We start from the raw sequence: 53,649 nt of genomic DNA on the forward strand, positions 1-53,649 counted from the left end.
CGCGGCGGCCGGCGGTGGCGGGACGGTGCCGTGCGGGGGCTCCCGAAGTTCAGGAAGTTTAGGCTCCCGCACGATCTCGCGGCGGCCGGCGGTGGCGGGACGGTGCCGTGCGGGGGCTCCCGAAGTTCAGGAAGTTTAGGCTCCCGCACGATCGCGCGGCGGGCAGGCGGCGGCAGGCGGTCGCCGTGCGACGCGGCGCGCAACGAGGCGAATCCAGGCGTTCGGCAAGGCGGCACAGCCCCGCGCGAACCGGGTCAAAGAGCGGCAGTCGATCGGAACATGTGGTGAACATCCGCGCGGATGCAAGGGGAGGGCGGCGCGTGCCGCCGTGCCCGGACCCGCATGGGCGGCTCAGGTGACGGGCAGCTCGTATTTCTCGATCACCCATTCCTCCTCCTGCGCGCCCGCGATCCAGTCCTGCATGAACGGATGCTGGAGCACCGCGAGCATATAGGCCTGGGCGAAGCGCGGCACGGGGAGCGAATAGGTGACGATCCGCGTCACCACCGGCGCGAACATGATGTCGGCCGCGCCGAACGCGCCGAACAGGAACGGCTCCTCGCCGCCGAAGCGCGCGCGCGCCTGAGCCCACAGCTCGATGATCCGCGTCAGGTCGGCGGCGACGTCGTCGTCGAGCGGCGCGGGCGGGTGGACGCGGCGGATGTTCATTCCGCATTTGCGGCGCAGCGCCGCGAAGCTCGAATGCATTTCGGCGGCCATCGACCGCGCCATCGCGCGCGCGGCGGGCGCTTCGGGCCAGAACAGCCGGTTGCCGCTCTTGTCGTTGAGATATTCGACGATCGCCAGGCTGTCCCACACGACGATGTCGCCGTCCCACAGGATCGGCACCTTGCCCGACGAGGGGGCGAACTCGTCGCCCTCGCGCCGCTTGTCCCAATCGCCGTCGTAGAGCGGCACGACGACTTCGTCGAAGGCGAGCCCCGACAATTTGCACGCCAGCCAGCCGCGCAGCGACCAGGACGAATAGGCCTTGTTGCCGATGATGAGCTTCATGCCACCGGGATAGCCGGGGCAGGGCGGGGCAGCAACCCGGCGCGGGGGGACGCGCCGGCGAGGCGTAAGCCGCGCGGCAGCGCGCCGTCGTAACCCATTGCGTGCGGGGGGCTTTCGCGCCAAGCAACCGACACGGGCGCAATCGGAACCACGATTCGGATTGGGGAACATCAGATGGTCGGCAGACAAGGTCTGCTCGCCGCGGGCGCATTGCTGCTGGCGGCGGGGCCGATGGCCGTCGCGCGCACCGGCGACATGCAGGCAAGCGACAATCGCGCCGGAGCGCGCACCGCAGGGGCAGCAGCCCCGGCGCAGGCGGCGGTGCCCGGACCGGCGGCGGCGGCACAGGCACAGGCACAGGCGGCTGCCGTGCCCGCCTCCGGCACGGCCGTGCCGCTGGATGCGGCGGTATTCGCCGAGTTGCCCGAGATGGAGGCCCCCGCGCTTTCGCCCGACGGCAAGCGCATCGCGGCCAAGATCAGCGGGGACGGCCAGCAATATTTCGCGGTGTTCGACGCCGACGGCAGCAATCTGCACGGTGCCGCGCTGGGCGGGCTGGACCTCAACTGGTGGCGCTGGATCAACGACCAGTGGCTGGTGATCGGTGTCGGCCGGACGACGTCGGTTGCCGGGCAGGACGCCTATGTCACCCGCGCGGTGGGGATCGAGGCGAGCACCGGCCGGGTGGTGCAGCTCAACGCGCCCGGCACCGCGCAGAATGGCGACGACCTGATCTGGGTAGCGGGCGACGGATCGCCGCGTGTGCTGATCGCGTCGCAGACCTCGCTCGACCTGTCCGACCCGGGGTTCTGGAGACGCGTCGAGGAAGTCGATGTCTCGACCGGACGCCGCCGGATGGTGCTGTCCGGCCGCGAGGGGGTGCGGTCATGGTATGCCGATGCGTCGGGCGCGATCCGAATGGGGGTCGGCGCGACGCCCGACGGGCGTCAGCGGCGGCTGCTCTATCGTCCGGGCGGCGAGGGCAGGTTCCGCGAGATCGACCGCGCGCGCGGCATCGACGAAACGCTGGTCGTCCCGTCGCTTTTCCTGCCCGATCCGGACCGCGCGCTGGTGATCCAGGACGATGCACAGGGCTATTCGGCGCTGTACGAATATGACCTGAAGACAATGCAGCGCGGACGCCAGTTGTTCGCGCGCCCCGGTTTCGACCTCGACGAACTGGTGATCGACGCGCAGCATGCCAGGTTACTGGGCGTGCGCGTCGTCGAGGACCGGCCGACGACGCACTGGCTCGACCCCGAACTGGCGGCGCTGCAGCGGCGGCTGGCCGAGCGCGTCAAGGGCGCGCAGGTCGAAATCACCGATTTCAACCGCGATCGTTCGATCGCGATGGTGCGCGTCGGCGGTGCGAGCGCGCCCGGCGCCTATTTCCTCTATCGCGCCGCCGGCGACAGCCTGACCGACCTGGCGCGCAACAACCCGAAGCTGGGGATGCGGCGGCTGCATCCGGTGCGGACGATCCGGTACAAGGCGCGCGACGGGCTGGAGATCGCCGCGGTGCTGACCCTGCCGCGCAACCGGCCCGCGCAGAAGCTGCCGCTGATCGTGATGCCGCATGGCGGACCGTTCGCGCGCGATACCGAGGAATGGGACTGGTGGACGCAGTTCATGGCCGATCGCGGCTATGCGGTGATCCAGCCCAATTATCGCGGATCGTCGGGCTATGGCACGGCCTTTGCCGAAAAGGGGCGGGGGCAATGGGGCCTGGCGATGCAGGACGACCTCAACGATGCGGTCAAGGCGCTGGCCGAACAGGGCGTCGCCGACCCGAAGCGCGTGTGCATCGTCGGCGCGTCCTATGGCGGCTATGCCGCGCTGCGCGGTGCCCAGCGCGACGGTGCGCTGTTCCGGTGCGCGGTCGCCTATGCCGGCGTGTCCGACCTGGGGCGGATGGCGCAATATGACCAGCGGTTCCTGGGGGCAGGGGCGCGCAACGACTGGCTGCGCGCGCAGGCGCCCGATTTCCGTGCGATCTCGCCGCTGTTCCATGTCGAGGACTTCACGATCCCGACGTTGATCGTCCATGGTCGCAAGGACCAGGTGGTGCCGTTCAACCAGGGCAAGCTGATGGCCGATCGGCTGAAGGCGGCGGGCAAGCCGGTGACGTTCATCGAGCAGCCGCTGGGCGACCATCAGTTCACGCGGCGCGAGGACCGGCTGACCTTCCTGAAGGCGCTGGAGGCGTTCCTGGCGGCGAACAATCCGGCCTGAACCGCGCCGCGTCAGGCGCAGACATAGACCCAGGCGTGCGTGCCCGAGGCGAGCGGGGCACGGACGCGGCGGTAATTCTCGCTTTCATAGATGTCGGCGGCGGCGAGTTCGGCGGGAGTGAGCGCGAACACCTTGCCCGCGATCGGCGGTCCGTCGCCGGGGACGAGCCCGCGATGCGTCGCCAGGCCGCTGGCGGCGAGCACGCGCGGGTCGTGGATCGGCACGTCGACGATGCGGTAGCCGGTGAGGACATCGTCGACGCCGTCGAGCGTGCGGCCGAACTGGCTGCGCTGAACCGATTCGAGCTGGAGCGTGCCGTAGGCGAAGAGGCGTTCGGTCGCGCTGGACGCAATCATCGGCGTGGTTCTCCCTCGTGGTCCCGGCGCGGACGCGGCCTTGCGGCGAGGATCGCCGAAACCGGGGGCGTTCGCCAGCCCGGTTCGTCCGGTTGCCGGGGCGGGGCAGCGACGGGCAGGGCCGGCGCCGTCGCCTAGCGAACCGCCTCGATCACCGCGGCGCGGAGTTCGGGGATGCCCATGCCCTTTTCGCTCGACGTCGCGAGGATGTCGGGATGCGCGGCGGGGCGCTTGCGCGCTTCGAGCGCGGTCCGCTCGCGCACCGCGGCGAGATCGGAGGCCTTGATCTTGTCCGCCTTGGTCAGCACCAGCCGGTAGCTGACCGCGGCGGCATCGAGCATGTCGAGGATCTCGCGGTCGACATCCTTGATGCCGTGGCGCGAATCGATGAGCACCAGCGCGCGCTTGAGCACCGCGCGGCCGCGCAGGAAGTCGTTGACGAGGAAACGCCACTTCTTGACGATGTCCCTGGGCGCCTTGGCAAAGCCGTAGCCGGGCATGTCGACCAGCCGGAACTGGAGCGGATCGCCCACGTCGAAGAAGTTGAGTTCCTGCGTCCGCCCCGGCGTGTTCGAGGTGCGCGCGAGCGTGGTGCGGCCGGTGAGCGCGTTGAGCAGCGACGACTTGCCGACGTTCGACCGGCCCGCGAACGCGACTTCCGGCACCGTCGGGTCGGGCAGGAAGCGCAGTTCGGGCGCCGATTTGAGGAAAGCCACCGGGCCGGCGAAGGTCTTTCGCGCGGCCTCGATGAACGCCTCGTCGAAACCGCTCACTTCTTGCGTCCGCCCTTGCCGGCGCCGCCGGCCGCGGGGTTGTCGATCACCACGGCCCCGGCCTTGGCGACGGGCTCCTTCATGTGCGGGTGGCGCGCATAGAGGAACTGCTGCTGGAGGATCGTCAGCACGTTCGAGGTGATCCAGTAGAGCTGAAGCCCGACGGCGAACGGCGCCATCATGAACATCATCATCCACGGCATCAGCGCGAAGACCTGCTTCTGCATCTCGTCCATCGGCTGGGGGTTCAGGCGGAACTGGAAGTACATCGAGATGCCGAGCAGGATCGGCACCACGCCGATCGCCAGGAAATGCGGCGGCGTGAAGTTGAGCAGCCCGAACAGGTTGAGCGGCGTGAGCGGATCGGGCGCCGACAGGTCGTGGATCCACAGCACGAACGGCTGGTGGCGCATTTCGATCGTGAGCAGCAGCACCTTGTACAGCGCGAACATGATCGGGATCTGAAGCAGGATCGGCAGGCAGCCCGCGAACGGGTTCACCTTTTCGTCCTTGTAGAGCTTCATGATCTCCTGCTGCTGGCGCTGCTTGTCGTCCTTGTAGCGCTCCTGGATCGCCTTCATCTTGGGCTGGACGGCGCGCATGTGCGCCATCGACGCGAACTGCTTCTGCGCGATCGGGAAGAGCAGCGCGCGGATCGTGATCGTCAGCAGCACGATCGCGACGCCGAAATTCTTGGTCAGGCGGAACAGCCAGTCGAGATAGTAGAAGATCGGCTGTTCGATCATGCCGAACCAGCCCCAGTCGATCGCACGATCGAACTGCGGGATGCCGAGCTTGTCCTGATACGCCTCGAGCAGCTTCACTTCCTTCGCGCCGGCGAAGAAATAGCTCGAATAGGTCGCCTTCTTGCCGGGCGCGAGCGTCACCGGCTGGGCGAGCTGGACATCGGCCTGATAGGTCTGGGCGGCATTGCCGCGCTGGGCGAGCTGAACCGGCGCGCGCGGATCGGGAATCGCGGCGGTGAGCCAGTAATGGTCGGTGAAGCCGACCCAGCCGCCGCGCGACCCGAACTGTTTGGGCGCCGCCTCGACATCGCCCCAGTTGATGTACGACGCCGCGCCGTTGGCGACCGCGACAGGGCCGACATGCGCCGCCCACTGGTCGGGATCGACCGAGCGCGCGCCGCGCGAGATCAGCGTGTACGGCGTGACGGCGACCGCCGCCTGGCCGCGATTGGCGACCGTCTGGCGGACGTTGAACATGTAATGCTCGTCGAGCGACAGCTCGATGCGGAAGGTCTGCCCCGACGGCGTCGTCGTCGACAGCGTGACCGGGGCGCCGGGCTTGAGCACGGTGCCGCTGGCCTGCCACAGCGTGTCGGCGCCGGGCACCTGAACGCCCTCACCCTGCCAGCCGAACTGCGCGAAATACGAGCCCTCGGCCCCATAGGGCGAGAGCAGGCGGATCGGCGGCGAGCCCTTGGCGACGGTTTCGTCATATTTGACGAGAACGAGGTCGTCGATGCGCGCGCCCTTGAGGTTGATCGAGCCCTTGAGCGTCGGGCTGTCGATCCGCACGCGCGGCGATTCGGCGAGCACCTGCGCGCGGTCGCGCAGCGCCTTGGGCGAATCCGCCGCGGCGCCGGGCACGTTGGCGGGCTTGACCTTGCCCCCCTCGACCCGCACCGAGCTTTGCTGCTGCTGCGGGAAGATCCAGTGCATCAGGCTGGGCCAGCCGAAGATCAGCAGCGCCGCCAGCAAGGCGAAGATCACGAAGTTCTTTTGATCGTCTTTCACCGGAAAATCCCTGGAAGATTCGTCAAGGGACGGGATCGTGACCGTGGCCACCCCAAGGATGGCAACGCAGGATCCGTCGCACGGCAAGCCATCCGCCCTTGACCGCTCCATAGCGGCGAAGAGCCTCGATTGCATAGGCCGAACAGGAAGGGGTGTAGCGGCAGCTGGGCGGCAGGATCAGCGAAGGGCCGAGCTGCCAGGCGCGGGCGATCAGGATCAGCATCCGCGCGATCATTTCCGCACGCGCGCCAACGCCTTGACCAGTTCCGCCCGCAGGTCGGCAAAAGGTCGCTCGATCCCGCCGTTGCGGCCGATCAGCACATGGTCGGCGCCGGCGATGCCGGCATCGGGCAACACCTCGCGCGCGAGCATCCGGAAGCGTCGCTTCATCCGGTTGCGAACGACGGCGTTGCCGACTTTCTTGGAAACGGTGATGCCGATCCGCATGGTGGGATCGGCATCATCGCGCGGCCGGACCAGCAGGACGAAGCCGGGCATGGGTGCCCGCTTGCCCGCATTGGCGGCCAGATAGTGCTTGCGCTCGGTTAGGCGCGCGAGAGCGACGGCGGTTAGGCCGACAGCTTCTTGCGGCCGCGGGCGCGGCGGGCACGAATCACATTCCGGCCGCCCGGCGTCGCCATCCGCGCGCGGAAGCCGTGCCGGCGCGCACGCACCAGGTTGCTCGGCTGAAAAGTCCGCTTCATCGCTCATCCTCGAGTATCTAGAACGTAAAAGGGCCGCCCAGGGGCGGCCGCGTGTCGAGCGCCATTACGGGCAAGCGGCGCCAGAGTCAACGCGGGATGCGGATTTTGGGGCAGTGCTTGGCGCATGGGCGTGGAGATGGGTAGGGTGTGTTAGTTGTGCAAGGCGCGCGGCGGTGCGGTGGCGGCTGCGGGGGTGGCGAAGTTTAGGAAGTTTAGGGTCTAGACGGATTCCGATGGCCATCGGAACGGGCTGCCGATCATGGTCGAGCGACTTTAAACGGCGCGACAGGCTAGAGTTGGGTGGGTAGCAGACAGTCCAATTTGGGAAGGACCTGGAAAAAGACGACATTTCCGAAAGGAATCGAATTTCAACACTGGCTAGCTGACAGATTTTCCCGTCCGCTTTGGTCCGGCCCAGTAGACAGCAATGCTACAAAGGGCGCCCACTAACGCCGCTCGCCAAGCCGAATGTTCGCCGAAGTGCAGCGTGTCCAAGACCATCAGCACAAGAAAGATGGAGTCCCCAACTGCGATGGGATACGCGACAGAAGGTTTCATCACGAACAGCTCCAAGCGGTGGATGCAAGCATAAGGGGTGATGCGCCCGCCAGCAAGCGGTCGGGACCGGTTGCCGATTGGAATAGCGCGGCGCCGATAGCTGGACACTTCAAAGAGCGGTGCGGTCAGGAACATGGGAAATAATCGTGTCCGGGCAAGGGGCTGGGCGATCGGATTTCGTTCGACTCTCGTCATCGCCCCCACGATCATATCGCTTCCGTATCGTGCAGAAGTCGCTATGCTCCCATTTCGGGGAGGGGGCTCTCTTGGTCGCCAGCGTCTCGACGGTTGCCTATCTGGGGTTGGAAGCGCGGCCGGTCGAGGTGCAGTGCAACCTCGTCGCCGGGTTGCCGGCGTTCGTCGTCGTCGGGCTGCCCGACAAGGCGGTGGCCGAAAGCCGCGAACGCGTGCGCGCGGCGATCGCGGCGATCGGGCTGGCGCTGCCGCCCAAGCGCATCATCCTCAACCTGTCGCCCGCCGACCTGCCCAAGGAGGGATCGCATTTCGACCTGCCGATCGCGCTGGCGCTGCTCGCCGCGATGGGCGTCGTCGATGCCGAGACGCTTTCGGAGCATGTCGCGGTGGGCGAACTGGGGCTCGACGGGCGGATCGCGCCGTCGCCCGGCGTGCTGCTCGCCGCGCTCCACGCCGCCGAATCGGGGCGCACGCTGATCTGTCCCGCGGCGCAGGGCGGCGAGGCGGCATGGGCGGGGCAGGTGGGCGTCGTCGCCGCGCCCGACCTGATCGGGCTGCTCAACCACCTGAAGGGAACGCAACTGCTTGCCACGCCCGCGCCGGGCGAGGTGGTCGAGACCGCGCACGGCCCCGACCTTGCCGAGGTGAAGGGGCAGGAGACCGCGAAACGCGCGATCGAGATCGCCGCGGCGGGTGGGCACAACCTGATGATGATCGGGCCGCCGGGGGCGGGCAAGTCGCTGCTCGCCGCCTGCATGCCGGGCATCCTGCCGCCGCTCGACGCCGCCGAGGCGCTCGAGGTGTCGATGGTCGCCTCGGTCGCGGGGACGCTTGCCGGCGGCCGGCTGACGCGGACGCGGCCATTCCGCAGCCCGCACCATTCGGCCTCGATGGCGGCGCTGACCGGCGGCGGGCTGCGCGTCAAACCGGGCGAGGTGAGCCTGGCGCATCTGGGCGTGCTGTTCCTCGACGAGCTGCCCGAGTTCCAGCGCGCGGTGCTCGATTCGCTGCGCCAGCCGATCGAGACGGGCGTGGTGAGCGTCGCGCGCGCCAATGCGCACGTGACCTATCCCGCGCGGTTCCAACTGGTCGCGGCGATGAACCCGTGCCGGTGCGGTCACCTGGCCGACCCGGCGCTCGCCTGTGCCCGCGCGCCGCGCTGCGCCGCCGATTATCAGGCGCGGCTGTCCGGCCCGCTGGTCGACCGGATCGACATCGCGGTCGAGGTGGCGCCGGTGCGCGCGACCGACCTGTTGCTCCCGTCGGCGGCCGAGAGTTCCGCTGCGGTCGGCGCGCGCGTCGCCGCCGCGCGGGCGATCCAGCGCGCGCGCTATGCCGGAACGCGCGTGCGTACCAATGCCGAGGCCGACGGCGAGCTGCTCGAACGGGTGGCGGCGATCGACCCGGCGGCGCGCACGCTGCTGGCGCAGGCGGCAGAGACGATGCGGCTGTCGGCGCGGGGCTTTCACCGCGTGATCCGCGTCGCGCGGACGATCGCCGACCTGGGCGGCGCCGACGCGATCGGGCGCGGGCACATGGCCGAGGCGCTGAGCTATCGCCGCCGGGCGCCGGTGGCGTGAGGCGCGTGCGATCGCGTTGCGAATCCGCCGCTTCGATGGTTGCGCCGCCGCCGGTCATCGTCTAGCGACAGCGCTTCGCTGCCCCTGTGGCGAAATTGGTAGACGCATTCGACTCAAAATCGAACGCCGCAAGGCATGCTGGTTCGAGTCCGGCCAGGGGCACCACCGCACATTGAGAACATTGTGGAAAATCGCGGAAATCTGCGATAAAATCACGGTTGTTGGTCCCGTGGTTTCCCACTTTGTTCCGTCAAGGCCCGCCTGAAGGGGGCCACGAAAGGGTGGACCACGGACCTCGCAGGAGTCGTGGCCCACCATGCTGACCGTCGTCCAGATCCGTGCGCTGAAGCCGCGTGAGCGTCCGTTCAAAGCGTCGGGTGGGGACGGGCTTTATCTTCTGGTGCAGCCCTCGGGAGCGCTGCTCTGGCGTTTTCGCTACAAAGTATTCGGCGTGGATCAGGCTGATGCGAATCCTCGCTTTGACGCGAGCCGCGGCAGCCAGCCTATTTGTCGGATCTAGGCCGTAGACTCATAAACCCGCAGCCACAGGCGCATTGACGCCGATTGGACCATGGCCAGAAAGTTCGCGGCAAGCTTGTCGTATCGGGTGGCGACGCGGCGGAAGTGCTTGAGCTTGGAGAAGAAGCGCTCGATCAGGTTCCGCTCGCGGTAGAGCCAAGTGCTGAAGTAGGGCTTCGACCTTCGGTTGGCCTTGGGAGGGATGTTGGCGAACGCGCCCTTCTCGCGGAGAGATGCCCGGATGCGGTCGGCATCGTATGCCTTGTCCGCAAGCACGATTGTTCCGCTACCAACATGGCCAAGCAAATCGTCAGCGGCTTGACCATCATGGCTTTGTCCTGCGGTCAGGCTCAGCCGGATCGGGAGGCCTTGCCCGTCGACGACCGCGTGGATTTTGGTTGTGAGCCCACCTCTGGAGCGACCGAGACAATGATCTCGATCCCCCTTTTTGCCGTCGCAGCCTGCTGGTGCGCCCGGATAGATGTGCTGTCGATCATCTCAATGTCGCCGTCGTGGGCGGCGGTGATGGCATCCATCATCCGGTCCCACACACCAGCTTTCCGCCATCTTGCAAAGCGGTTGTAGCAGGTGGTGCGCGGGCCGTAGCGTTCGGGAAGGTCGCGCCACGGAGCACCAGAGCGCAGCACCCAGAAGATGCCGTTCAGCACGCGGCGGTCATCGACACGCGGCACACCTTGGGGCTTATTCGGTAACAGCGGTTCGATTACGCGCCACTCAAAGTCGGTCAGGTCATATCGGCTCATGCCAAGCTTGAATCAGATTTCGCCAGAATAAGAAAGTTTAAGCCAATGGCGCTTGCCGCTATGTCGCTCGGCTGAGCAGGTCTGCAACGATCTGCCCCAAAGCCGAGGCAGAATTAGCAGATGGAACCACCATATCCGGCTCCGGCTCAAAGCCCTCTTTGCTGCCCGAATTGCGATAGGGGGTGACTTTTAGAAGGCTCCCGTCGCTCGCGACACTAACATGCTTCGACAATTTCATGAACGTGGCCCACGAACCAACGCCGGCGGCCGCCAGCAACGGCTTGTCGACGCGTGCATCGGGCCGCGGCGTCGGGACGCCTTCCTGCGAGCGATTCAAAGCCTGTTCGATGGCGCGACCCAACTCATTATGAGAAGGCTGGCTGAGGCAAGCTATCTGCTCATCGTCGATCCAAAAACCTGCTGCCGTCCTGTGCGACGCCGTCACAAACAGTCGCCCCTTGCGTTCATAGATTGCAGCCAGCTTCTTCATGCCTGCACTTTGCGCTCGAAGGGCATGCCTGTCCACGCTGTGGCCGCCGGTAACCTACCGCAGATTTATGGGTTCACGGCCTAGGATACCGTCTGCGATTCAAATCGCTTGCGCATTTTTATCAGGGGGATGGTAATCCCGTCCGCAACGGCGTCCACCCGCTCTACAGGCTTGTACCCCGAGGGTGTGTATAGGCGCTCGCCGCTCAACGTGGCCATCAACTCCACGCTGCCAAAGCCAGCCTGTGCAGCAGCTTTTTCACAACCCTGCAGGATAAGTCGACCCACCCCCTGCCGGGCGAAATCCGGGTCCGTGTACATCGCCCTGATTTTGGCAGGATCGCGGGCGGGGTCCAGAAGCCTGGGATCGCGCAGATCCCGGCTGTGATCCCCACCGTACAACGTCGCTCTTTTGCTCCAGCCGCCGCCTGCGATGACACCGTTACATTCTGCAAGAAGGTAGGTGCCGTCCTCGACAAGCTGGGTGTCCAGCCCCATGATCGCGTGACTGGCGGCGATCTGTTCGGGCGATAGCAGGCCGACTTGCAAGGCGTCGATCGCTCGCTTCATCAGCGTCTTGAGGGCTGGAAGATCGTCTGTCGTGGCCCATCGCGTCTGAAAAACGGTCGTAGATGCAACACTCATTTCAAACCCTGTCTCCGTTTCGCGCTCGATGATCAATGGTCATGGTGAGGTGGTCCCGCCAGCGTCAGGTGCCCCCGGATTGGCTCCAGTGCCACCTTCGTCTTGAAATCCGCGCTGTAGCGCTTCCCGGTCGTCTTCATTCCCGTACCAATCGGTGAGGTCGGGATTGGCTTGGCATCCTGATCGTGTCCGGGGCCGGTGTGGTCGACATCCGATGCTGCGGCTAGGCTGCAATGCGGGCGTGTCCGGTTGTAGTGATCGCGCCACCAGCCGGTGACGGTCTGGACCTCCGCAAGGCTGTAGAAGATATCACCGTTGCGCAACGCATCGCGCAGGCGAGCATTGAAGCACTCGATATAGCCCTTCGCCCAGAGACTGGCCGGCGCGATATAGAGGGTGGTGACGGCGAGCCGACCCGGCCATTCGCGCACTGCGTCGGGACGAATTCGGGGCCGTTATCGGACCGGAAATGCTCGGGCGGCCCATGCTCGATGAACAGGTGGGCCAGCACATCGGTCACGTCGTTCGAGCGGAACCGGCGCGGTGGCTCCATCGCCGAGCCAGAGCCGGCGGCGTTCGGGGACGACCAGCATTCTGGGCGGGCCATGAGCGGGGCACGGTTTTTGAGTGCCCGCAAGATCGGCATGTTGTGCAAACGCCGCCCGGCCCGGTGGGCTGGACGGCGTCTGGTCGGTTGCGGTCGCGCGCTTGCCGGCGCGCGGTTGGATCAGGCCTTGGCGGAGAAGATCATGCGGCCGGGGCCGAGGCGTTCGAACACCTTGGCCAGTTCGCGCTCGCCGACGGCGAAGCAGCCCTGGCTGCGGCCGAGCTTGCCGTGCTTGGCGATCATGTCGCGGTTGGCGTACCAGGCCGAGTGGACGACGATCGCGCGGTTGAGCGCATTGTTGTTGGTGGGATCGAGCCCCAGCAGCCGCTGCGAATCGCCGTGCTTGCCGACATAATAGTCGGCGGTGAGGAACGCGCCCTCGCACGTCGCCTCTGAGCCGACCTCGTTCGAGAAGCGGTGGAGCAGGCCGGTATGGCCCGGGTCCGAACCGATGCCGTGCGAGACGAGGAAGCTTTCGACCTCGCCCGTGCCGAGATTGACGAGGTGGAAGCGCGGGCTGGACGAGGCGATCGAGAAGTCGGCGATCGCGATGCGATCGTGCGACGGGACGCGCATCGAGTGACGGTCGAGCGCGGCGATCGCGCGCTTGAACAGTTCGGGGCGCACGCCGTCGGGCGCGGCCGGGTTGTGCGCGGCGACGGCGGGTGCGGCCGGGATCGGCGGCACATGCCGGTTGGGAACGGGGACCGGCGCCGGAGCGGCCGCCACCTGCATCGTCTTGGCGGCGCAGGCCGAGACCACCGCGCCCCCTGCCATGACCAACGCCGAGCGGAGCACGGCGCGTCGCGAATGAGCCAGTTCGATCTTATCCGTCACTCTACCAATTGCCTGTTGTTCTGCGGACCCTCACGCAAGGGTTATACCAGATGAAGCGGAAACAAGGGGATTAACAACCGTATAGGGGTTGCGCCGTTCGGCGCATCTGTTGCCCGGTTCGCCGACGCCTGCACCGAAATGGGGCAATCGGCGCCGATGGGACGCCGCGGGGCAGCGGAACGAGTCGGCGGAAGCACTCGCTTGCGGTAACGCCGAGATGCGGATCGCGCGCCGTGGGTGCGGCGGAAAAGGGGAAGTCGGACGTGCCAAGCGCAGGGATCGCGCCGGAAAAACATTTGAGAAGAACGGGTTGCGGCGGGATGGTGCGATCCGCTGTGCGCGTCGCGCTGACGGCGGCGATGTTCGCGGCGGCCCCGGGCGCGCCGGCGCAGGGGTTGCCGCCGGTGCCGCTCGCGCCGCCGCCCGCCGCCGCGCCGGGCGCGACCGACGCCAATGTCCTGCCCGCGCTCAAGCCCGGCGAGTTCGTGTGGTTCGAGCCCCCGGCGGCGATCGCGGCGGCGATGCAGGCGCGCGGCGAGACGCTGTCGATCACCGTCGCGCGCGAGCCGCAGCTTGCCTATGTCTATCGCGGCGACCGGCTGGTGGGGTTCACGACGGTGTCGACCGGCGCGCCGGGGCGGCGCACGCCGCTGGGCGAATTCACCATCCTGGAAAAGCGGGTGTTCCACCGCTCGAACCTGTACAGCAATGCGCCGATGCCGTTCATGCAGCGGCTGACCTGGGGCGGGATCGCGCTGCACGCGGGCGTGCTGCCGGGCTATCCGGCGTCGCATGGCTGCATCCGGCTGCCGCGCGCCTTTGCCGAACAGCTTTATGCGCTGACCCGGATCGGCGGCCATGTCTCGATCGTCGACAGCCATTTCGACCTGCCGCCCTTGCCCGAGCCGGTGCGGCCGCTTGCCGTCACGCCCCGGCTCGAGCCCGAGACGCGCAATCTGGGCAACGGCGCGTTCGACGTGCTGACGCATGCCGGCGACCCGCCGCCCGAGCGGCCGCTCCCCGAATTGCCGCCGCGTTGATCCAGGGCGCACTTGCCGTGCGCGACAGCTTGCAACCGGGCGCGAAACCCGCCCATTAGCCCTACGTTCATCCAGCGGCAGCAAGAAGGAAGGCCATGAGCAACACGCCCCCCAATCCCGCCGAGAACCCCACGGAGCAGGTCGAGGAATCGTCGAAGGAAAGCGAGACGCTCGCCGCCGTCCGCGCGCTGGGCGAGGCCAGCAAGCGCTGGTCGCCGAGCCGCAAGCAACTGGGCATCGGCGCCGCCGTCGGCATCGGATCGGCCGCGGTGGTCGCCGGGCTGCTGTTCTGGCGCGGCAACCGCAAGGACGGGAAGTAATCGCGTCGCCCGGGCGGCTGCGGCGACATGGCCGCGGCGCCCGGTGCGGGGCGGCTCAGGCGGCGGCGCGGTAGATGGCGTCGAGCGTGCGGGCCGTCCAAAGATAGCTCTCGGCCGCCGGGTCATAGCCGCGCGCGGCGGCGAGTTGCGCCGCCCACGCCGCGGCTTCGCGCCCGCCCCATTCGTCGGGCGGATCGACCAGCCGCTCGCGCGCGATGACGCGCCACCTGCGCGCCGTCGCGCATGACGACGCGTTGCGCGACGCGCTGGTCGCTTCCGGCCTCGCGCGGATCCGGTCGCGTCACAGTTGTGCGCATCGGGCGCAGGAACTGCTCGCCGTTCACGCCAGCCTTGGCCAACCCGCCCGACGGAGTGCGGCATGAAGATCGCTTTCTATGGATCGAGCATTCTCTCCTCTTACTGGAACGGTGCCGCGACCTATTATCGCGGCATCCTGCGCCAGCTCGCGCTGCACGGGCACCAGATCCGCTTCTATGAGCCCGACGCCTTCGGGCGGCAGCAGCATCGCGACATCGATCCGCCCGACTGGCTCGAATCGATCGTCTATCCCGCGACGCCCGAGGGGCTGGCAAGCGTGCTCGACGCCGCGGGCGACGCCGATGTGGTGGTGAAGGCCAACGGGGTCGGCGTGTTCGACCGCGAACTGCTGGAGGGCGTCGTCGACCGTGCGCGGCCCGATGCGCTGCGCATCTTCTGGGACGTCGATGCGGCCGAGACGCTGTCCGAGATGCGGCGCGAGCCCGATCATCCCGTCCGGGCGGCGCTTCCCCGGCTCGATCTCGTCTTCACCTATGGCGGCGGCGATCCGGTGGTGAACGCGTATCGCGATTTCGGCGCGGCCGCGTGCGTGCCGGTCTATAACGCGCTCGACCCCGACACGCATTTCCCGGCGCCGCCCGACCCGCGCTTCGAAGCGACGCTCGGCTTTCTGGGCAACCGGCTTCCCGACCGCGAGGCGCGGGTGGAGGCGTTCTTCCTCGATGCGGCCGAGCGGCTGCCCGATTCCCGCTTCCTGCTGGGCGGAGCGGGGTGGGAGAGCCGGGCGCTGCCCGCCAATGTCGCGGCGATCGGCCATGTCTCGACCCGCGAGCACAACGCCTTCAACGCCACGCCGAGCGCAGTGCTCAACATCGCGCGCGATGCGATGGCAGCCACCGGCTTTTCACCCGCGACGCGCGTGTTCGAGGCCGCCGGCGCCGCGGCGTGCCTGATCACCGACGCGTGGGAAGGGATCGCGCTGTTCCTCGAACCCGATCGCGAGGTGCTGGTCGCGCGCGACGGCCGCGACGTTGCCGAGCACCTTGCCGCGCTGACGCCCGAGCGCGCGCGTGCGATCGGGCAGGCGGCGCGCGACCGGGTGCTGCGCGAACATTGCTATTCGCACCGCGGCGCGATCGTCGATCGCGTCCTGCGTGCCACGCTCGAACAGGCGAGGGCCGTCGCATGAACATCGTCGTCTTTGGGCTGAGCATCACCTCGTCCTGGGGCAACGGCCATGCCACCACCTGGCGCGCGTTGCTCCGGGCGATGGCGGCGCGGGGGCATTCGATCCACTTCCTCGAACGCGACGTTCCCTGGTACGCGCCGCACCGCGACCTGGCCGAGCCCGGATTTTGCCGATTGACGCTCTATCGGGACCGCGACGAACTCGACGCGTATCTGCCGCAGGTGCGGGCCGCGGATGCGGTGCTGATCGGCTCCTATGTCCCCGAAGGCGTCGAGATCGCGCGATGGGTGCAGCGGCACGCGCGGGGCACGATCGCCTTTTACGACATCGACACGCCGGTCACGCTGGCGAAGCTGGCCGCGGGCGACCACGAATATGTCGATCGCGACGTGATCGCGGGCCTTGACCTCTATCTGTCGTTCACCGGCGGCCCGACCTTGCGGCGGCTCGAACGCGACCATGGCGCGCCCGCCGCGGCGGCGCTCTATTGCTCGGTCGACGCCGATCGCTATCGCCCGACCGGCGCGGCCAAGCGCTGGGATCTTTCCTATCTCGGCACCTATAGCCCCGATCGCCAGCCGACGCTTGAACGGCTGCTGATCGAACCGGCGCGCCGCGCGCCCCACCGGCGCTTCGTCGTTGCCGGGCCGCAATATCCCGACACGATCGACTGGCCCGCCAATGTCGAGCGGATCGAGCATTGCCCGCCCGACGCCCATGCCGATTTCTATTCGGCGTCGCGTTTCACGCTGAACGTCACCCGTGCCGACATGCGCGCGGCAGGATGGTCGCCCTCGGTCCGGCTGTTCGAGGCGGGTGCGTGCGGCGCCGCCATCCTGTCGGACCGCTGGGACGGCATCGAGGACGTGCTTGTCCCCCCGCGCGAAATCGGGCTGGTCGACGACACCGAGGCGGTGCTCGCCGCGCTCGAGAATGACGCGCTTGCCGCCGCCATGGGCGAGGCCGGCCGCCGTGCCGTGCTCGCCCGCCATACCGCCGGCCATCGCGCCGCCGAACTCGAGCGACTGTTGCTCGACCACGCTGCTCCCACTGCGACCCGCGCCGCCCCGCTCACCCCGATGGCGGCCGGCGCCTGACCCGGAAAGCCCCTGCCGATGCCCAAGCGCCCCATGCTCAACCTCGTCGCCGGCGGTGCCGGCTTCATCGGTTCGCACCTGTGCGCCGCGTTGCTCGACCGGGGCGAAGCGGTGCTTTGCCTCGACAATTTGCAGACGGCGCGGCCGCGCAATCTCGACGCGCTGGTCGAACGCGAGCGATTCGCGTTCGTTCAGGCCGACGTCTGTGCGCCGCTCCCCGCCGCGGTGACGCGCCATATGGCGGCGATCGGACGCGTCTGGAACCTTGCCTGCGCGGCGTCGCCGCCCCGCTATCAGGCCGATCCGGAGCATACGATGCTGACCAACGTCGTCGGCACCGACCAGTTGTTGCGGATCGCCGAGGCGGCGGGCGCGCGGTTCCTGCTGACGTCGACCAGCGAGGTCTATGGCGACCCGGAGATGCATCCGCAGCGCGAGGAATATCGCGGCTGGGTGAGCTGCACCGGGCCGCGCGCGTGCTATGACGAGGGCAAGCGCGCGGCGGAGACGCTGGCGTTCGACTTCCTGCGCACCGGCCGGGCCGATGTGCGGGTGGCACGGATCTTCAACACCTATGGTCCGCAGATGCAGGCCGATGACGGCCGCATCGTTTCGAACGTCGTGCGCCAGTTGCTGGCTGACGAGGCGGTGACGATCCACGGCGACGGCTCGCAGACACGCAGCTTCTGCTATGTCGACGATCTGGTCGACGGGCTGATCCGGCTGATGTTCGCCGAGGAGGCCGACGGCGTGCCGGTCAATCTGGGCAATCCCGACGAGCGCAGCATCCTGGAGCTCGTTACCGCAGCGGGCACGATCCTGGGCGTGACGCCGCGGCTGCGCCACCTGCCCGCTGCCCGAAGACGATCCGCGCCGTCGCCGGCCCGATATCGGCCGTGCGATGCAGTTGCTCGGCTGGCGGCCGACGACGCCGCTCGAGACCGGGCTCGCGCGGACGATCGCCTGGTTCCGCGACGTCGACATCCGCGACGACAACGCTGCGGTGCGGCCGTTGCTGTCGGTTGCCGCCGAGTAGCGCGGGCGGCGGCGCCTAAAGCCGCGGCGGGCTGTAGTCCGCCACGGCCGCCAGCGCCTCGCGGTCGGGAAGCGCGATGCCGTTGGGCGTGGTGTGGACGAGACCGTCGCGCCGCAACTGCTGCATCGTCCGGTTGAGATGGACGGTGGTGAGCCCGAGCACGTCGCCGAGCACTTCCTGCGTCAACGGCATCGCGAACCCCTGGCACACATCGAAGCCCGCATGTGCCAGCCGTTCGCGCAGTTCGAGCAGCAGGTGGGCGAGGCGCTCATAGGCCGATTGGCGGCCCAGCCGGGTGATCTGGTTGTGGAGGTGGAGCAACGTCAGCGCCGCCTCGCGCAGCCGCAACGTGTCGAATACGGGTTGCGCCCAGATTGCGGGATCAAGCGTGCAACTGGTCGCGGGGGTCAGCGCCACGACGGCTTCGCCGGTCAGCGCGGGGTCGCTCGCGGCCGGTGCAATCAGGTCGCCGGGGAGCAGAAGCTCGAGGATCTGGCGGCGGCCGTCGGCAAGGATGCGCGTTCGCGCCGCCCAGCCGGCGAGCAGGAGGCGGGGCGGCACGCCCGCGGCCGCACTCTCGGTCCCGATCGCGGTGCGGAGGCCGTGCTGCCGCGGCGAGCCCATCGCGCCGAGAAGCAAGCTGAGCGCGCCTTCGTCGAGCGCCCCCAGGCGGCGAAGCCGGGGCAATGGCGGCGCGACGCCGTCGCGATCGGGCGAGGCATGCACGGGGGCCACGATGTTCATCGCCGCACCTCCGCCCGCCGACGACGCGTCACGACCGGGCGGGGCGGGATGCCCCGGCAATGGCGGCGACGGCGCGGCTTTCGAACAAGCGGCTGGACGACGGCATGCGCGGCTCCCCTGAGAGTATATTCGTTCGTTCAACAGGTTATGAGAACGAGCGGCGGGCGTCCGCGCTCCCTTGGCGCGGGGCGGACGGCACGCGATTCGTCGCAATCCGCGCAAGTGCTTCAACGCGGCGCGGCCGACGATGTGCCGACGATCGGGCCAGACGTGCCGAAACATGGGCGGGGGGAGCGGGGAGAAGCGTGGCGCGCCCGGCAGGGTTCGAACCTGCGACCCCAAGCTTAGAAGGCTCGTGCTCTATCCAACTGAGCTACGGGCGCGCGCTCGAATCCCGCCTAGCGCGGTTTGCGCGCGAACGGAACCGCCATATAGTCACGCCATGCCCGGACCGGAATCAGCGCATTCGCCTCGCCACGTCGCGGCCGCCGCGATCGCCGGAGGGCATTTTCGCTATTACGACTTCGTCATGGCGGCGTTTGTCGCCATCCTGCTGCTTTCGAACGTGCTCGGCGCGGGCAAGGTCGCGCAGGTGTGGCTGCCCGGCATCGGTTATTGGCCGTTCGGGGCGGGCATCCTGTTCTTTCCGATCTCGTACATCATCGGCGACGTGCTCACCGAGGTCTATGGCTATGCCCGCGCGCGGCGCGTGATCTGGGCCGGAACCGGCGCGGTGCTGTTCATGGCGCTGATGGCGTGGGTGGTGGTGGCGTTGCCGCCCGCGCCCGACTGGACGAACCAGGCGGCATATGAAGTGGTGTTCGGGCAGGTGCCGCGCATCGTCTTTGCCTCGATCTGCGCCTTCTGGGCGGGCGAATTCGTCAACGCCTATGTTCTCGCGCGGATGAAGCTGTGGACCGGCGGCCGGGCGTTGTGGACGCGCACGATCGGATCGACGATCGCGGGACAGGCGGTCGACAGCGCGATCTTCTATCCGCTCGCCTTCCTCCATGCCGCGGGCTGGACGACCGAACTGGTGGTACAGGTGCTGTTCACGCAATGGCTGCTCAAGGTGGGCTGGGAGGTGTTGTTGACGCCGCTCACCTATCTGGTAGTCGGTTTTCTCAAGGAACGTGAGGGCGTGGACGTGTTCGACGAAGGTACCGATTTCACCCCGTTCGCGACGCGCGTCTGAACCAGGACGCGCCGACCCGCCCCATGCCACGCCATGCCGATCCCTTGCCCGCAGCGGTGCGCCCGTGAACCTGTGGCGCGACACCAAGCTGTGGCTGGCCGCCGACACCGGGCTGCCCGACAGCACGCTGCACGTCCTGGCCGGGATGATGCTGCTGATCCTCGGCGCGTTGATACTGCGCCGGTTGCCGTGGAACTGGCGCCCCTGGCTGATGGTGCTGGGGCTCGAACTGGCGAACGAGGCGTATGACCTGCTCAACCATGCGAGCGGCGAGGACACGCTGGCCGACAGTTGGCAGGACCTGTGGCTGACGATGCTGTGCCCGACGCTGTTGCTGGTGCTGGGGCCGCTGATCGCGCGGCTGGTGGCACGCCGGGAACGGACCCGGCGTGCGGAAGCGGTGTCAGGCGCCGACGGCCTCGATCAACCCCTCGAATAACCGGCGACCGTCGTCGCCGCCATGCGCCGGTTCGATCCGGCGTTCGGGGTGCGGCATCATGCCGAGGACATTGCCGCCCTCGTTGAGGACGCCCGCGATGTTGCGCGCCGAGCCGTTGACCGCCTCGGCATAGCGGAAGGCCACGCGGCCCTCGCCCTCGAGCCGGTCGAGCGTGGCGTCGTCGGCGAAATAGTTGCCGTCATGGTGCGCGACGGGGATCGTGATCGCCTCGCCCGCCTGATAGCGCGCGGTGAAGATCGACTGGCTGTTGTCCACCGTGAGCGCGACGTCGCGACACACGAAATCGAGCCCGGCATTGCGCATGAGCGCGCCCGGCAGGAGGCCGGTTTCGGTGAGAATCTGGAAGCCGTTGCAGATGCCGATCACCGGCACGCCGCGGCCCGCGGCATCGATCACCGCACGGACGACGGGCGAGCGTGCCGCGATCGCGCCGCAACGCAGATAGTCACCATAGGAAAAACCGCCGGGGAGCGCGATCAGCCCGATGCCGTCGGGCAGCGCGCTGTCGCCATGCCACACCATGTGCGGCCGAACGCCCGTCACCGCCTCCAGCGCGACGGCGATGTCGCGATCGCAGTTCGAACCCGGAAAGACGATGACCGCGGTCTTCATGCGCGTTCGATCCGGTAGTTTTCGATGACGGTGTTGGCGAGCAGCTTGCGGCACATCTCGTCGATGGCGGCGTCGCTGGTGTCGTCGGCGACCTCGAGCTCGAAGATCTTGCCGGCGCGCACATCGTTCACCCCGGCAAAGCCGAGGCCCGAAAGTGCATGCTGGATGGCCTTGCCCTGCGGGTCGAGCACGCCGTTCTTGAGGGTTACGATGATGCGCAGCTTCATGGCGCCGCCTATGGCCCGACGACCGGAAAGGCGCAATCGGAAATCGTCAGCAACGGACGGCGGCGGGGCGGTGCGGAGGGCGCGCAGCGGGCGCGTCGCAGTGGGGCGACCCTGCCGGGCTGGGCCGGGCGGTCGGGTGTCCGCCATGCGCCGTCGCGGTGGACGGCGAGCCTCCCCGGGGACGATGCCCCGGGGGGGGGAAAAGCGCGATTACTTGCCGCGGCGCTTGCGGTGGCTTTCGAGATCGAGAACCGCCGAATCGGGGCCTTCGGGGAAGAGGCCCAGGCGGCGCGCGACCTCCTGATAGGCTTCCACCTCGCCGCCCAGATCGCGACGGAAGCGATCCTTGTCGAGCTTTTCGCCCGAGGCGATGTCCCACAGGCGGCAACCGTCGGGGCTGATTTCGTCGGCGAGGATGATGCGGCCGAAATCATTGTCCCAGATGCGGCCGAACTCGAGCTTGAAGTCGACCAGGCGGATGCCGATGCCCGCGAACAGGCCCGACATGAAGTCGTTCACGCGGATCGCCATGTCGGCGATGTCGTGCAGCTCCTCCTGGCTGGCCCAGCCGAAGCACAGGATGTGTTCGTCGGTGACCATCGGGTCGCCGAGCGCGTCGTCCTTGTAATAATATTCGATGATCGTGCGGGGCAGCGGCGTGCCCTCCTCGACGCCGAGTCGCTTCGACAGCGAACCTGCGACGACGTTGCGGACGACCACCTCGATCGGAACGATCTCGACCTGGCGAATCAGCTGCTCGCGCATGTTGAGGCGACGAATGAAATGCGTCGGGATGCCGATGCCGCCGAGCAGCGTGAATAGATGCTCGGAAATGCGGTTGTTGAGCACGCCCTTGCCGCTGATCGTGCCCTTTTTCTGCGCGTTGAAGGCGGTCGCGTCATCCTTGAAATACTGGATCAGCGTGCCCGGTTCGGGGCCTTCATAAAGGATCTTCGCTTTGCCTTCGTAGATTTGCCGGCGGCGTGCCATATCGGCCTATACCCCTGAAATGCGTCGCCCCGGCGGCGCGGGGGACCGCGATCATGCCGGGGCATAAGGAAGGCCTGGCCCTATACCGGATGGGGGGGCAGGGCGCAATGCAGGCCGCCGCACAAGCGCGGCGGCTCGAACAGGCCGTCGCGCCGGACGGCCCGGCCGTGCCGATCGCGCCGACGCACGTTGTTCGCGCCGGCGCTGTTGCCGGGAGCGGCGGGGAACCCCGATCGGGCTTCGGCGTTGCCGGGGGGACGCGGAGTCCTCGCGCGATCCTAGGGGGTTTTGCGAGGGCGCGGCGGCCGTGCGCCACGAAATCGCGCCGGGCGTGAGATCATAAGGGGAACGCCCTTGGCGTTTGCCCCTGTCGCCTGCTATTCAGCGCGGCGATGACCCTCGACACCGACGTTTCCGAACCCTCCGGCGCCTCTGACGTCCCCTTCGACAGCGCATTGTCCGAGCGCTATCTCGTCTATGCGCTGTCGACGATCACGGCGCGGTCGCTGCCCGATGTGCGTGACGGGCTGAAGCCGGTGCACCGGCGGCTGCTCTGGGCGATGCGGCTGCTGCGGCTCGATCCGGCGAGCGGGTACAAGAAGTGCGCGCGCGTCGTCGGCGACGTGATCGGCAAATACCATCCCCATGGCGACGCCTCGGTCTATGACGCGATGGTGCGCCTCGCGCAGACCTTTGCGCTGCGCTATCCGCTGGTCGACGGGCAGGGCAATTTCGGCAATATCGACGGCGATAATGCCGCAGCGTACCGATATACCGAGGCGCGGCTGACGCAGGTCGCGATCGACCTGATGGACGGCCTCGACGAGAATGCCGTCGATTTCCGCCCGACCTACAACGGTGAAGAGGAAGAGCCCGAGCTGTTTCCGGGGCTGTTTCCCAACCTGCTCGCCAACGGCGCGGCAGGCATTGCGGTCGGCATGGCGACGAGCATCCCGCCGCACAATGCGGCCGAGCTGATGCAGGCGGCCGTCGCGCTGATCGACAATCCGCAGGCCAATGTGCTCGACCATGTGCGCGGCCCCGATTTCCCGACCGGCGGCGTCGTCGTCGACAGTCCGGCGGCGATCGCCGAAGCCTATGCCACCGGTCGCGGCAGCTTTCGCGTGCGTGCCAAGATCGAGAAGGTGACCGAGAAGGGCGGCGCCTGGCATCTGGTCGTCACCGAGATCCCCTATGGCGTCCAGAAGGGCAAGCTGATCGAGGGGATCGCGGCGCTCGTCAACGACAAGAAGCTGCCGATCCTTGCCGATGTGCGTGACGAGTCGGCCGAGGATGTTCGCATCGTGCTCGAACCGCGCAGCCGCACGGTCGACGCCGACACGCTGACCGAAAGCCTGTACCGCCTGTCGGACCTTGAGGTGCGGGTGCCGTTGAACCTCAACGTGCTCGACAAGAACCGGACGCCGCGCGTGATGAGCCTGCGCGACGCGCTGGCGGGATGGGTCGAGCACCAGTTCGTCGTGCTGCGCCGCAAGTCGCAGCACCGGCTCGACAAGATCGCCGACCGCCTGGAGTTGCTGCGCGGTTATGTCATCGCCTTCCTCAACCTCGACCGGGTGATCGAGATCATCCGCACCGAGGATGAGCCCAAGCCGGTGATGATGGCCGAGTTCGGGCTGACCGACCGCCAGGCCGAGGCGATCCTCAACATGCGGCTGCGCTCGTTGCGCAAGCTCGAGGAGATGGAACTCCGCCGCGAGCAGGAAAAGCTGGAGAAGGAGCAGGGCGAGCTCGAACTGCTGCTGTCGTCCGACGCGCGCCAGCGCACGCGGATGAAGCGCGATCTGGGCAGGATGATCGCGCGCTATGGCCTCGACACGCCGCTGGGCGCGCGCCGCACCGCGATCGTCGAGGCGGCGCCCGCGCGCGAGATTCCGCTCGAGGCGATGATCGAGCGCGAGCCGATCACCGTGATCCTGTCGCAGCGCGGCTGGATCCGCGCGATGAAGGGCCATGTCGAGCTCGCCTCGGCCGAGACGCTGAAGTTCAAGGAGGGCGACGGCCCGCTCTTTGCCTTTCATGCGCAGACGACCGACAAGCTGCTGCTGGCGGCGGACAATGGCCGCTTCTACACGCTTGCCGCGGACAAGCTGCCGGGCGCGCGCGGTTTCGGCGAGCCCGTCCGTGCGATGATCGACCTGGACGGCGACCGCAGCGTCATCGCGCTGCTTCCCGCCTCGGCTGCGGCGAAGCTGTTGCTTGCGGCCACCGACGGGCGCGGCTTCATCGTCGGGATTGCCGACGTGCTGGCGGAGACGCGCAAGGGCAAGCAGGTGATGGCCCCGCGCGCCGGCGCGCAGCTGAAGCTGGTGCGGCCGGTGGGGGCCGACGACGATAGCGTCGCGGTGATCGGCGACAACCGCAAGATGCTGGTCTTCCCCATCGGCGAGGTGGCCGAGATGACGCGCGGGCAGGGCGTCCAGCTTCAGCGCTATCGCGACGGCGGGCTGGCGGATGCGATCACGCTGCGCTTTGCCGACGGGCTGAGCTGGCGGATGGGCGGCGAACAGGGGCGGACGCGGACCGAGGCGGACCTGACCGCATGGCGCGCGGCGCGCGGCGCGGCGGGACGGATGGCGCCAACCGGATTCCCGCGCGACAATCGCTTCTGACGTCGCGCGCGAACGGGCCGAAAACAGCAGATTTGCGGGATGCGTTCGGCACGCGTCCCCGGGCGATCGTGGCTTAGGCAATCCGAGTCAGATTTCCCGTTGCTTCATGGGCTTTTAACTAATTGACCGCTAAGTCCCGCGGGCTATGCCCTTGCCCCGGCCCCTTTCTTTTCATCTCGCCGCCGTGGAGCCGGTTCCGCCCGCGGCGCCGGTTCCGCCCGAAGAAGCGCTGGCCAGTGACGCCGTTCTCGACCTGCTGCCCATTCCGGCGGCGGTGATCGATCTGGAGGCGGGGCGCTTCGTATTTGCGGCGACCAACCAGCGCTTCCGGATGGCAGGCATCGGCACGTCGGCCGACGAGTCGCCGCTGATCCGGTTGCTCGGGCCTCGGCTGCGTCGCTTTTTCGATTCCGGCGAGAATAACTGCGAGATCGTCTGGCAGTTCGGCGACGAGGTCGATTACCGCAATTTCCGCGTGATGTTCGCGCGCCGGCCGCAGGGAGAACGCACGAACCGCTGCCTGGTGAGCCTGGTCGACCAGACGTCGGAGTTGCGCACCGAACACAGCCTGCGCCGCGAAATGGCGACCGACAGCCTGACGGGGTTGCCCAACCGTTCGGGATTTGCCGACGAGATCGAGGCGCTGATCGGCCCCGACAATGCCGACGGCTATGCCGTGCTGGTCATCAACCTTGACCGGTTCAGCCGGATCAACGCCTGTATGGGCGGGCTGGCAGGCGACGAGCTGCTGATTTCGGTCGCTCGCCGGCTGAAGGGGGCGCTGCGCAGCCGCGACGTGCTGGCGCGGATGGGAGGCGACGAATTCGGCGTGCTGCTGACGCTCGACCAGGGGGCGAGCGATGCACTCCATGTCGCCAAGCGCATCCAGGGGGCGCTTTCGACGCCGTTCCGGCTTTCGGACTTCGAAATCCGCGTCGAATGCTCGATCGGGATCGCGCTGGGCGCCGACAATGACGGCGACCCCGAGGATCTGATCCGCCACGCCCAGTTCGCGGTCAAGCGGTCGAAAAAGAGCGGCCGCACCGAAGTGTATCACACGCGGGCGTTCGACATCGCGCGCGAGCAGTTCGGGATCGAGACCGAGCTGCGCCGGGCGATCGACGGCGGCCAGCTGCGCCTGACCTATCAGCCGATCTGCGACCTTTCGACGGGGCGGATCGTGTCGTTCGAGGCGCTGGCGCGCTGGACCAACGAGCATGGCGTCGAACTTTCGCCCAACGACTTCATTCCGGTGGCGGAGGAATCGGGGCTGATCGTGCCGCTGGGGCGCTGGGCGATGGAAGAGGCGGCACGGACGCTGTCGCGGTGGGACGCGATGGCGGGCGGCGATTGCGGCGTCCGTTTCTCGGTCAACCTCTCGGCGATCCAGTTGCAGCGCGACCGTGTGCCCGAAATGGTCAAGGCCGTGCTCGACCGGCACCGGGTCTGCGGCAGCCGCATGATCCTCGAGCTGACCGAAAGCGCGATCGTTTCGGACCCCGACCGCATCAGCCAGACGATGCTTGCGCTGAAGAGCCTGGGCACGACGCTGGCGATGGACGATTTCGGCACCGGTTATTCGAACCTCGCCTATCTCCAGCGCCTGCCGATCGACATTCTGAAGATCGACCGCAGCTTTGTTTCAGGCATGCTCGCCGACCGCGACAAGCTGGCGATCGTGCGTGCGATCCTGTCGCTTGCCCAGGCGCTGGGGATGCGGACGACCGCCGAGGGGATCGAGAACAACGAGCTGGCCCAGACGCTTGCGGCGCTGGGCTGCAGCTATGGCCAGGGCTTTCTCTATGCGCGCCCGCTGGAGGAGCCGGCGGCGTTCGCGATGCTCGACGGCTGCAACAGGGCGGTGACCGCCTCGTCGGCCAACTGAGCGACGCGGGCCTCGCCGGGGAAACCCTCGGCGATCCAGCGATCCTCGACCGCGTGGAGCGCGCGCGCGACCTCCGGCCCCTTCGCAAGCCCGCGTGCCACCAGCGCGCCGCCGCCGAGCGGCAGGCGCGGCACATCCCATTCGGCCATCGCGGCGGCATCGGCGATGCGGCCGGCAAGCAGCAGCGCATCGACCGCATTTTCGCGCCCCAGCCGGTACGCGGCCTCGCGCGCGTCGGCGATCGCGAGCGGGCGGGCGGCGGCCGCGAGGCGCTTGCGGTTCGCGTTCGAGAGCTTGAGCCGGGCGCCGACCGCGGTTGCGACGGCGTCCGAAGGCGGGAGCAGCGCGGCGAGGCGGCGAATGGCCGACGCGGCGATCCCGGCTTGGGCCTCCGCCGCCGCGAGCGTGTCGAGGCGCGCCGCGCCGTCGGCGTCGATTTCGGGGAGAACCGGCGCGAAAATGCCGTGCTCGACCATCAGCCGGACGACGCGCGGGGCGTCGCGCGCGACGAGGAGCTTGGTCAATTCGTCGGCGATGCGTTCGCGCGAGAGCGCCATCAGATCGCGCGCGCGGGCCGTGCAGGCCGCGAGCGCGTCGGCATCGGGCGTGTCGCCGAAGCGCGCGAGGAAGCGGAAAAAGCGTAGGATTCGCAAATGATCCTCGGCAATTCGCCGCAAAGGATCGCCGATAAAGCGCACCTGGCGTGAAAACAGGTCGTCGATTCCGCCGAAAAAATCGAAAATCGTGCCGTTCGCAGGATCGGCGTAGAGCGCATTCATCGTGAAGTCGCGCCGCGCGGCATCGGCGCGCCAGTCGGCGGTGAACGCAACGGTGGCATGGCGGCCGTCGGTCGCCACATCGTGGCGAAGCGTCGTCACCTCGACCGGGCCGCCGTCGAGCACCGCCGTCACCGTGCCGTGCGCGAGCCCGGTGGGCACGACCCGGATCGCCGCCGCGCGGAGGCGCTCGATCACGTTTTCGGGCGCGAGCGGCGTGGCGACGTCGATGTCGGCGACCGGCAGGCCGAGCAGCGTGTCGCGCACCGAGCCGCCGACGAAGCGCGCGTCGCCCAGCGCGGCCACCAGCCGGTCGAGCCCCGGGCGACGGCGCCACTCGGCATCGGGAAGAATCATGGTTTCCATCGCAGTCGCCGTGAAAGATTGACGAGCATCGCCGCCGTGGCACCCCAGATCCGGCGATCACCCCACAGGATTTCGAAATAGTGCCGCTCGCGCCCGTCATGGAACACGCTGGCGCGGTGCTGGTTGGCGGGATCGAGCAGAAAGTCCAGCGGAACCTCGAACACATCGGCAACTTCGGCTTCGGCCGGAACGAGCGGCAGGTCGGGCGGGACGACGCCGAGCACCGGCGTCACGTCGAAGCCCGTGATCGTGCGGTAGCGATCGGCGGTGCCGATCACGTCGACCAGCCGGCCGGGAAGCGCGATCTCCTCCTCCGCCTCGCGCAGCGCCGCGGCGACCGCATCGGCATCGCCCGGATCGACCCGCCCGCCGGGAAAGGCGATCTGGCCGGCATGGCGGCGCAGGCTGGCGTTGCGGAGCGTCAGGATGACGCCCGGATCGCGCCGATCGGTGACGCCGATCAGCACCGCGGCAGGGCGGGGCGGCGGCGCATCGACGGCGAGCAGCGTGTCCGGCCCGTGATCGCCGGGCCAGAGATCGGGCGGAAGCGGATGGTCGGTCGTGAGCGCGCCGCGCAGCCGCTCGGCCAGCGTCACGCGGCGCCTCCATGCGCGGCGGCATCCGCCATATCGGGTTCGAGCGCGAAGAAGGCGCCGTCGCTCCACACCCCGGCGGGCGCGCTGCCGTTCGACAGCGCGATTTCGGCGAGTTCGTAATAGACCGGGCGCGCGAGCAGCGCGAGGAGCCCGCCGCGCACGACGAGATAGGGGCGCGCCTCTTCACCGGCCGCATCGCCGTCGTCGCGCACGACGAGGCGCAGCGGATGATCGGGGCCGGCCGCGACGATGTCGCCGGTGTTGAGCCGGAAGGCGAGGCGCATCGCCGCACCTTCGCCCTCGCGCTTCATTTCGACCGCGACGAAAGGCGCGTCCTCGACGTCGATGTCGAGCTTTTCGACCGGCGTGACGAGCACATGCCGCCCGTCGGGCTCGCGGCGCAGGATCGTGGAAAAGAGCCGGACCATCGCCGGCCGCCGGATCGGCGCGCCCTGGTGATACCAGGTGCCGTCGCGCGCGATCCGCATCTCGCTGTGCCCGCAATGCGAAGGGTTCCAGCGATCGACCGGCGGCAACTGCTTCGCATCGGCGAGACGGGCGATCTCGGCAAGGCTGAGGCCGGCGAAGTCGGGGGGCGGGGGGAGCGGCATCCCCTTCAGTTAGGCGAGCCGGCCCGCCGCCTCAACCCAGGGGGCGGCGTCAGCCCTGTTCCGCCGGGCGCGGCACGAGCAGCCCGGTGCCGTCGGGAACCGCGCTGCCGAGCGCGAGCAGGCGGCGCGCCTCGAACGGCCCCGGCATCCGCCAGCCGCCGGTGCGATCGGCGGTGAAGCCGAAAAAGCGGCCATAATATTCGGGATCGCCGATCAGCATCAGCGCATCGGCCCCCGCGTCGGCCGAAGTCGCCGCGGCCTGAAGCGTCCGCGCGACGAGCTGGCGGCCGATGCCGCCCTGTTGCCGATCGGGCTCGACGGCGACGGGGCCGACCATGACCATCGGCACATGCCCGCCGCGGTCGCAGGCGAGCGCGACCGGCCAGCACTGAATCGTGCCGAGCAGCGCCCCGTCGGGTGCGCAGGCGGCGAAGCTGAGTTCGGGGATCGGCGTGGTTCCCGCGCGCACCCGATACGCCGTTCGCGATCGCCGGTCCGGACCGAAAGCGCGGTCGAGCAGCGCCTCCACGGCGTCGGACGGGATCTGGTCGAGCGGTACGAGTGCGGTCACCTCTTTGTCCTTGCAACCGGGCGCATCCGATTCGCGCCCGCGGGTGGCGCGCTTTACCGCCCGATTGTGACGAAACAAGCCCGGATCGTGGCAGCGACGACGCGCGACCGCGCGACCCCGGGCTTTCAACCCAGGCGGCTTCTGCTAAAGGCGCCCGCGCAACCCCTCCCGCGAAAGGCCCCAGATTGCCCGATCTGCTTCAGCTCCAGGTCCATGATCTCGAAGTCGAGATCCTGACCGGAATCTATTCGGAAGAAACGCATCTGCCGCAGCCGCTGCGCATTTCGGTGACGGCCGATCTCGACCTGCCCGAGCGTTTCGATCCGGAAACGCCGCTGAGCGCGTCCAAAAGCTATATCGACCTGAAGCATGCCGCGACCGACGCGCTGCCCAAGGACGTACATTTCACGCTGATCGAGGCAGTTGCCGACCATATCTGCCAGACATTGTTCATCCAGGACGCGCGCGTGCGGCGCGTCGAGGTGCGCATCGTCAAGCTGGCGATCGCCGAGCATAACGAATCGATCGGCATCACGCTGGTGCGCCACCGCCGTTGAGGCCGCCGCCCCGGCCGGGAAGGGCCGGGGCGAACGGGGCGTCGTTCAGCGACAGGGGCCGAGCGCCGCCCGGACAAAGGCATAATCCTCGCGCGCCGCCGCGACATTGGCCGGATCGGCGCCGTCGAAGCTGGTATCGGGGAGCGTCGCGGGAAGGCCGCAGGCGAGGCGATACCAGAGCAGCGTGTCGCGCCGCGGCGGCCCCGCCGCCTCATCGACGATGTCGCCAAGCGCGACCGCCCAGCGCCGCTGTTCACCCGGACGACGCAGGATCTGGAGCGATACCGGCGCGTCGGTCTGGGTAAGCAGGAAGATCTGCGTCTCACCCTCGCCCGGCAGCGTGCCGGGGACGTGGAAGACGTTGCCGATTCCCGTAATCGCCGGCGGCGCATCGGGTGCGACCACCTCACGCGTGATCGACCGCACGCGCGCATCGAGATCGGGCGTCCAGGCGAGCTGGGCATCGGCGCCGGCGAGCTGGACCTGACCCGGGCGGCCGGGCAGGGCGCGCGCGAAGAGCAGCATCCGCTGCTTGCGCAGCCGGGGCACGCGACCGCGCGCATCGACCGCGACATCCGCAACATACCCGATATGCGCCGGGAGCGGATCTGTGCCGCGAATCAGGGCGCCGACCTGGGCCTCGATATAGAATCGGACATGTCCCGGAGCGGTACCGACGGCCTGTGGACCGGTGACGCGAGCGGCGCTGACAACGTTCGCATCGATCACCAGCGGCGCCGCGAGGACATGCCCGGCAAGCGTCGCATAACTGGGTTCGGCGGCGACCGTGTCGACCGCGGCGGGGGCGGAATTCTGCGCGGATTCCCGCGCATTGGCGGGCAGTGCCAGCGGCGCTGCAACGCAACAAATTGCTAACAGACTGGCTCGATTCATGGGTGCTGCGATAGCCCAACGGGGCCCGCTTAAACAGAAATAATTCCGTCATGCCGCGGCGCTAGGCCCTTTTGGTCCGACAAAGCGTTTGCGTACCGCGGGGTGCCACGATACAGACTCGTGCCCTGCCGAACGTGCGCTTTGACCAGTGAACGGCGGGCGGACTGTGCGCGGGACAATCCGCCGCCCAGGGTCGCATCGAATTAGAGGAGTGACGTTGCCGACATGGCTTACGCTGACCGGAATGTAACTGGGAGCCGGTTCGTTGCGATCATCCTGGTCGCAATCATCGTGGCGGGCATGGGGTATGCCTTTGTCACGGGCCTGGCTTACCAGTATATCAAGAAGAAGGCGGAGGAGTTGAAGACCTTCCAGGTCGACGAACCACCGCCCCCGCCCGAAGAAGTACCGCCGCCGCCCCCGCCCCCGGATACTCCGGTGCCGCCGCCGCCGACGCAGGTCGTGACGCCGCCGGCGCAGGTGCAGGTGCAGCAGCCGACGCCCCAGATCAACACCACCCCGGTGATCCCGCCGGCCCCGCCGATTTCGCCGCCGGCCCCGCCGGCGCCGCCGTCGCCGCCCGCACCGCCGTCGCCGCCGGCTCCGCCGCGCGTCGCCAAGGGCGTGAGCCCGCGGGGTGCCCCGGGTAGCTGGGTGACCAACGACGACTATCCCGCAGCGGCAATCCGCGCGGAGCAGCAGGGTACGACGGCGTTCCGCCTTTCGGTCGACGCAAACGGTCGCGCCGTCGAATGCACGGTGACCCAGTCGAGCGGCTCGTCGCTTCTCGACAGCACCGCATGCTCGCTGCTCAAGCGCCGTGCGAAGTTTAACCCGGCCGAGGACACCAGCGGAAACAAGGTTCCGTCGTCTTACGCAGGCCGGTTTACCTGGCGTTTGCCGAACAACTGATGGGTGGCCGGTGCATGGCCGCGGGGCCAGCACCGGCTTGACGTTTGATCAAAGCGATACTTTTTCAGAGGAAAGATCCACAAATGCTCACGACCGTTCTTGCCGCCGGCACGCCGGGCGCCAACTTCAACATCCTCCACGCTCTGAACGAGGGTGGCGTGATTTCGTGGAGCACCGCCATCATCCTGACCGGCATGCTCTTCTTCTCGCTCTACATCCTGTTCACCAAGATGTTCGAACAGCAGAAGATCCTGAACCAGGGCAAGCGCGTCCGCGCGTCGTTCTGGAACCTGAACACGCTGCGCGAAGGCGCCGCGAAGCTGGAGAAGGACTCGGCGTATCGTCAGATCGTCGACGACGGCCTGTCCGCGCAGGAGCAGCACAAGCTGCTGACCGATCCGGTCGAAGCGCATGACTGGGTGCACGGTTCGCTGGCGCGTTCGGAAGCGTCGATCAACTCGGTGCTCGCCGGCGGCCTCGCCTTCCTCGCGACCGTCGGTGCGACCGCGCCGTTCATCGGTCTGTTCGGTACCGTCGTCGGCATTTTCCGCGCGCTGATCAAGATCGGTGCGGAAGGCCAGGCTTCGATCGGCACCGTCGCCGGTCCGGTCGGTGAAGCGCTCATCATGACCGCGCTCGGCCTGATCGTCGCCGTCCCGGCCGTGCTCGCCTACAACTTCCTGCAGCGCCGCAACAAGGCGATCGCCGAGCAGCTGAGCGCGTTCTCGAACGACGTCCTCGGCTTCCTGGCTTCGGACGGCCGCGTCCGCCCGACCGTCGCGAAGGCGAAGCCCGCCGCTGCGCCGGCCGCCAAGCCGGCCGCGACGACGACCGCCGGCCAGGCCGGTGGCGCCCAGACCCGCGCTTAAGGAACGGACCCGGGCCTGCTTCCTTCGGGGGCAGGCCCAAGCCGCCCGGGTTCGCCCCGGGGGCAGGCGACAAGAATAGGATTAGCCGCAATGGCGATGAGCGTAGGTGGAGATTCCACCCAAGATACTCCGATGTCGGACATCAACACGACGCCCCTCGTGGACGTCATGCTGGTGCTCCTCATCATCTTCCTGATTGCTATTCCGGTCGTGGTTCAGTCCGTTAAGCTCGAGCTGCCGAAGAACCCGTACGAGCCGACCGAGACGAAGCCCGAAAACGTGCTTCTGGCGATCACCGGCGAAGGCGGGCAGTGCAAGGTCTATTGGGGCATGACCCCGGTGACGCACCAGCAGCTGCTCGACATGGGCGTGAAGAAGCTGAAGGACGAGATCAACCGCCAGGGTGGTCCCAACGCGGCGGGTCTCGAACTCCCCGAAGTCCATATCCGCGGCGACATCAACACGCCGTACCGCTGCATCGGCGGCACCATCTACACCATGCAGATGGCGGGCTTCGTGAAGGTCGGCTTCATCTCCGAGCCCGAACCGGGCACGGTTCCGGCCGAATAAGCCGGCGATAATTAGGAGTTACACCCCATGGCAATGAGCGGTGGCCGCGACGACGGCGAACCGATGATGGAGATGAACACGACGCCGCTGATCGACGTCATGCTCGTGCTCCTCATCATGTTCATCATTACCATTCCGATCCAGACCCATGCGGTGAAGGTCGATCTTCCGCAGAACGGCAACCCGCCGCCCGCGAACATCGTCGAGCCGCAGAAGAACAAGCTGTACATCGACGCCAACGGCAACGTGTTCTGGAACAGCCAGCAGATCGACGATCTGCGCCTGCGCCAGTATCTTGACGCGTCGCTGCAGATCAATCCGGAGCCGGAGCTGCACTTCCAGCCCGATCCGCAGGCGCGCTACGACGTTGTCGACCGCGTGCTGACGATCGTGAAGCGTGCGAACGTGACCAAGCTGGGTTTCGTCGGCAACGAACAGTATCGCAACGATTTCTGATCGTTCGCGGCCGGCGGCCGCTGACGATGACTGACGCAAGGCGGCCTTCGGGCCGCCTTTTTTTTGGCCCGCTGCGGGGGCCGTGGGTGAGGATGGGCTGCCTGCAAGCGGATGGTGTGGCGCGGGCGGGGAGGCGAGGGCCGACACCCCTGGCTGGCGGTATCGGCGGGAGGTGGCGCCCTCCGCAACCGACCTGACTTGCGTCGGGGGATGGAATGTAACAAAAATGTCATCATAAAGTCACGTCATCGTAACGTGACGCCGATGCCAGGAGAGTTGCCATGCGCCCATCCCTTGCCGCCTGTGCCGCCATTGCCCTGATCCCGACGATCGCCGCGACATTGCCGGCGCGTGCCCAGACGCAGCCCGCGCCGGCCGTGGCGGCGGGGCAGATCGAACGCGGCGCCTATGATCGGGCGGAACGCCAGCTGGCGAGCGCGCTGCGCGTCGAACCCGCACAGCCCGAGGCGTTGCTCAACCTGGCCGTGGTCTATGCCCGCACCGGCCGCGCCGCCGCGGCGCGTGACCTTTATCGTCGCGTCCTCGACCAGCCCGACGTGCTGATGGACCTGGCCAACGGGAACAGCGCGGGATCGCACCGGATCGCACAGGCGGGACTGGCGCATCTGGCGCGAACGAGTTCTGACGCCGCGCGCTGAATCGCTGCCGCGACCGCGCGCCCTCGCCGTCGCGGTGGTGGCGCGCCGTGCGCGGTCAGAGCCGCGGCAGGGTCACGCCGAGCTGGTGCATATACTTGCCGGCGCGATCGGCGTAGCTCGTCTCGCACGGTTCGTTCCCCTTGAGGAACAGGAACTGGCACGCGCCCTCGTTGGCGTAGATCTTGGCGGGCAGGGGCGTGGTGTTCGAGAATTCGAGCGTGACATGCCCCTCCCAGCCGGGTTCGAGCGGGGTGACGTTCACGATGATGCCGCAGCGCGCATAGGTCGACTTGCCCAGACAGATCACGAGCACGTCGCGCGGGACGCGGAAATACTCGACCGTGCGCGCGAGCGCGAAGCTGTTCGGCGGGATTACACAGACGTCGGTGCGCCGGTCGACGAAGCTGTTCGACGCGAAATCCTTTGGATCGACGATCGCGCTGTCGACATTGGTGAAGATCTTGAACTCGTCGGCGACGCGCGCGTCATAGCCGTAGGACGAGAGCCCGTAGCTGATGCAGCCGTCGCGGCGCTGCGCCTCGACAAAGGGCTCGATCATGCCGTGGTTGCGGGCCTGTTCGCGAATCCAGCGGTCGGAAAGGATCATTCGGGGCTCCGATTCGGATGAGGGGCGAGCTTTGCCGCGGGCGCTCGCCGCGGCAAGCCGGTCAGGCGCGCGCGGGAACGATGCCGAGATCGCCCGGCCCGAACGCGTGCGGGAGCAGTTCGGCGAGCGTGAAATGCGCGACCCGGTCGCCCTCGGCGCCCGCGCAATGGATCGCGATGTCGCGTCCGCCCATCTGCGCCGCCTCGTTGATGACCTGACGACAGCGACCGCAGGGCAGGATCGGTTCGGTGCCGCGATGGCCGGCATCGGTGAGCGGACCGCCGATGATCGCGATCTCGACGATGTCGGCCAGCCGCCCCTGGGCGTTGGCGGTCGCGATCGCCACCGTTTCGGCGCAGAGCGACAGGCCGTAGCTCGCATTTTCGAAGTTGGTGCCGGTGATGACGCTGCCGTCGACCAGCCGCAGCGCCGCGCCGACGCCGAAGCGCGAATAGGGGGCATGGGCCTGCCGCGCGGCGGTGCGCGCGGCCTCGATCAGCGTCTTCACACGATCATCGGTCATCACTTGCGAACATCCCAATGGAGCCTTTGGTCGACGCCGGCAACGCGGCGCGCGCCGTTCGCCTGCCACAAGCGCCAGTCGCGCGCGAGGTAATTCGGCGGGAAAAAGTCGCGCACGCCCCAGAGGGGGCGATCGATCGCGGCGCTGAGATGATAGGCCTGTTCGAACGCGGGCGAGATGCGCAGGATCGCCTGCCGGCCGAGATGACGCTCGATCCCGGCCAGGAACGCGCGGACCGACGCGTGAAGCGCCGCCGGGTCGGGGCGAACGGCGCAATCGGCGGAATCGTCGAGATCGAACGCGACGGCGGGCGGAAGCTGCGAATCGGTGCGCGCGACGGTGGTGATGAATGCCGCCATCTGCGTCCCGGCATCGGCGCACAGCGACCAGCGGTGCAGCGCCCCGCGCTGAAGACCGGCCTCGCCGACGCGTTGCCAGTTGCCCTCGAACGCGGCTGCGCGTCGGCCGCCGATGCTGGCCTCGACATAGGCGAAGCGGGCGCCGGCGCGGCGCAGCGCCCAGCCGTCGATCGCGCCGTCCGAATCGCCGATGTCGACGCCCTGGTCCGCCGGCTGCCCGGGCGCCCAGCCGCTCGCCCAGTACCATGCCGCGCCGATTGCCGTCGCGAGCACGAGCGCAACCGCCAGCACGGCGCGCGGGTGCCGCCGAAGCAGGGGTGCGAGCATGCCGGTCAGCCCTTGATGTGAAGGACGCAGATCAGCGTGAACAGGCGGCGCGCCGTGTCGAAATCGACGTCGATCTTGCCTTCGAGCCGCTCCTTGAGCAGTTCGGCGGCCTGGTTGTGGATGCCGCGCCGCGCCATGTCGATCGTTTCGATCTGCGCGGGCGAGGCGTGCCGCACCGCCTGATAATAGCTGTCGCAGATCGCGAAATATTCCTTGATCGGCCGCCGGAAGCGCGCGAGCCCCAGCACGATCGTTTCGAGCGGCGATCCGTCGGCGCGGCGGATTTCAAGCGCCAGCCGCCCTTCCTCGACACGCAGATGCAGCCGGTAAGGGCCGGCATAGCCGTCGGGATGCTTGCGCTGGGGGGCGAAATGATTGTCTTCGAGCAGGTCGAAGATCGCGATCCGCCGTTCCTGTTCGATATCGGCCGACCGCCACAGGATCGTGCGCTCGTCCAGGGTGATGTCGATGATCCGCGCGTCGGCCATAGGAACGTTGCTTTGCGTCCAATTCCCGTTTTCCACAAGGGCCGGGAGTTGCGGCGGGGCGGCAGGTGCGCGACAAGGCGCGGATGGCCCAGCCGATCCCCTTTCCCAATCGCGAGACGCCCGAAGGCGGCGTCACGCTTCCCCAGAATGTCGAGGCCGAGGCCGCGCTGCTCGGCGCGATGATGATCGACAACCGCGTGGCCGAGGATGTGCTGCAAAAGCTGCGCCCGGAGCATTTCTTCGAACCCCTGCACGGTCGCATCTATGACGCGATCGCGACGATGGTGGGCGACAACCGGCTGGCGACGCCGGTGACGTTGCGCCCGCTGTTCGCGACCGACGCGGCGATGAAGGAACTGGGCGGTCCGGCCTATCTCGCGCAGTTGACCGGCAACCCCGCCAGCCTGATCGGCGCCCGCGCCTTTGCCGACCAGATCTATGACCTGGCGCAGCTGCGCGCGCTGGTGAGCGTGGGGCGCGAACTGGTCGACGGCGCGCTCGACACGAGCCAGGACATCAACCCGGCGAAGCAGATCGAGCAGGCCGAACTGAAGCTGTACGAAGTCGCCGAGAAGGGCGGCACCGAGGCGGGCGTCAAATCGTTCACGCGTGCCGCGACGCTGGCGGTGCGCCAGGCCGAAAAGGCGATGAATTCGGGCGGCGGCATTTCGGGCGTGACCACGGGGCTTGCCGATCTGAATGCCTCGACCGGCGGTTTCAACCGATCGGACCTGCTGATCCTCGCCGGCCGCCCGGGCATGGGCAAGACCTCGCTGGCGACGAACATCGCGTTCAATGCCGCCAAGCGGTGGATGGACGACCTGGAATCGGGCATCGCCGAGGACAAGTCGATCGGGGCGCCGGTCGCGTTCTTCAGCCTTGAAATGTCGGCCGACCAGCTTGCGATGCGTATCCTTTCGGAACAGGCCGAAGTGGTGTCGGAGAAAATCCGCACCGGGCATCTGAGCACGACCGAGTTCCAGAAATTCGCGCGCGCCGCGGGCGACCTCGAGCGCCTGCCGCTCTATATCGACGACACCCCCGGCCTGACGATCGCGGCGCTGCGCACGCGCGCGCGGCGGATGAAGCGCCAGTACAAGATCGGGATGGTCATCGTCGACTATCTCCAGCTGCTGCAGGGCAGCGGCAAGGCGGCGGGCGACGGCCGCGTCCAGGAGATTTCGGAAATCAGCCGCGGCCTGAAGACGCTGGCGAAGGAGCTCAACGTGCCGGTGCTGGCGCTGTCGCAGCTGAGCCGTGCGGTCGAAAGCCGCGAGGACAAGCGGCCGCAGCTTTCGGACCTGCGCGAATCGGGGTCGATCGAGCAGGACGCCGACATCGTGCTGTTCGTCTATCGCGACGAATATTATCACGACTTCAAGGCGCCGACGAAGATCCCCGACGGCACCGAGACCGCCGAGGAGCGCATCGCCTATGAACAATGGCAGGCGCGGCAGTTGCAGGTGGCCAACAAGGCGACGGTGATTATCGCCAAGCAGCGCCACGGCGCGACCGGGTCGGTGCACATGCGGTTCGACCGCCAGTTCACCAAGTTCAGCGATCTGGCGCCCGAGGACGCGGTGCCGTTCGGCGACTGACGAGGCGCGGGCGTTGCGGGCCGGTCAAAATACCGGCAGGTCGGGATCGGCGTCGCCCGCAGGCTTGTGGATGCCACATTCGGTCTTTTGCCAGCCGCGCCAGCGCCCGGCGCGCGGATCCTCGCCGGGCTGAACTATCGAGGTGCACGGCACGCAGCCGATCGACGGATAGCCGCGATCGACCAGCGGATGCGGCGGCAGCGCGTGCGCGGCGAAATAGGCGTCGATGTCGGCGCGCGTCCAGTCGGCGAGCGGGTTGATCTTGAGCCGGTCGCCATCGGCCTCGAACCGGGCGAGCGCGGTGCGGGTGTGCGCCTGGAACGCCTTGCGGCCGGTGATGCTGGCGTCGAAACCGGCGAGCCCCGCGGCCAGCGGCGCGACCTTGCGGATCGCGCAGCAGCCGTCAGGATCATAGGACCAGCGCAATGCATTCGCATCGCGCGCGGCGAGCGCAGCCGGGTCGGGGGCGATGACGCGCAGGTCGAGAAGCCCGAGCCGCGCGACCAGCGTATCGCGATACGCCAGCGTCTCGGCAAAATGGCGGCCGGTGTCGAGGAACAGCACCGGCACCGCGGGGTCGACGGCCGCGACAAGGTGAAGCAGCACCGCCGATTCGGCACCGAAGGACGAGACCACCGCGACCTTGCCCGCCAATCCCTCCGCAAACAGCGTCGCGAGCATGTCCGGCGTGGCGATGCCGGCGAAGCGCGCCTCGAGCGCCGCCGCGCGGGCCGCTGCGGCGTCGGCGGCGGTCGCGACGTCGATCCGGTCGCGCGACCGGGGCATGCCTGCGTCAGCCATGCCGCAACCGCCACACCGGGGCCGTGGCATCGGCCGCCGCCTGATAGGCGAAGGGGAAACGGTCGAGCGCCGCCTGCGCCGCCGCCGGGTCGATCGGCGTGTCGGGGGCGATGCTGTCGAACCCGCAGCGGCGCAGGGCGACGAGCTGATCGAGCAGCACGTCCCCTTGCGCGCGCAGTTCGCCCACATAGCCCGCCTCGCGCAGGATACGTGCCGAGGAGAAGCCGCGTCCGTCGCGGAAGCTCGGGAAGCTGATTTCGACCAGCGCGATCCGGTCGAGATGGGGGATGAGCACACGAACATCCTCGCCCGCTTCGACGCGCACCGCGGTTGCGTTCGACTGGCCGAGAAACGCATCGAGTGTCACCGCCGGCTCGTCATGTGCCGCGTCGGTGCGGAAGCGCAGGGCATCAGCCATAGATCGCCTCCTTGAACGGCTCCATTCCGACGCGGCGATAGGTATCGAGAAAGCGTTCGCCGGGCGCGCGGCGCCGAAGGTAGAGTTCCGTCGCGCGCTCGATCGCGTCGACCACGCCGTCCTCGTCGAAGCCGGGCCCGGTGATCTTGCCGAGGCTGACGTCCTCGGCCCCCGAGCCGCCGAGCAGCAACTGGTAGTTTTCGGTCCCCTTCCGGTCGACGCCCAGGATGCCGATGTGCCCGGCGTGATGATGGCCGCAGGCATTGATGCAGCCGCTGATCTTGAGCTTGAGCTCGCCCAGTTCGCGTTGCCGCCCCCGGTCGGCGAAACGCGCGGCGATCTTTTGCGCGAGCGGGATCGAGCGCGCGTTGGCGAGCGCGCAATAATCGAGGCCGGGGCAGGCGATGATGTCGGTGATGAGGTCGAGATTGGCCTCGGCCAGCCCGACCTCGCGCAAGCTTTGCCACAGCGCGAAGAGTGCGTCCTGGCGGACATGCGGCAGCACGATGTTCTGTGCATGGGTGACGCGGAGTTCGCCGAAGCTGTGGCGTTCGGCGAGGTCGGCCATCGCGTCCATCTGCGCTGCGCTGGCATCCCCGGGGATGCCGCCGACGGGCTTGAGGCTGATCGTGACGATCGCGTAGCCCGGCTGACGATGCGCGTGGACGTTACGATCGAGCCATGCGGCGAAATCGGGATCGCTGCGATCGGGTTCGTGCGCGGCGGCGGGATCGAACGGCGGATCGGCGAAATGCGCGCGGATCCGGTCGAGCTCGGCGCGCGGCGGGTCGATGCCGAGCTTCTTCACCTCGGCAAACTCCGCCTCTACCTCGCGCCGATACTGCTCGGCGCCGATTTCGTGGATGAGGATTTTGATCCGCGCCTTGTACAGATTGTCGCGCCGGCCATAGCGGTTGTAGACGCGCAGGCATGCCTCGAGATAGCTGATGAAGTCCTCATAGGGCACGAAATCGCGGATTTCGGGCGCAATCATCGGCGTGCGTCCCATGCCCCCGCCGACGAAGACGCGCGCTCCCAGGCGGCCGTCGCGCGCGATGATCTGGAGCCCGATGTCGTGCAGCCGCATCGCCGCGCGATCGGTTTCGCTGGCGATCACCGCGATCTTGAACTTGCGCGGGAGGTAGGTGAATTCGGGGTGGAAGCTGCTCCACTGGCGCAGCAGCTCGGCCCAGGGGCGCGGATCGGTCACTTCGTCGGCCGCCGCACCCGCGAACTGGTCCGAACTGATGTTGCGGATGCAGTTGCCCGACGTCTGGATGGCATGCATCTGGGTCTGCGCGAGTTCGGCCAGGATGTCGGGCGTGTCGGCGAGCCGAATCCAGTTGAACTGGACATTCTGGCGCGTGGTGAAATGCGCATAGCCCCGATCATGCTCGCGCGCGATGCGGGCGAGCACGCGCATCTGGGCGGCGGCGAGCGTGCCATAGGGAATGGCCACGCGCAGCATATAGGCGTGAAGCTGGAGATAGAGACCGTTCATCAGCCGCAGCGGCTTGAACTGATCCTCGGTCAACTGGCCCGAAAGGCGCCGTGCGACCTGATCGCGGAACTCGGCAACGCGGGCATCGACCATCGCCTGGTCATATTCGTCGTAACGGTACATCGGGCGGCCCCTAGTGCGAGTTGATGCCGAGGCGCGGCGCGGCGGGTGAAGCGGTGCGGGACATCCGCCCGGCGCCGTTCATATCACCCAGCTCCCCGCCGCCGGGTCGGTCGGTGCGAGCGCAAGATCCGGGCGGACGGTGGGGCCGGTCGCACGGATGCGATCCTTGATATGCGCCGGGCGCGGCCCATCGGGAGTCGCGCTGGCATCGATCACCACCGCGCCGACGACGCGCTGCGCCGCCTCCTCGATCCGCGCGAGCGCCTCGCCCCGCTCACCGACGTCCGTGGCATCGGCAATGGCGGGCGACCAGCCTTCGCCCGTCCACCACGTCACTGCGCCGGTGAGCAGATCGTTGCCGGTAAGCAGCCTCACGCCATCGCCTCCGCGGCGCGGGCCCAGCGGCCGAGCTTGTCCTCGGCGTCGGCGAGTTGCACGACCTCGCCGACCACGATGATCGCCGGACTGCCGACGCCTTCGCGGGCAACCATCGCCCCCAGGTCGGCAAGCAGCGTGCGGAGCGCACGGCGGCCGTCGAGCGTGCCGCGTTCGAGTACGGCGACGGGCATGTCGGGGGCGACGCCGTCGGCCATCAGCTTGTCGGCGATCGCGGCTGCCGTGGCCACGCCCATATAGATGACCAGCGTCCGGCCGCGACCGGCGAGCCCCGACCAGTCCTGATCGCTGAGCCCCTTGCACTGGCCGGCGACGAAGCTGACCGCGCTCGACCAGTCGCGATGGGTGAGCGGCAGCATCGCTTCGGCGGCACAGCCGAGCGCGGCGGAAACCCCGGGGATCACCTCGACCGGAAGGCCGGCGGCGCGCACCGCCTCGACCTCTTCCCCGCCGCGGCCGAAGATGAACGGATCGCCTCCCTTGAGCCGGACGACGATCGCGCCGGTGCGGACATGCGCGACGATCAGCGCATTGATCGCGCTTTGCGGAAGCGTATGGCGCGCGCGCTGCTTCGCGACCGAGATGCGGTGCGCCTGGGGTGCCAGATCGAGCACGCGGGGGTCGACGAGCCCGTCATGGACGACGACCTCGGCGATGCGCAACGCCTCGACTGCGCGGACGGTGAGCAGCCCCGGGTCGCCGGGGCCGGCACCGACGAGGATCACGCGACCGCGCGAAGTGGGATCCAGTAAGCTTGCCATGGCCCGGACATGCGGGCTGGCGGGCATTGCGACAACCGACGGATGCTTGGGGGCGGGGAAGTCCAGCTATAGCCTTGCGTGGCGATGGGAATTGGCGGCGATCAGTCGCCATCCCCGGCGATCGCGACGGCCCCCCAGAAGGCGTTCTGGAACAGGTTGAGCAGATCGAGGAACAGCACGAGCGCGCCGAGGATTTGCAGCCGGATCAGCGGTTGGCGGCCGGCATGGGCGAAATAGGCGCGTTTGAGACAGCCGAGATGGACGATCGTGACCAATCCGAACCCGCCCATCGCGATGGCCGCAAGCGCGATCTGGTTCGTCCCGGCATGCAGGCCGGCCCACAGCATTAGTCCGACCAGCGAAGCGATGGGCGTGCCGATCAGAAAGACGCCGAGCCGCGACAACGGCAGCGGGATGAGCCGCGAGACGAGCCCCAGCCCCGCGAAAAGCGACGCCGTCGAGAACAGCGCCAGTTCGACCGCGCGCGCGCCGAAACCGGCGAAGATCGCCGCAAGGCCCAGCCCGAACAGCAGCGACTGGAGCGCAAAGGCGAGCAACAGCGTGCGACTGGGCATCCGGTTGAAGAGGCCCGCGAACGGAATTGTGGTGAGGAAGGGCAGGACGGCGACGATCCATCGCACGGTGCTGCCCGTCAGCCAATCGTGCAGGCGCGGTGTCTCGGTAATGGCCAGCGCGGCGAGTGCCGCAAGCGTGAAGCCGAGCGCGAGCGCCCGAAACACACCGAACAGGAAGCGACGATAACCGTTGCGGGCGCGCAGATCGGCCGCCGGGGCCGGGAAGGACAGGGTGCCGGACGCGCCCGCACGGTTCATCGCTTATTCCTCTTGCTGGCCCAGCAGCCCGAGCAGCAGCTGGAACAGATTGATCAGATTCAGATACAGGCTGAGAGCCCCCATCACCTGAAGCTTATCGATCGCCTGCGTGCCGGCATAGGCGAGATACTCGCTTTTCAGCCGCTGCGTGTCCCATGCGGTGAGACCGGCGAAGACCACGACGCCCGCGATCGAGAGCAGCGTCTGAAGCATCGACGAACCGATCAGCAGGTTGACCAGGCTGACGCCGATTACGACCAGCAGGCCGATCATCAGGAAATTGCCCATCCGGCTGAGGTCGCGTCCGGTGGTATAACCCCACAGGCTCAACCCCGCGAACATCGCGGCGGCCGCGAAGAACGCCATGGCGATGCTGGTGCCGGTGAAGACCAGAAAGATGCTCGCCATCGACACGCCCATCACGCCGGCAAAGGCAAAGAACGCCATGCGCGCACCGGCGGCCGTCATGCGGTCGACACGGAACGTGAAGAAGAAGATGAAGGCCAGCGGCGCGAGCATCGCCACCCATTTGAGCGGCGTACCGAAGATCAGCGCTGTCAGCGCGGGCACGCTGGCAACGCCGGCGGCCACCAGCCCGGTGACGGCGAGGCCGATGCCCATGTTGCGATAGACGCCGAGCAGGTAGCGGCGCAGGCCCGCGTCGAAACGCGCCTGGGCCGCGCCGGCGGCGTCGCGGTTGAACTGCGAAAGCGAATCCATGGAATACTCCGTTCAGGCCTTGGGCATGGTGCGTAACGCGGTGCGCGCCAGGCGTCGCATCTCACCCGCGTCCGGAACGCGGCGGAAAAGCCGGTCCTTTATCGCGAGCCGCCGTTTCTTCAACTGGCGCAGCCGCAGCGCGTCGGGGACGGCGCGGGCCAGTTCGGCGCGAATCTCGCGGTTGAGGGTGCGGTGCGCGGCGATCAGCCGCAGAATGAAGTCACGCATGTGCCACTCCAAATCGATGGTTGCATCGATCGAGAAGCCCGGCGGTAGAAGGAGAGCCTGGAAACGGCCACCGAACTGCACCGAGCTTGCTCGATGCGGTCCGACATCACGGGGCTTCGCCAAGAAGCCGCCGCCAGAGGGGCCCGGTCCCGCCTGATCAATCTAGGCGGAGCCTATCCCGGGTTCAAGAGGGCGTGCGCAACGCGGGCGCGCGATCGTGGCGCCCGCCCGCGTTGACGTTCCGATCGTCAGGCGTCGCGGAGCCCGATGCCGATCGCGGCGCGCGCCTGTTCCGATTCGGACGAGACGACCGGATAGGCGCAATAGTCGGCGGCATAATAGGCGCTGGGCCGATGGTTGCCCGACCAGCCCACGCCGCCGAACGGTGCGGCCGACGAGGCGCCATTGGTGGGCTTGTTCCAGTTGACGATACCGGCGCGGATATTGGCCCAGAACTGATCGTAGAGATGCGGATTCTGGCTGACGAGGCTCGCCGACAGGCCGTAGCGGGTGTTGTTCGCCTCGGCGATCGCAGCTTCGAAACTGTCGGTGCGGATCACCTGAAGGATCGGGCCGAACAACTCGACATCGGGCTTCTCGCTTGCCTCTGTCATGTCGAGGATGCCCGGCGTCAGGAACGGCCGCCCTTCGATCGGGCGCGCCATGTGGCGCAGCGGCCGGCCACCGCGCGTGAGCAGCGCGACGAAGCTTTCGGTAAGCATGTCCGCCGTGTCGTTGTCGATCACCGGCCCCATGAAGGGCGCGGGATCGGCATGCGGTTCGCCGACGATCAGTCGATCGGCAAGGCGGATCAGTTCGGCCATCAACGGCTCGAACAGCTTTTCCTCGACGATCAGCCGCCGGGCCGCCGTGCAGCGCTGGCCGGCGGTGGTGAAGGCCGACTGCACCACAAGGACGGCGGCCGAATAGAGATCGGGCGTGTCCCAGACGATGATGGGGTTGTTGCCGCCCATTTCGAGCGCCAGAATCTTTTCGGGGCGGGTCGCGAACTGTCGGTTGAGCGCGATGCCGGTGTTCGCGGAACCCGTAAACAGCAGGCCGTCGATGTCCGGATGGCCGGCAAGCGCCTTGCCCTGATCCGGGCCGCCGATCAGCAGGCGCACGCACCCCTCCGGAATCCCGGCGGCGTGGTAGCATTCGACGAGGAAGGCGCCCGAAGCGGGTGTCTTTTCCGACGGCTTGAACACCACCGCGTTGCCGGCGAGCAGCGCCGGAACGATGTGGCCGTTGGGAAGATGGACCGGGAAGTTATACGGCCCCAGCACGGCCAGCACGCCGTGCGGCTTGTGCCGCAGCGCGAGACGCGTGTTCATCGGCGCCTCGATCCGGCGCTGCCCCGTGCGTTCGGAATAGGCGGTGACTGAAATATCGACCTTGGCGATCACCGATTCGACTTCGGTGCGTGCTTCCCACACCGGCTTGCCGGTTTCCCGCGCAAGCAGGTCGGTGAACACGTCCGCCTTTTGCCGCACGACATTGGCGAAGCGCCGCAGCGCCTCGATCCGATAGGCGAGCGGGCGGGCCGCCCATTCGGCCCAGCTCGCGCGGGCAGTGGCGACTTCGGCATCGGCATCGCCGATCGGGTGCCGCCACAGGACGGCGCCGGTGGCGGGTTCGGTCGAAATGATCTCTTGTGCGGGCATTATCTTGTTTTCGGACTTCCCGGAGATTTTGAGGGGTCTTGCCCGAAACAGGGGGGGGATGCCAACCCCCGCCGCATTGCGAAACCGCAAGACCTGTCCCGCCCGCCGTGGCGGGCGGGGCGAGGGCGATGGCTCAGGCCAGCGCCTCGCCCATGCGCCGGATCGCGGCGACCTTGGCGTGAAGAGCCTCCCAGTCGTCGGCATCGGCGATGCGCGACCAGATCGCCTCGACCTCCTCGATCGGCATTCCGCAGGGCCGCGGGTCGGCCCAGTAGCGATGGTCGCGCTTGCGGCGGACGGCATAGTCGCGCAGGCGCAGGCGTATTCCGTCGAACGGCTCGCCATAATGGCCGGGCAGGTTGCCGCCGAACCCCGCGAAGAAAAAGTCGTCGATCGCCGTTCCGGTGCGCGAAAGCGCGCCCTGAACCGCGCGCGCCAGGCCGATATCCGCCTCGCCGCCGCGGGGTTCGAGCCCGAGCCGCCATGCCACCGCCTGGCCGAACGCCTGGTGAAAGGCATCGGCGAACCCTTCCACCGCGGCGATGAGCGCCTCCTGGTCGGCGATCAGGCGCAGGGCCACGGCCAGTTGCATGACATCCCAGTAGATCGCCTCGGGCTGGCGCCCGAAGGCATAGAGGCGGGCATGATCGAAATAGGCGGCCGTGAAATCCTCGTCCCAGCGCGGCGTGAAGCGCCAGGGGCCGTAATCGAAACTCTCGCCCGTGACGTTGATATTGTCGCTGTTGAGCACGCCATGGACGAAACCGGCAGCCATGAACTGGCCGGCCATCCGCGCGGTGGCGGCGACCACATGGGCAAGCAGCCGCGCGGGCGCTTCAGGATCGGCGGGCAGGCCTTCGTCGTCGGGCATCGCCGGTGCCGCCGGTTCGCCGAAATAATGGTGGAGGACATAGCGCGTGAGCCGGACCAGCCCGTCGGTGTCGTGGAAATAGGCGAGCCGCTGAAACGTGCCGATGCGGATATGGCTGTGGCTGAGCCGGACCAGCACCGCGGAGCGCGTCGGCGAGGGCTCGTCGTTGCGTTGGAGCGATTCGCCGGTTTCGACCACCGAAAAGGTTCGTGAGGTTTCGACGCCGAGCGCCTCGAGCATCTCGCTCGCCAGAATCTCGCGTACCGCCCCTTTGAGCGTCAGGCGGCCGTCGCCGAAGCGGCTGTAGGGCGTCTGTCCCGATCCCTTGGTGCCGAGATCGAGCAGCCGGCCGCGCGTGTCGCGCAACTGCGCGAACAGGAAGCCGCGCCCGTCGCCGATCTCGGGGTTGTAAACGCGGAACTGGTGCCCGTGGTAACGCAGCGCGAGCGGCCGGGGCAGGCTTCCCGGCAGCGGATCGAAGCGCGCGAAATGGGCGAGCCATTGCGTGTCGTCGAGCGCTTCGAGCCCGACCTGTGCCGCCGCGCGATCGTTGCGGAATCGCAGGATCGTCCTCGGAAAGCGCGCCGGCTCGACCGGATCGTAAAAGCCGTCGCCGAGCGCGAGGATCGCCTGTTGCGGAGAAAACGCCATACGGCGATATGGGGCGGGATGGGTGAACGGCGCAACTATACCGATGGCTATTGGTGGTCGAAGGACGGGCTTCGGCTGCATTATCGCGACTATCCGGGCGCGGCCGACCGGCCGCCGGTGTTGTGCTTTCCCGGACTGACGCGCAACGCCCGCGATTATGAGGGGCTTGCGGCGCATCTGGCCGGCCGCCGGCGCGTGATCGCGGTCGAGTTCCGCGGGCGGGGCGAGAGCGCCTATGCCAAAGACCCGATGACCTATGTTCCGCTGACCTATTTGCAGGATGTCGAGGCGCTGCTCGCCGAGACGGGGATCGAGCGTTTCGTCGCGGTGGGCACCTCGCTGGGCGGGATCGTCACGATGTTGTTGTCGGCGACCGGGGCGGGGCGCCTCGCGGGTGTCGTACTGAACGACGTGGGGCCGGAGATCGATCCGCGCGGGCTGACCCGGATTCGCAGCTATGTCGGCAAGGCGGTCTGGTATCCCACCTGGATGCATGCGGCGCGCGGGCTGGCCGAGTCCAATCACGACGTCTATCCCGATTACCGGATCGAGGACTGGCTGCGCATGGCGAAGCGGCTGTACCGGGTGAACAGCTCGGGCCGGATCGTGCTCGACTACGACATGAAGATCGCCGAGCCGTTCCGCGTGCCCGGCAATGCCGCCGGCCCGGACATGTGGCCGACGATCGACGCGCTGGCGGGCAGGCCGGTGTTGCTGGTGCGCGGCGAGAATTCGGACATTCTGAGCCCGGAGACGGCGCAGCGGATGATCGGGAAAATGCCGGGCGCCGAGTTCGTCACCGTGCCGCGGATCGGCCATGCCCCGACGCTCGACGAGCCCGAGGTGCTGGCGGCGGTCGACCGGCTGCTCGAAGCGGCCGGCTGAGCGCGGCGATGGCGGCGGCGAGGTTGCCCCGTCGCGGGGCGTTCCCTGTGGCACAACCGGATGACGGACGACGAAAGGGACGCTAAGCCCGCGCAACCATGTCGATCCACATCCTGCACCTGCATTCGACCTTTGCGCTGGGCGGCAAGGAGGCGCGCGCCGTCCGGCTGATGAATGCCTTTGGCGATCGCGCACGGCACACCATCGTCTCGTCGATGCCGGACCAATATGGCGCCCGCGACGCCATCGCGAAGGGCATCCGTTACGAGATCGCGCAGAATCCGCCGCCGCTGACGGGCAAGCCGTCGGTCCGCCGTTACGAGGAAATCGCGCGCTTCATGCGCCGTTTCGATCTGGTGCTGACCTATAACTGGGGCGCGATCGACGGCGTGATGGCGGCGCGCGTCTTTGGCAAGGGGATGCCGCCGGTCATCCACCACGAGGACGGCTTCAACGCCGACGAGGCCGAACGGCTGAATCCGGTACGCAACATGTACCGCCGGCTGGCGCTGCCCGCCGCCAAGGCGCTGGTGGTGCCGAGCGAAGTGCTGGAGCGCATCGCGCTGCATCAATGGCGCCAGCCGCCGTCGCGCGTTCGGCGGATCGCCAACGGCGTGCCCACCGCGCGTTATGCCGAGAAGCCCGATCCACGACTGATCCCCGCGCTCGCCAAGCGGCGTGAGGGCGAGGTTTTCATCGGCTGCGTTGCCGGGCTGCGCGCGGTGAAGGACGTGCCGCTGCTCGTGCGTGCGGCCGGCGGGCTCAACTGCCGGTTCAAGCTGGTGATCCTGGGCGAAGGGCCGGAGCGTCAGGCGGTGCTCGATGCCGCCGAGGCGATGGCGATCGACGACGCCGTGTTCCTGCCCGGTTTCCTGCCCGAGCCCTATCGCTACATGGGACTGTTCGACATTTTTGCGCTGTCGTCGAAGAGCGAGCAGGCGCCGATTTCGGTGATCGAGGCGATGGCGGCGGGGCTGCCCGTGGTCGCGCCGCGCGTGGGGGATATTCCCGTAATGGTGGCGGCGGAGAATGATCGCTATCTTTTGGACGAGCGCAGCGAAGTGGGGCTGCGCGACCGGATCGACGTGCTTGCCCGCCATCCCGAGGCGCGCGCCATGGTCGGCGCAGCGAACCGTCAGAAGGCGCGGGCGCTGTACGACGAGAGTGCGATGATCGCCGCCTACGCACGGCTTTATGGTGAGGCGATCGGGCGGCCGGGCGCGCTGGGTTGAGATTGCGGCTCGCTTGTCGGCACGTTTCCGGCTAGCGTCCGCCAAATTTTTTCTGGAGGTTTCTTTGTTCAAGGGTCTGACCCCCATCCAGTATAATGGCCGCGAAGTCTGGCCGCTGGTGGAAGGGGGCAAGGGTGTCGCGGCAACCAATCATGCCAGCGCAGGAGCATGGGCAGCCGCCGGCGGCATCGGCACGGTGAGTGCGGTCAACGCCGACAGCTATGACGCCGACGGCAAGATCATCCCCCAGATCTATCGCGCGTTGACGCGTCGCGAGCGTCACGAGGAACTGGTCCAGTACGCGATCGAAGGCGCGGTGCAGCAGGTCAAGCGCGCATTCGAGATTGCGGGCGGCAAGGGCGCGATCAACATCAACGTGCTGTGGGAAATGGGCGGGGCGCAGCGCGTGCTGCAGGGCGTGCTCGAACGCACCCGCGGCATGGTGGCGGGCGTCACCTGCGGCGCCGGCATGCCGTACAAGCTGTCCGAGATCGCGGCATCCTACAACGTCAACTATCTGCCGATCGTCAGTTCGGCGCGCGCTTTCCGGGCGCTGTGGAAGCGCGCCTATTCGAAGGCGGCCGAATGGCTGGCGGCGGTGGTTTATGAGGACCCTTGGCTCGCCGGCGGACACAACGGTCTTTCGAATGCCGAAGACCCGTTGCAGCCGCAGGACCCCTATCCGCGCGTCAAGGCATTGCGCGAGACGATGCGCGAGGGCGGGATTTCGGACGAGGTCCCGATCGTCATGGCCGGCGGCGTCTGGTACCTGCGCGACTGGAGCGACTGGATCGACAATCCCGAACTTGGGCGGATTGCTTTTCAGTTCGGCACCCGGCCGCTGCTGACGCAGGAAAGCCCCATCCCCGACGAGTGGAAGCGCAAGCTGATGGAGATCGACGAGGGCGATGTGCTGCTCCACCGATTCTCGCCCACCGGCTTCTATTCTTCGGCGCATCGCAACAGCTTCCTGCGCAACCTCGAAGCGCGGTCGGAGCGCCAGATCCCCTATTCGACCGAGGCGGCAGGGGACCATAGCTTCCAGCTCGATGTGGGCGTCCGCGGCAAGAACTTCTGGGTGACGCGCAACGACTTGCTGCGCGCGCGCGAGTGGCATGGCCGCGGCTTCACCAGCGCGCTCAAGACGCCTGACAACACGCTGGTGTTCGTCACGCCCGAAGAGCAGCAGACGATCCGCAAGGACCAGGCCGACTGCATGGGCTGCCTCAGCCAGTGCCAGTTTTCGTCTTGGGCTGACAGCGAGACCAATTCGACCGGCCGGCTTGCCGACCCGCGCAGCTTCTGCATCCAGAAGACGCTGCAGGACATCGCGCATGGCGGTCCGGTGGACAACAACCTGATGTTCGCGGGGCACGCCGCGTTCAACTTCAAGCGCGATCCGTTCTATTCCAACGGCTTCGTGCCGACGGTGAAGCAGCTCGTCGACCGGATCCTGACCGGCGACTGACCGCTCGGCCGCGGCGCCGCGTTCCGGCGCGGGCCGCGGAACCTGCGCGCCTGCTGCTGCGCTTTCGACGCCCGGAGGGGTGACGGAGGCGCAGGATGCAGCATGTGCTGGCGGCAATGATCGGCGTGGGGAAGGAGGCGCAAGCGCTCGGTCCCGGCCAAGTCGCTTTCCGCGCCGTGATCGTCTACCTCGTCACGCTGGCCATCGTGCGGATGGGAAAGAAGCGCTTCATGGCGCGAGGCACGGCGTTCGACGTGATCGTCGGCATCATTGTCGGATCGGTGGCCAGCCGAGCGATCACCGGCAACGCACCGATTCTGCCGGCGATTGCCGGTGTCGCCGCGATCCTGGCCCTGCATTGGCTGTTCTCATGGATCGCGCTGCGCTGGCATGGCTTCGGTCGGGCGATCAAGGGCAGCTCAAGCCTGCTGATCCGCGAAGGCGTTGTTGATGCGCGGACGATGCGGCGCGCGCATCTGAGCGGCCGCGACCTTGAGGAGGATCTGCGCCTCAAGGGTTCTCCGGCAATCGCCGAGATCGCCGAAGCCCGCATCGAACGCGACGGACAGTTGAGCGTGCGGACCCGCCAAGAACTGCGCGTCGTCGAAATCGCGGTGGCCGAAGGCGTCCAGCGTGTGCGGATCGAGATCGGCTGACCCGAACGCTCAGAGAAAGGCGTCGAACACCTGATCGGGGGGGCGATGCCCGTCGACCCACGCGCGGATGTTCGCGACAACCTTGAACCCCATCTCGTCGCGTGCCTCGAAGGTCGCCGAGCCGAGGTGCGGCAGCAGCACCACATTGTCCAGCGGGACAAGCCGGGGATCGACGCGCGGTTCGTCGACATAGACGTCGAGCCCCGCCCCGGCGATGCGGCCTGTCGCGAGCGACTGCACCAACGCCTCCGGATCGACGATGTCGCCGCGCGCGGTGTTGATCAGCCAGCCATGGGGGCCCAGCAGGTCGAGCCGACGCGCGTCGATCAGGCGATGCGTCGCCGGCGTATGCGGCGCGTGGATGGTGAGGATGTCGATCGCCTCGAGCATCGTGTCGAGATCGGCGTGGAAGGTCGCGCCAAGCTGCGCCTCGAGCACTTCGGGAACGCGGTGGCGGCCATGATAGTGGATCGATAGGCCGAACGCGCGTGCGCGCAACGCAACCGCCTGGCCGATGCGTCCCATGCCGAGGATGCCGAGCTTGCGCCCGCCCAGCCGGTGCCCGCGCATACTGGTGGGGGACCAGCCGGTCCATGCGCCGGCGCGGACGAGCTTGTCGCCTTCGACGAGCCGGCGCGGCGTCGCCAGGATCAGCGCCATCGCCATGTCGGCCGTGTCGTCGGTCAAGACGCCCGGCGTATTGCTGACCAGGATGCCCTTCTCGCGCGCTGCGGCCAGGTCGATATGGCCATAGCCTGCGCCATAGTTGGCGATCAGCCTCAACCGTTCGGACGCACCTGCAATCAGCGCGGCGTCGATGTCGTCGGTGACGGTGGGGACGAACACATCGCAATCGGCCATGCCGGCGGCCAGTTCGGAGCGGCCGAGCGGTCGGTCGTCGCGGTTGAGCACCACGTCGAACAGTTCGGCCATGCGGGCCTCGACCCGTTCAGGCAGGGTACGGGTGACGAAGACCCGGGGGCGGGCGGGGCGCGCAATCTGGGGCATGGTCGATCGAATTGAAGGCTTGGCGCGCCACAGTCAACGGTTGAAGGGAAAGGTGTACGAACGCTAGAGGGAGGCATGACCAGCCAATCGAAGCGCCGGAGCGGCGTGCTGCTAATCGGCCTGGCGCTGCTGGGCACTGCCGTCCCCGCCGCAGCCGACCAGCGCAAGCTCCCCTATTTTCTGTCGATCGAGGCAGGGAAGGCGCGGATGCGTACCGGCCCCGGGCGCAATTACCCCAGCAGCTGGATCTACCAGCGGCCGGGACTGCCCGTGCGGGTCGTTGCGGTCTATGGCGAATGGCGCAAGGTGCAGGATCCCGACGGGACCGAGGGGTGGATGCTCTTCAACCTGCTCAAGGATCGACGCACCGGGATGATCCGCGGCGCGATCACAGAGCTTCGCGCCGAACCGCGCGGCGATGCCGGCATCAATTGGCGTGCCGAACCCGGCGTTGTCGGCCGGATCAGCAAATGCCAGTCGGGCTGGTGCTGGTTCGACGCCAATGGCCGCGCCGGCTATGTCGAGCAGGCGCGCCTATGGGGTGTCGAGCCCGGCGAAAGCGTGCCCTGAACGCTGGCCGCCAGCCGTCAGGATCGGCCCGGCGCCGATCCTGACCCCATGGTCGATCAGTTCAGCAGTTCGACCGCGACAGCGGTGGCCTCGCCGCCGCCGATGCACAGTGATGCCAGTCCGCGACGGCCGCCGCGCGCTTCAAGAGCGGCAAGCAGCGTCGCCAGCACGCGCGCACCGCTGGCGCCGATCGGATGACCGAGCGCGCATGCGCCGCCGTTGACGTTGACCACGTCGTGCGCGAGCCCAAGGTCGTGCATCGCAATCATCGCGACGCACGCAAAGGCCTCGTTGACTTCGAACAGGTCGACGTCCCCGGTCGTCCAACCGGCCTTTTCGAGTGCCTTGCGCATCGCAAAGACCGGGGCGGTGGTGAAACGCGCCGGC

At 67.9% G+C, this 53,649-nt stretch carries 60 protein-coding genes, 2 tRNA genes and 2 pseudogenes (1 of these 64 cut by a window edge); 26 read left to right on the forward strand and 38 right to left on the reverse strand.

The window, feature by feature from the left end; all coding sequences use genetic code 11:
- Positions 1-351: 351 nt before the first annotated feature.
- The gene (locus tag ACT3CF_RS15305) at positions 352-1,014 is read right to left on the reverse strand and encodes a glutathione S-transferase family protein (RefSeq protein ID WP_478424221.1); all 663 of its coding nucleotides are present in this window, start codon (positions 1,012-1,014) and stop codon (positions 352-354) included.
- Between the two features lie 174 nt (positions 1,015-1,188).
- On the opposite strand from ACT3CF_RS15305, the gene ACT3CF_RS15310 reads away from it, so the two are divergent.
- Positions 1,189-3,246 (forward strand): alpha/beta hydrolase family protein, encoded by a 2,058-nt coding sequence (locus ACT3CF_RS15310; RefSeq protein ID WP_478424223.1) that lies wholly within the window; start codon positions 1,189-1,191, stop codon positions 3,244-3,246.
- A gap of 11 nt (positions 3,247-3,257) precedes the next feature.
- Here ACT3CF_RS15310 and ACT3CF_RS15315 read toward each other — a convergent pair whose 3' ends face one another.
- From ACT3CF_RS15315 to rpmH, 6 genes and pseudogenes are all read right to left on the reverse strand, one after another.
- Entirely contained in the window at positions 3,258-3,602 is a 345-nt protein-coding gene (locus ACT3CF_RS15315) for a gamma-glutamylcyclotransferase family protein (protein ID WP_478424225.1), read from the reverse strand.
- Between the two features lie 134 nt (positions 3,603-3,736).
- Entirely contained in the window at positions 3,737-4,375 is a 639-nt protein-coding gene (gene yihA / locus ACT3CF_RS15320; protein WP_478424227.1) for a ribosome biogenesis GTP-binding protein YihA/YsxC, read from the reverse strand.
- Entirely contained in the window at positions 4,372-6,132 is a 1,761-nt protein-coding gene (gene yidC / locus ACT3CF_RS15325; protein ID WP_478424229.1) for a membrane protein insertase YidC, read from the reverse strand. The genes yihA and yidC overlap by 4 nt, the downstream gene beginning before the upstream one ends.
- A 22-nt stretch (positions 6,133-6,154) precedes the next feature.
- Positions 6,155-6,367, reverse strand: a complete 213-nt coding sequence (gene yidD, locus ACT3CF_RS15330) for a membrane protein insertion efficiency factor YidD (protein WP_478424231.1) — start codon at positions 6,365-6,367, stop codon at positions 6,155-6,157.
- Positions 6,364-6,675 (reverse strand): annotated as a pseudogene (gene rnpA, locus ACT3CF_RS15335) (ribonuclease P protein component); the annotation flags it as partial. The pseudogene rnpA and the gene yidD, both read right to left, overlap by 4 nt.
- A gap of 26 nt (positions 6,676-6,701) precedes the next feature.
- On the reverse strand, positions 6,702-6,836 hold the full coding sequence (rpmH, locus tag ACT3CF_RS15340; RefSeq protein ID WP_010545931.1) for a 50S ribosomal protein L34: 135 nt from the start codon (positions 6,834-6,836) through the stop codon (positions 6,702-6,704).
- An 824-nt stretch (positions 6,837-7,660) separates the two neighbouring features.
- On the opposite strand from rpmH, the gene ACT3CF_RS15345 reads away from it, so the two are divergent.
- The 3 genes from ACT3CF_RS15345 to ACT3CF_RS15355 all read left to right on the forward strand — a co-directional run bounded on the left by ACT3CF_RS15345 (position 7,661) and on the right by ACT3CF_RS15355 (position 9,689).
- Complete coding sequence (locus tag ACT3CF_RS15345) at positions 7,661-9,169, forward strand: YifB family Mg chelatase-like AAA ATPase (protein ID WP_478424233.1); 1,509 nt, start codon at positions 7,661-7,663, stop codon at positions 9,167-9,169.
- A gap of 80 nt (positions 9,170-9,249) precedes the next feature.
- Positions 9,250-9,334, forward strand: a tRNA-Leu gene (locus ACT3CF_RS15350).
- A 151-nt stretch (positions 9,335-9,485) separates the two neighbouring features.
- Complete coding sequence (locus ACT3CF_RS15355) at positions 9,486-9,689, forward strand: Arm DNA-binding domain-containing protein (protein ID WP_478424235.1); 204 nt, start codon at positions 9,486-9,488, stop codon at positions 9,687-9,689.
- Here ACT3CF_RS15355 and ACT3CF_RS15360 read toward each other — a convergent pair.
- The 5 genes from ACT3CF_RS15360 to ACT3CF_RS15380 all read right to left on the reverse strand — a co-directional run bounded on the left by ACT3CF_RS15360 (position 9,686) and on the right by ACT3CF_RS15380 (position 12,970).
- Positions 9,686-10,452 (reverse strand): IS5 family transposase gene (locus ACT3CF_RS15360; RefSeq protein WP_478424237.1). Its coding sequence is split into 2 segments (ribosomal slippage): positions 9,686-10,140 and positions 10,140-10,452, totalling 768 coding nucleotides; the frame shifts between segments, so codons are not numbered across the junction. The two genes, ACT3CF_RS15355 and ACT3CF_RS15360, sit on opposite strands and share 4 nt — an antisense overlap.
- Positions 10,453-10,510: 58 nt before the next feature.
- Positions 10,511-10,942, reverse strand: coding sequence for a hypothetical protein (locus tag ACT3CF_RS15365; RefSeq protein ID WP_478424239.1), 432 nt, complete (start codon positions 10,940-10,942; stop codon positions 10,511-10,513).
- Positions 10,943-11,022: 80 nt separating this feature from the next.
- On the reverse strand, positions 11,023-11,586 hold the full coding sequence (locus ACT3CF_RS15370; RefSeq protein ID WP_478424464.1) for a GNAT family N-acetyltransferase: 564 nt from the start codon (positions 11,584-11,586) through the stop codon (positions 11,023-11,025).
- A 32-nt stretch (positions 11,587-11,618) separates the two neighbouring features.
- Positions 11,619-12,017 carry an integrase core domain-containing protein gene (locus tag ACT3CF_RS15375; protein WP_478424241.1) on the reverse strand — a complete coding sequence of 133 codons (399 nt, stop codon included), beginning with the start codon at positions 12,015-12,017 and terminating at the stop codon, positions 11,619-11,621.
- A gap of 296 nt (positions 12,018-12,313) precedes the next feature.
- Positions 12,314-12,970, reverse strand: coding sequence for a murein L,D-transpeptidase catalytic domain family protein (locus ACT3CF_RS15380; RefSeq protein ID WP_478424465.1), 657 nt, complete (start codon positions 12,968-12,970; stop codon positions 12,314-12,316).
- Positions 12,971-13,350: 380 nt separating this feature from the next.
- On the opposite strand from ACT3CF_RS15380, the gene ACT3CF_RS15385 reads away from it, so the two are divergent.
- The 6 genes and pseudogenes from ACT3CF_RS15385 to ACT3CF_RS15410 form a co-directional block, all read left to right on the forward strand.
- A complete protein-coding gene (locus ACT3CF_RS15385) occupies positions 13,351-14,070 on the forward strand; it encodes a L,D-transpeptidase family protein (protein ID WP_478424242.1) in 720 nt (239 codons plus the stop codon).
- 95 nt (positions 14,071-14,165) lie between these two features.
- Positions 14,166-14,390 carry a hypothetical protein gene (locus ACT3CF_RS15390; protein ID WP_478424244.1) on the forward strand — a complete coding sequence of 75 codons (225 nt, stop codon included), beginning with the start codon at positions 14,166-14,168 and terminating at the stop codon, positions 14,388-14,390.
- Between the two features lie 215 nt (positions 14,391-14,605).
- Entirely contained in the window at positions 14,606-14,773 is a 168-nt protein-coding gene (locus tag ACT3CF_RS15395) for a glycosyltransferase family protein (protein ID WP_478424245.1), read from the forward strand.
- Positions 14,770-15,858, forward strand: a complete 1,089-nt coding sequence (locus ACT3CF_RS15400; RefSeq protein ID WP_478424246.1) for a CgeB family protein — start codon at positions 14,770-14,772, stop codon at positions 15,856-15,858. The genes ACT3CF_RS15395 and ACT3CF_RS15400 overlap by 4 nt, the downstream gene beginning before the upstream one ends.
- Positions 15,855-16,955 carry a CgeB family protein gene (locus ACT3CF_RS15405; RefSeq protein ID WP_478424247.1) on the forward strand — a complete coding sequence of 367 codons (1,101 nt, stop codon included), beginning with the start codon at positions 15,855-15,857 and terminating at the stop codon, positions 16,953-16,955. Before ACT3CF_RS15400 ends, ACT3CF_RS15405 begins: the two co-directional genes overlap by 4 nt.
- 33 nt (positions 16,956-16,988) lie before the next feature.
- A pseudogene (locus ACT3CF_RS15410) lies at positions 16,989-17,729 on the forward strand (NAD-dependent epimerase/dehydratase family protein); the annotation flags it as partial.
- A gap of 277 nt (positions 17,730-18,006) precedes the next feature.
- Here the strand turns inward: ACT3CF_RS15410 and ACT3CF_RS15415 are convergent.
- Together ACT3CF_RS15415 and ACT3CF_RS15420 are read right to left on the reverse strand one after the other, a co-directional pair.
- Entirely contained in the window at positions 18,007-18,735 is a 729-nt protein-coding gene (locus ACT3CF_RS15415; protein WP_478424248.1) for a Crp/Fnr family transcriptional regulator, read from the reverse strand.
- Positions 18,736-19,041: 306 nt separating this feature from the next.
- A tRNA-Arg gene (locus ACT3CF_RS15420) sits at positions 19,042-19,118 on the reverse strand.
- Between the two features lie 59 nt (positions 19,119-19,177).
- Between ACT3CF_RS15420 and ACT3CF_RS15425 the strand changes: the two genes are divergently transcribed.
- Both ACT3CF_RS15425 and ACT3CF_RS15430 read left to right on the forward strand, forming a co-directional pair.
- On the forward strand, positions 19,178-19,930 hold the full coding sequence (locus ACT3CF_RS15425) for a queuosine precursor transporter (protein ID WP_478424250.1): 753 nt from the start codon (positions 19,178-19,180) through the stop codon (positions 19,928-19,930).
- Positions 19,931-19,994: 64 nt separating this feature from the next.
- The gene (locus tag ACT3CF_RS15430; RefSeq protein WP_478424251.1) at positions 19,995-20,369 is read left to right on the forward strand and encodes a hypothetical protein; all 375 of its coding nucleotides are present in this window, start codon (positions 19,995-19,997) and stop codon (positions 20,367-20,369) included.
- Here the strand turns inward: ACT3CF_RS15430 and purQ are convergent.
- The 3 genes from purQ to purC form a co-directional block, all read right to left on the reverse strand.
- A complete protein-coding gene (purQ, locus tag ACT3CF_RS15435; protein WP_478424252.1) occupies positions 20,334-21,002 on the reverse strand; it encodes a phosphoribosylformylglycinamidine synthase subunit PurQ in 669 nt (222 codons plus the stop codon). The two genes, ACT3CF_RS15430 and purQ, sit on opposite strands and share 36 nt — an antisense overlap.
- On the reverse strand, positions 20,999-21,229 hold the full coding sequence (gene purS / locus ACT3CF_RS15440) for a phosphoribosylformylglycinamidine synthase subunit PurS (RefSeq protein WP_478424253.1): 231 nt from the start codon (positions 21,227-21,229) through the stop codon (positions 20,999-21,001). Before purS ends, purQ begins: the two co-directional genes overlap by 4 nt.
- A 210-nt stretch (positions 21,230-21,439) precedes the next feature.
- A complete protein-coding gene (gene purC / locus ACT3CF_RS15445) occupies positions 21,440-22,219 on the reverse strand; it encodes a phosphoribosylaminoimidazolesuccinocarboxamide synthase (RefSeq protein ID WP_478424255.1) in 780 nt (259 codons plus the stop codon).
- A 392-nt stretch (positions 22,220-22,611) separates the two neighbouring features.
- Here purC and parC point away from each other — a divergent pair, with 392 nt between their 5' ends.
- On the forward strand, positions 22,612-24,852 hold the full coding sequence (gene parC, locus ACT3CF_RS15450) for a DNA topoisomerase IV subunit A (protein ID WP_478424257.1): 2,241 nt from the start codon (positions 22,612-22,614) through the stop codon (positions 24,850-24,852).
- Positions 24,853-24,997: 145 nt separating this feature from the next.
- Entirely contained in the window at positions 24,998-26,737 is a 1,740-nt protein-coding gene (locus tag ACT3CF_RS15455) for a putative bifunctional diguanylate cyclase/phosphodiesterase (protein WP_478424258.1), read from the forward strand.
- On the opposite strand, the gene ACT3CF_RS15460 is transcribed toward ACT3CF_RS15455, so the two are convergent.
- The 4 genes from ACT3CF_RS15460 to ACT3CF_RS15475 are packed head-to-tail and all read right to left on the reverse strand — an operon-like array spanning position 26,653 to position 29,657.
- Entirely contained in the window at positions 26,653-27,879 is a 1,227-nt protein-coding gene (locus tag ACT3CF_RS15460) for a CCA tRNA nucleotidyltransferase (RefSeq protein ID WP_478424260.1), read from the reverse strand. The genes ACT3CF_RS15455 and ACT3CF_RS15460 overlap by 85 nt on opposite strands.
- Entirely contained in the window at positions 27,867-28,475 is a 609-nt protein-coding gene (locus tag ACT3CF_RS15465; protein WP_478424262.1) for a CoA pyrophosphatase, read from the reverse strand. Before ACT3CF_RS15465 ends, ACT3CF_RS15460 begins: the two co-directional genes overlap by 13 nt.
- Positions 28,472-29,086, reverse strand: a complete 615-nt coding sequence (locus ACT3CF_RS15470) for a DUF1285 domain-containing protein (protein ID WP_478424264.1) — start codon at positions 29,084-29,086, stop codon at positions 28,472-28,474. The genes ACT3CF_RS15465 and ACT3CF_RS15470 overlap by 4 nt, the downstream gene beginning before the upstream one ends.
- A gap of 49 nt (positions 29,087-29,135) precedes the next feature.
- Positions 29,136-29,657, reverse strand: a complete 522-nt coding sequence (locus ACT3CF_RS15475; RefSeq protein ID WP_478424266.1) for a GNAT family N-acetyltransferase — start codon at positions 29,655-29,657, stop codon at positions 29,136-29,138.
- Positions 29,658-29,842: 185 nt separating this feature from the next.
- On the opposite strand from ACT3CF_RS15475, the gene ACT3CF_RS15480 reads away from it, so the two are divergent.
- Positions 29,843-30,214, forward strand: a complete 372-nt coding sequence (locus ACT3CF_RS15480; RefSeq protein ID WP_478424267.1) for a dihydroneopterin aldolase — start codon at positions 29,843-29,845, stop codon at positions 30,212-30,214.
- A gap of 45 nt (positions 30,215-30,259) precedes the next feature.
- Here the strand turns inward: ACT3CF_RS15480 and ACT3CF_RS15485 are convergent, their stop codons facing one another.
- Positions 30,260-31,108, reverse strand: coding sequence for a hypothetical protein (locus ACT3CF_RS15485; RefSeq protein WP_478424268.1), 849 nt, complete (start codon positions 31,106-31,108; stop codon positions 30,260-30,262).
- 225 nt (positions 31,109-31,333) lie between these two features.
- Here ACT3CF_RS15485 and ACT3CF_RS15490 point away from each other — a divergent pair, with 225 nt between their 5' ends.
- The 5 genes from ACT3CF_RS15490 to ACT3CF_RS15510 all read left to right on the forward strand — a co-directional run bounded on the left by ACT3CF_RS15490 (position 31,334) and on the right by ACT3CF_RS15510 (position 34,574).
- Positions 31,334-32,020, forward strand: a complete 687-nt coding sequence (locus ACT3CF_RS15490; RefSeq protein ID WP_478424270.1) for an energy transducer TonB — start codon at positions 31,334-31,336, stop codon at positions 32,018-32,020.
- A gap of 83 nt (positions 32,021-32,103) precedes the next feature.
- Positions 32,104-32,889, forward strand: coding sequence for a MotA/TolQ/ExbB proton channel family protein (locus ACT3CF_RS15495; protein WP_478424466.1), 786 nt, complete (start codon positions 32,104-32,106; stop codon positions 32,887-32,889).
- Between the two features lie 90 nt (positions 32,890-32,979).
- Positions 32,980-33,459, forward strand: coding sequence for an ExbD/TolR family protein (locus ACT3CF_RS15500; protein ID WP_478424271.1), 480 nt, complete (start codon positions 32,980-32,982; stop codon positions 33,457-33,459).
- A 27-nt stretch (positions 33,460-33,486) separates the two neighbouring features.
- Complete coding sequence (locus ACT3CF_RS15505) at positions 33,487-33,915, forward strand: ExbD/TolR family protein (protein ID WP_478424273.1); 429 nt, start codon at positions 33,487-33,489, stop codon at positions 33,913-33,915.
- Between the two features lie 281 nt (positions 33,916-34,196).
- Positions 34,197-34,574 (forward strand): tetratricopeptide repeat protein, encoded by a 378-nt coding sequence (locus ACT3CF_RS15510; protein ID WP_478424275.1) that lies wholly within the window; start codon positions 34,197-34,199, stop codon positions 34,572-34,574.
- Between the two features lie 55 nt (positions 34,575-34,629).
- On the opposite strand, the gene dcd is transcribed toward ACT3CF_RS15510, so the two are convergent.
- The 4 genes from dcd to ACT3CF_RS15530 form a co-directional block, all read right to left on the reverse strand.
- The gene (gene dcd / locus ACT3CF_RS15515; RefSeq protein ID WP_478424277.1) at positions 34,630-35,181 is read right to left on the reverse strand and encodes a dCTP deaminase; all 552 of its coding nucleotides are present in this window, start codon (positions 35,179-35,181) and stop codon (positions 34,630-34,632) included.
- 61 nt (positions 35,182-35,242) lie between these two features.
- Positions 35,243-35,704 (reverse strand): cytidine deaminase, encoded by a 462-nt coding sequence (locus ACT3CF_RS15520; RefSeq protein ID WP_478424279.1) that lies wholly within the window; start codon positions 35,702-35,704, stop codon positions 35,243-35,245.
- Complete coding sequence (locus tag ACT3CF_RS15525; RefSeq protein WP_478424281.1) at positions 35,704-36,390, reverse strand: GH25 family lysozyme; 687 nt, start codon at positions 36,388-36,390, stop codon at positions 35,704-35,706. Before ACT3CF_RS15525 ends, ACT3CF_RS15520 begins: the two co-directional genes overlap by 1 nt.
- Before the next feature lie 5 nt (positions 36,391-36,395).
- Positions 36,396-36,878 carry a UPF0262 family protein gene (locus tag ACT3CF_RS15530; RefSeq protein WP_478424283.1) on the reverse strand — a complete coding sequence of 161 codons (483 nt, stop codon included), beginning with the start codon at positions 36,876-36,878 and terminating at the stop codon, positions 36,396-36,398.
- A gap of 83 nt (positions 36,879-36,961) precedes the next feature.
- Here ACT3CF_RS15530 and ACT3CF_RS15535 point away from each other — a divergent pair, with 83 nt between their 5' ends.
- Positions 36,962-38,476 (forward strand): replicative DNA helicase, encoded by a 1,515-nt coding sequence (locus ACT3CF_RS15535; protein WP_478424468.1) that lies wholly within the window; start codon positions 36,962-36,964, stop codon positions 38,474-38,476.
- Between the two features lie 24 nt (positions 38,477-38,500).
- Here the strand turns inward: ACT3CF_RS15535 and ACT3CF_RS15540 are convergent, their stop codons facing one another.
- The 10 genes from ACT3CF_RS15540 to ACT3CF_RS15585 form a co-directional block, all read right to left on the reverse strand.
- Entirely contained in the window at positions 38,501-39,277 is a 777-nt protein-coding gene (locus ACT3CF_RS15540; RefSeq protein ID WP_478424285.1) for a phosphoadenylyl-sulfate reductase, read from the reverse strand.
- Positions 39,270-39,695, reverse strand: a complete 426-nt coding sequence (locus ACT3CF_RS15545) for a DUF934 domain-containing protein (protein ID WP_478424287.1) — start codon at positions 39,693-39,695, stop codon at positions 39,270-39,272. Before ACT3CF_RS15545 ends, ACT3CF_RS15540 begins: the two co-directional genes overlap by 8 nt.
- On the reverse strand, positions 39,688-41,319 hold the full coding sequence (locus ACT3CF_RS15550; protein WP_478424289.1) for a nitrite/sulfite reductase: 1,632 nt from the start codon (positions 41,317-41,319) through the stop codon (positions 39,688-39,690). The genes ACT3CF_RS15545 and ACT3CF_RS15550 overlap by 8 nt, the downstream gene beginning before the upstream one ends.
- Before the next feature lie 78 nt (positions 41,320-41,397).
- The gene (locus ACT3CF_RS15555) at positions 41,398-41,694 is read right to left on the reverse strand and encodes a DUF2849 domain-containing protein (RefSeq protein ID WP_478424290.1); all 297 of its coding nucleotides are present in this window, start codon (positions 41,692-41,694) and stop codon (positions 41,398-41,400) included.
- Positions 41,691-42,476: a uroporphyrinogen-III C-methyltransferase gene (gene cobA / locus ACT3CF_RS15560; RefSeq protein WP_478424292.1), complete on the reverse strand. Its 786-nt coding sequence runs from the start codon at positions 42,474-42,476 to the stop codon at positions 41,691-41,693. Before cobA ends, ACT3CF_RS15555 begins: the two co-directional genes overlap by 4 nt.
- Before the next feature lie 101 nt (positions 42,477-42,577).
- On the reverse strand, positions 42,578-43,309 hold the full coding sequence (locus ACT3CF_RS15565) for a Bax inhibitor-1 family protein (protein ID WP_478424294.1): 732 nt from the start codon (positions 43,307-43,309) through the stop codon (positions 42,578-42,580).
- 3 nt (positions 43,310-43,312) lie between these two features.
- Positions 43,313-44,029, reverse strand: coding sequence for a Bax inhibitor-1/YccA family protein (locus ACT3CF_RS15570; RefSeq protein ID WP_478424295.1), 717 nt, complete (start codon positions 44,027-44,029; stop codon positions 43,313-43,315).
- Between the two features lie 12 nt (positions 44,030-44,041).
- Entirely contained in the window at positions 44,042-44,338 is a 297-nt protein-coding gene (locus tag ACT3CF_RS15575) for an HP1242/YdcH family protein (RefSeq protein ID WP_478424296.1), read from the reverse strand.
- Between the two features lie 167 nt (positions 44,339-44,505).
- Positions 44,506-45,921, reverse strand: coding sequence for a succinylglutamate-semialdehyde dehydrogenase (gene astD / locus ACT3CF_RS15580; RefSeq protein ID WP_478424298.1), 1,416 nt, complete (start codon positions 45,919-45,921; stop codon positions 44,506-44,508).
- 133 nt (positions 45,922-46,054) lie between these two features.
- Positions 46,055-47,443: a protein adenylyltransferase SelO family protein gene (locus tag ACT3CF_RS15585; protein WP_478424299.1), complete on the reverse strand. Its 1,389-nt coding sequence runs from the start codon at positions 47,441-47,443 to the stop codon at positions 46,055-46,057.
- A gap of 18 nt (positions 47,444-47,461) precedes the next feature.
- Here ACT3CF_RS15585 and ACT3CF_RS15590 point away from each other — a divergent pair, with 18 nt between their 5' ends.
- From ACT3CF_RS15590 to ACT3CF_RS15605, 4 genes are all read left to right on the forward strand, one after another.
- The gene (locus ACT3CF_RS15590) at positions 47,462-48,328 is read left to right on the forward strand and encodes an alpha/beta fold hydrolase (protein WP_478424301.1); all 867 of its coding nucleotides are present in this window, start codon (positions 47,462-47,464) and stop codon (positions 48,326-48,328) included.
- Between the two features lie 98 nt (positions 48,329-48,426).
- Complete coding sequence (locus tag ACT3CF_RS15595) at positions 48,427-49,560, forward strand: glycosyltransferase (protein ID WP_478424303.1); 1,134 nt, start codon at positions 48,427-48,429, stop codon at positions 49,558-49,560.
- 64 nt (positions 49,561-49,624) lie between these two features.
- Positions 49,625-51,028, forward strand: coding sequence for an NAD(P)H-dependent flavin oxidoreductase (locus ACT3CF_RS15600; RefSeq protein WP_478424304.1), 1,404 nt, complete (start codon positions 49,625-49,627; stop codon positions 51,026-51,028).
- 95 nt (positions 51,029-51,123) lie between these two features.
- Positions 51,124-51,684: a DUF421 domain-containing protein gene (locus tag ACT3CF_RS15605; protein WP_478424306.1), complete on the forward strand. Its 561-nt coding sequence runs from the start codon at positions 51,124-51,126 to the stop codon at positions 51,682-51,684.
- 9 nt (positions 51,685-51,693) lie between these two features.
- Here ACT3CF_RS15605 and ACT3CF_RS15610 read toward each other — a convergent pair whose 3' ends face one another.
- Positions 51,694-52,692 carry a 2-hydroxyacid dehydrogenase gene (locus ACT3CF_RS15610; RefSeq protein WP_478424308.1) on the reverse strand — a complete coding sequence of 333 codons (999 nt, stop codon included), beginning with the start codon at positions 52,690-52,692 and terminating at the stop codon, positions 51,694-51,696.
- Between the two features lie 75 nt (positions 52,693-52,767).
- On the opposite strand from ACT3CF_RS15610, the gene ACT3CF_RS15615 reads away from it, so the two are divergent.
- The gene (locus ACT3CF_RS15615; RefSeq protein WP_478424309.1) at positions 52,768-53,262 is read left to right on the forward strand and encodes an SH3 domain-containing protein; all 495 of its coding nucleotides are present in this window, start codon (positions 52,768-52,770) and stop codon (positions 53,260-53,262) included.
- Positions 53,263-53,318: 56 nt separating this feature from the next.
- Here ACT3CF_RS15615 and ACT3CF_RS15620 read toward each other — a convergent pair whose 3' ends face one another.
- Positions 53,319-53,649, reverse strand: partial view of an acetyl-CoA C-acyltransferase gene (locus ACT3CF_RS15620; RefSeq protein WP_478424311.1) — the end only. The gene runs 857 nt beyond the window's last position; 331 of the gene's 1,188 nt are visible here — the last part of the coding sequence; its start codon lies beyond the right edge, outside the window; its stop codon occupies positions 53,319-53,321.

The organism is Sphingomonas chlorellae (genome assembly GCF_056485145.1).

Coding starts and splice junctions, on each gene's coding strand:
- yidD (WP_478424231.1), bottom strand. CDS start 6,367: ATGATCGCGCGGATGCTGATCCTGATCGCCCGCGCCTGGCAGCTCGGC.
- ACT3CF_RS15310 (WP_478424223.1), top strand. CDS start 1,189: ATGGTCGGCAGACAAGGTCTGCTCGCCGCGGGCGCATTGCTGCTGGCG.
- astD (WP_478424298.1), bottom strand. CDS start 45,921: ATGCCCGCACAAGAGATCATTTCGACCGAACCCGCCACCGGCGCCGTC.
- ACT3CF_RS15385 (WP_478424242.1), top strand. CDS start 13,351: ATGGTGCGATCCGCTGTGCGCGTCGCGCTGACGGCGGCGATGTTCGCG.
- ACT3CF_RS15585 (WP_478424299.1), bottom strand. CDS start 47,443: ATGGCGTTTTCTCCGCAACAGGCGATCCTCGCGCTCGGCGACGGCTTT.
- ACT3CF_RS15500 (WP_478424271.1), top strand. CDS start 32,980: ATGGCGATGAGCGTAGGTGGAGATTCCACCCAAGATACTCCGATGTCG.
- ACT3CF_RS15525 (WP_478424281.1), bottom strand. CDS start 36,390: ATGCTCGCACCCCTGCTTCGGCGGCACCCGCGCGCCGTGCTGGCGGTT.
- ACT3CF_RS15610 (WP_478424308.1), bottom strand. CDS start 52,692: ATGCCCCAGATTGCGCGCCCCGCCCGCCCCCGGGTCTTCGTCACCCGT.
- ACT3CF_RS15595 (WP_478424303.1), top strand. CDS start 48,427: ATGTCGATCCACATCCTGCACCTGCATTCGACCTTTGCGCTGGGCGGC.
- ACT3CF_RS15315 (WP_478424225.1), bottom strand. CDS start 3,602: ATGATTGCGTCCAGCGCGACCGAACGCCTCTTCGCCTACGGCACGCTC.
- ACT3CF_RS15370 (WP_478424464.1), bottom strand. CDS start 11,586: ATGAGTGTTGCATCTACGACCGTTTTTCAGACGCGATGGGCCACGACA.
- ACT3CF_RS15590 (WP_478424301.1), top strand. CDS start 47,462: ATGGGTGAACGGCGCAACTATACCGATGGCTATTGGTGGTCGAAGGAC.
- ACT3CF_RS15505 (WP_478424273.1), top strand. CDS start 33,487: ATGGCAATGAGCGGTGGCCGCGACGACGGCGAACCGATGATGGAGATG.
- purC (WP_478424255.1), bottom strand. CDS start 22,219: ATGGCACGCCGCCGGCAAATCTACGAAGGCAAAGCGAAGATCCTTTAT.
- ACT3CF_RS15565 (WP_478424294.1), bottom strand. CDS start 43,309: ATGAACCGTGCGGGCGCGTCCGGCACCCTGTCCTTCCCGGCCCCGGCG.
- ACT3CF_RS15520 (WP_478424279.1), bottom strand. CDS start 35,704: ATGACCGATGATCGTGTGAAGACGCTGATCGAGGCCGCGCGCACCGCC.
- ACT3CF_RS15545 (WP_478424287.1), bottom strand. CDS start 39,695: ATGGCTGATGCCCTGCGCTTCCGCACCGACGCGGCACATGACGAGCCG.
- ACT3CF_RS15400 (WP_478424246.1), top strand. CDS start 14,770: ATGAAGATCGCTTTCTATGGATCGAGCATTCTCTCCTCTTACTGGAAC.
- ACT3CF_RS15535 (WP_478424468.1), top strand. CDS start 36,962: ATGGCCCAGCCGATCCCCTTTCCCAATCGCGAGACGCCCGAAGGCGGC.
- purS (WP_478424253.1), bottom strand. CDS start 21,229: ATGAAGCTGCGCATCATCGTAACCCTCAAGAACGGCGTGCTCGACCCG.
- ACT3CF_RS15380 (WP_478424465.1), bottom strand. CDS start 12,970: ATGGCAGGGGGCGCGGTGGTCTCGGCCTGCGCCGCCAAGACGATGCAG.
- ACT3CF_RS15570 (WP_478424295.1), bottom strand. CDS start 44,029: ATGGATTCGCTTTCGCAGTTCAACCGCGACGCCGCCGGCGCGGCCCAG.
- dcd (WP_478424277.1), bottom strand. CDS start 35,181: ATGATCCTTTCCGACCGCTGGATTCGCGAACAGGCCCGCAACCACGGC.
- ACT3CF_RS15425 (WP_478424250.1), top strand. CDS start 19,178: ATGCCCGGACCGGAATCAGCGCATTCGCCTCGCCACGTCGCGGCCGCC.
- ACT3CF_RS15405 (WP_478424247.1), top strand. CDS start 15,855: ATGAACATCGTCGTCTTTGGGCTGAGCATCACCTCGTCCTGGGGCAAC.
- ACT3CF_RS15415 (WP_478424248.1), bottom strand. CDS start 18,735: ATGAACATCGTGGCCCCCGTGCATGCCTCGCCCGATCGCGACGGCGTC.
- rpmH (WP_010545931.1), bottom strand. CDS start 6,836: ATGAAGCGGACTTTTCAGCCGAGCAACCTGGTGCGTGCGCGCCGGCAC.
- ACT3CF_RS15550 (WP_478424289.1), bottom strand. CDS start 41,319: ATGTACCGTTACGACGAATATGACCAGGCGATGGTCGATGCCCGCGTT.
- ACT3CF_RS15530 (WP_478424283.1), bottom strand. CDS start 36,878: ATGGCCGACGCGCGGATCATCGACATCACCCTGGACGAGCGCACGATC.
- ACT3CF_RS15615 (WP_478424309.1), top strand. CDS start 52,768: ATGACCAGCCAATCGAAGCGCCGGAGCGGCGTGCTGCTAATCGGCCTG.
- ACT3CF_RS15605 (WP_478424306.1), top strand. CDS start 51,124: ATGCAGCATGTGCTGGCGGCAATGATCGGCGTGGGGAAGGAGGCGCAA.
- ACT3CF_RS15365 (WP_478424239.1), bottom strand. CDS start 10,942: ATGAAGAAGCTGGCTGCAATCTATGAACGCAAGGGGCGACTGTTTGTG.
- ACT3CF_RS15390 (WP_478424244.1), top strand. CDS start 14,166: ATGAGCAACACGCCCCCCAATCCCGCCGAGAACCCCACGGAGCAGGTC.
- ACT3CF_RS15510 (WP_478424275.1), top strand. CDS start 34,197: ATGCGCCCATCCCTTGCCGCCTGTGCCGCCATTGCCCTGATCCCGACG.
- ACT3CF_RS15455 (WP_478424258.1), top strand. CDS start 24,998: ATGCCCTTGCCCCGGCCCCTTTCTTTTCATCTCGCCGCCGTGGAGCCG.
- ACT3CF_RS15460 (WP_478424260.1), bottom strand. CDS start 27,879: ATGGAAACCATGATTCTTCCCGATGCCGAGTGGCGCCGTCGCCCGGGG.
- purQ (WP_478424252.1), bottom strand. CDS start 21,002: ATGAAGACCGCGGTCATCGTCTTTCCGGGTTCGAACTGCGATCGCGAC.
- ACT3CF_RS15490 (WP_478424270.1), top strand. CDS start 31,334: ATGGCTTACGCTGACCGGAATGTAACTGGGAGCCGGTTCGTTGCGATC.
- ACT3CF_RS15355 (WP_478424235.1), top strand. CDS start 9,486: ATGCTGACCGTCGTCCAGATCCGTGCGCTGAAGCCGCGTGAGCGTCCG.
- ACT3CF_RS15485 (WP_478424268.1), bottom strand. CDS start 31,108: ATGAATCGAGCCAGTCTGTTAGCAATTTGTTGCGTTGCAGCGCCGCTG.
- ACT3CF_RS15305 (WP_478424221.1), bottom strand. CDS start 1,014: ATGAAGCTCATCATCGGCAACAAGGCCTATTCGTCCTGGTCGCTGCGC.
- ACT3CF_RS15495 (WP_478424466.1), top strand. CDS start 32,104: ATGCTCACGACCGTTCTTGCCGCCGGCACGCCGGGCGCCAACTTCAAC.
- cobA (WP_478424292.1), bottom strand. CDS start 42,476: ATGGCAAGCTTACTGGATCCCACTTCGCGCGGTCGCGTGATCCTCGTC.
- ACT3CF_RS15540 (WP_478424285.1), bottom strand. CDS start 39,277: ATGGCTGACGCAGGCATGCCCCGGTCGCGCGACCGGATCGACGTCGCG.
- parC (WP_478424257.1), top strand. CDS start 22,612: ATGACCCTCGACACCGACGTTTCCGAACCCTCCGGCGCCTCTGACGTC.
- ACT3CF_RS15470 (WP_478424264.1), bottom strand. CDS start 29,086: ATGCCGCTCCCCCCGCCCCCCGACTTCGCCGGCCTCAGCCTTGCCGAG.
- ACT3CF_RS15395 (WP_478424245.1), top strand. CDS start 14,606: ATGACGCGCCACCTGCGCGCCGTCGCGCATGACGACGCGTTGCGCGAC.